40 protein-coding genes and 3 pseudogenes are annotated in these 42,516 nt (G+C 55.5%); 22 read left to right on the top strand and 21 right to left on the bottom strand.

The annotated features are described in order from the left end of the window. The 3 genes and pseudogenes from RT613_RS12010 to RT613_RS12020 form a co-directional block, all read left to right on the top strand. Window positions 1-145: pseudogene (locus RT613_RS12010) on the top strand (isopropylmalate/homocitrate/citramalate synthase); the annotation flags it as partial. A 109-nt stretch (window positions 146-254) separates the two neighbouring features. Further along, window positions 255-824, top strand: coding sequence for a helix-turn-helix domain-containing protein (locus RT613_RS12015; protein ID WP_313615679.1), 570 nt, complete (start codon window positions 255-257; stop codon window positions 822-824). 70 nt (window positions 825-894) lie between these two features. Then, a complete protein-coding gene (locus RT613_RS12020; RefSeq protein ID WP_313615611.1) occupies window positions 895-1,413 on the top strand; it encodes a GNAT family N-acetyltransferase in 519 nt (172 codons plus the stop codon). A 44-nt stretch (window positions 1,414-1,457) separates the two neighbouring features. On the opposite strand, the gene RT613_RS12025 is transcribed toward RT613_RS12020, so the two are convergent. Further along, window positions 1,458-2,531 carry a dienelactone hydrolase gene (locus RT613_RS12025; protein WP_313615613.1) on the bottom strand — a complete coding sequence of 358 codons (1,074 nt, stop codon included), beginning with the start codon at window positions 2,529-2,531 and terminating at the stop codon, window positions 1,458-1,460. A 240-nt stretch (window positions 2,532-2,771) separates the two neighbouring features. Here RT613_RS12025 and RT613_RS12030 point away from each other — a divergent pair. Beyond that, window positions 2,772-3,864: pseudogene (locus RT613_RS12030) on the top strand (helix-turn-helix domain-containing protein). Here the strand turns inward: RT613_RS12030 and RT613_RS12035 are convergent. Next, window positions 3,865-4,968, bottom strand: a complete 1,104-nt coding sequence (locus RT613_RS12035) for a TRAP transporter substrate-binding protein (RefSeq protein ID WP_313615615.1) — start codon at window positions 4,966-4,968, stop codon at window positions 3,865-3,867. Window positions 4,969-5,383: 415 nt separating this feature from the next. On the opposite strand from RT613_RS12035, the gene RT613_RS12040 reads away from it, so the two are divergent. Then, a complete protein-coding gene (locus RT613_RS12040; RefSeq protein ID WP_313615616.1) occupies window positions 5,384-7,777 on the top strand; it encodes a phosphoketolase family protein in 2,394 nt (797 codons plus the stop codon). Window positions 7,778-7,838: 61 nt separating this feature from the next. Here RT613_RS12040 and RT613_RS12045 read toward each other — a convergent pair whose 3' ends face one another. Then, a complete protein-coding gene (locus tag RT613_RS12045; RefSeq protein WP_313615618.1) occupies window positions 7,839-8,306 on the bottom strand; it encodes a truncated hemoglobin in 468 nt (155 codons plus the stop codon). Window positions 8,307-8,457: 151 nt separating this feature from the next. Here RT613_RS12045 and mbfA point away from each other — a divergent pair, with 151 nt between their 5' ends. Next, the gene (gene mbfA / locus RT613_RS12050; protein WP_313615620.1) at window positions 8,458-9,441 is read left to right on the top strand and encodes an iron exporter MbfA; all 984 of its coding nucleotides are present in this window, start codon (window positions 8,458-8,460) and stop codon (window positions 9,439-9,441) included. Here the strand turns inward: mbfA and RT613_RS12055 are convergent. Next, window positions 9,381-11,006 carry an ABC-F family ATP-binding cassette domain-containing protein gene (locus tag RT613_RS12055; protein ID WP_313615621.1) on the bottom strand — a complete coding sequence of 542 codons (1,626 nt, stop codon included), beginning with the start codon at window positions 11,004-11,006 and terminating at the stop codon, window positions 9,381-9,383. The genes mbfA and RT613_RS12055 overlap by 61 nt on opposite strands. A 249-nt stretch (window positions 11,007-11,255) precedes the next feature. Further along, window positions 11,256-11,654: a RidA family protein gene (locus tag RT613_RS12060; RefSeq protein WP_313615623.1), complete on the bottom strand. Its 399-nt coding sequence runs from the start codon at window positions 11,652-11,654 to the stop codon at window positions 11,256-11,258. Between the two features lie 206 nt (window positions 11,655-11,860). On the opposite strand from RT613_RS12060, the gene RT613_RS12065 reads away from it, so the two are divergent. Further along, on the top strand, window positions 11,861-12,454 hold the full coding sequence (locus RT613_RS12065) for a TetR/AcrR family transcriptional regulator (protein WP_313615625.1): 594 nt from the start codon (window positions 11,861-11,863) through the stop codon (window positions 12,452-12,454). Between the two features lie 38 nt (window positions 12,455-12,492). On the opposite strand, the gene RT613_RS12070 is transcribed toward RT613_RS12065, so the two are convergent. Further along, window positions 12,493-13,107 carry a transglutaminase-like cysteine peptidase gene (locus RT613_RS12070; RefSeq protein ID WP_313615626.1) on the bottom strand — a complete coding sequence of 205 codons (615 nt, stop codon included), beginning with the start codon at window positions 13,105-13,107 and terminating at the stop codon, window positions 12,493-12,495. A 97-nt stretch (window positions 13,108-13,204) separates the two neighbouring features. Beyond that, window positions 13,205-14,017 (bottom strand): alpha/beta hydrolase, encoded by an 813-nt coding sequence (locus tag RT613_RS12075; protein ID WP_409558812.1) that lies wholly within the window; start codon window positions 14,015-14,017, stop codon window positions 13,205-13,207. Window positions 14,018-14,198: 181 nt separating this feature from the next. Between RT613_RS12075 and infC the strand changes: the two genes are divergently transcribed. From infC to pheT, 6 genes are all read left to right on the top strand, one after another. Further along, window positions 14,199-14,735, top strand: coding sequence for a translation initiation factor IF-3 (gene infC / locus RT613_RS12080; RefSeq protein WP_250983679.1), 537 nt, complete (start codon window positions 14,199-14,201; stop codon window positions 14,733-14,735). A 158-nt stretch (window positions 14,736-14,893) separates the two neighbouring features. Continuing rightward, the gene (gene rpmI / locus RT613_RS12085; RefSeq protein WP_313615627.1) at window positions 14,894-15,097 is read left to right on the top strand and encodes a 50S ribosomal protein L35; all 204 of its coding nucleotides are present in this window, start codon (window positions 14,894-14,896) and stop codon (window positions 15,095-15,097) included. Between the two features lie 40 nt (window positions 15,098-15,137). Continuing rightward, window positions 15,138-15,542 (top strand): 50S ribosomal protein L20, encoded by a 405-nt coding sequence (gene rplT / locus RT613_RS12090; protein ID WP_313615629.1) that lies wholly within the window; start codon window positions 15,138-15,140, stop codon window positions 15,540-15,542. 227 nt (window positions 15,543-15,769) lie between these two features. Then, window positions 15,770-16,648, top strand: a complete 879-nt coding sequence (locus RT613_RS12095) for a serine/threonine protein phosphatase (protein ID WP_409558813.1) — start codon at window positions 15,770-15,772, stop codon at window positions 16,646-16,648. Continuing rightward, window positions 16,641-17,723, top strand: a complete 1,083-nt coding sequence (gene pheS / locus RT613_RS12100) for a phenylalanine--tRNA ligase subunit alpha (protein WP_313615633.1) — start codon at window positions 16,641-16,643, stop codon at window positions 17,721-17,723. Before RT613_RS12095 ends, pheS begins: the two co-directional genes overlap by 8 nt. A 12-nt stretch (window positions 17,724-17,735) precedes the next feature. Continuing rightward, window positions 17,736-20,159: a phenylalanine--tRNA ligase subunit beta gene (gene pheT, locus RT613_RS12105; RefSeq protein WP_313615634.1), complete on the top strand. Its 2,424-nt coding sequence runs from the start codon at window positions 17,736-17,738 to the stop codon at window positions 20,157-20,159. 79 nt (window positions 20,160-20,238) lie between these two features. On the opposite strand, the gene RT613_RS12110 is transcribed toward pheT, so the two are convergent. Beyond that, the gene (locus RT613_RS12110; RefSeq protein WP_313615636.1) at window positions 20,239-21,132 is read right to left on the bottom strand and encodes a DMT family transporter; all 894 of its coding nucleotides are present in this window, start codon (window positions 21,130-21,132) and stop codon (window positions 20,239-20,241) included. Window positions 21,133-21,418: 286 nt separating this feature from the next. Here RT613_RS12110 and RT613_RS12115 point away from each other — a divergent pair, with 286 nt between their 5' ends. Further along, window positions 21,419-22,168 carry an AraC family transcriptional regulator gene (locus RT613_RS12115; RefSeq protein ID WP_313615683.1) on the top strand — a complete coding sequence of 250 codons (750 nt, stop codon included), beginning with the start codon at window positions 21,419-21,421 and terminating at the stop codon, window positions 22,166-22,168. Window positions 22,169-22,177: 9 nt separating this feature from the next. Here the strand turns inward: RT613_RS12115 and RT613_RS12120 are convergent, their stop codons facing one another. Beyond that, entirely contained in the window at window positions 22,178-23,179 is a 1,002-nt protein-coding gene (locus tag RT613_RS12120) for an aldo/keto reductase (RefSeq protein ID WP_313615638.1), read from the bottom strand. A gap of 115 nt (window positions 23,180-23,294) precedes the next feature. Here RT613_RS12120 and RT613_RS12125 point away from each other — a divergent pair, with 115 nt between their 5' ends. Next, window positions 23,295-24,185 carry a LysR family transcriptional regulator gene (locus tag RT613_RS12125; RefSeq protein ID WP_313615639.1) on the top strand — a complete coding sequence of 297 codons (891 nt, stop codon included), beginning with the start codon at window positions 23,295-23,297 and terminating at the stop codon, window positions 24,183-24,185. Here the strand turns inward: RT613_RS12125 and RT613_RS12130 are convergent, their stop codons facing one another. The 4 genes from RT613_RS12130 to RT613_RS12145 form a co-directional block, all read right to left on the bottom strand. After that, window positions 24,186-24,629, bottom strand: coding sequence for a GNAT family N-acetyltransferase (locus RT613_RS12130; protein WP_313615641.1), 444 nt, complete (start codon window positions 24,627-24,629; stop codon window positions 24,186-24,188). Continuing rightward, a complete protein-coding gene (locus RT613_RS12135) occupies window positions 24,629-25,579 on the bottom strand; it encodes an aldo/keto reductase (protein ID WP_313615643.1) in 951 nt (316 codons plus the stop codon). The genes RT613_RS12130 and RT613_RS12135 overlap by 1 nt, the downstream gene beginning before the upstream one ends. A 119-nt stretch (window positions 25,580-25,698) precedes the next feature. Then, window positions 25,699-26,703, bottom strand: coding sequence for a GlxA family transcriptional regulator (locus tag RT613_RS12140; protein ID WP_409558814.1), 1,005 nt, complete (start codon window positions 26,701-26,703; stop codon window positions 25,699-25,701). Continuing rightward, window positions 26,703-27,263 (bottom strand): isochorismatase family protein, encoded by a 561-nt coding sequence (locus RT613_RS12145; protein ID WP_313615646.1) that lies wholly within the window; start codon window positions 27,261-27,263, stop codon window positions 26,703-26,705. The genes RT613_RS12140 and RT613_RS12145 overlap by 1 nt, the downstream gene beginning before the upstream one ends. A gap of 183 nt (window positions 27,264-27,446) precedes the next feature. Between RT613_RS12145 and RT613_RS12150 the strand changes: the two genes are divergently transcribed. Continuing rightward, window positions 27,447-28,433: a Gfo/Idh/MocA family oxidoreductase gene (locus RT613_RS12150; protein WP_313615648.1), complete on the top strand. Its 987-nt coding sequence runs from the start codon at window positions 27,447-27,449 to the stop codon at window positions 28,431-28,433. A gap of 5 nt (window positions 28,434-28,438) precedes the next feature. Here the strand turns inward: RT613_RS12150 and RT613_RS12155 are convergent, their stop codons facing one another. Both RT613_RS12155 and RT613_RS12160 read right to left on the bottom strand, forming a co-directional pair. Then, entirely contained in the window at window positions 28,439-28,825 is a 387-nt protein-coding gene (locus RT613_RS12155; RefSeq protein WP_313615650.1) for a GtrA family protein, read from the bottom strand. After that, on the bottom strand, window positions 28,822-29,826 hold the full coding sequence (locus tag RT613_RS12160) for a glycosyltransferase (RefSeq protein ID WP_313615652.1): 1,005 nt from the start codon (window positions 29,824-29,826) through the stop codon (window positions 28,822-28,824). The genes RT613_RS12155 and RT613_RS12160 overlap by 4 nt, the downstream gene beginning before the upstream one ends. Window positions 29,827-29,950: 124 nt before the next feature. Here RT613_RS12160 and RT613_RS12165 point away from each other — a divergent pair, with 124 nt between their 5' ends. After that, window positions 29,951-31,795, top strand: coding sequence for a hypothetical protein (locus RT613_RS12165; RefSeq protein WP_313615653.1), 1,845 nt, complete (start codon window positions 29,951-29,953; stop codon window positions 31,793-31,795). Between the two features lie 32 nt (window positions 31,796-31,827). Here RT613_RS12165 and RT613_RS12170 read toward each other — a convergent pair whose 3' ends face one another. Continuing rightward, window positions 31,828-32,058 (bottom strand): hypothetical protein, encoded by a 231-nt coding sequence (locus RT613_RS12170; RefSeq protein ID WP_313615655.1) that lies wholly within the window; start codon window positions 32,056-32,058, stop codon window positions 31,828-31,830. 189 nt (window positions 32,059-32,247) lie between these two features. Here RT613_RS12170 and xseA point away from each other — a divergent pair. After that, a pseudogene (xseA, locus tag RT613_RS12175) lies at window positions 32,248-33,849 on the top strand (exodeoxyribonuclease VII large subunit). A gap of 49 nt (window positions 33,850-33,898) precedes the next feature. On the opposite strand, the gene RT613_RS12180 reads toward xseA, so the two are convergent. Both RT613_RS12180 and RT613_RS12185 read right to left on the bottom strand, forming a co-directional pair. Next, on the bottom strand, window positions 33,899-35,101 hold the full coding sequence (locus tag RT613_RS12180) for a mandelate racemase/muconate lactonizing enzyme family protein (RefSeq protein ID WP_313615657.1): 1,203 nt from the start codon (window positions 35,099-35,101) through the stop codon (window positions 33,899-33,901). A gap of 62 nt (window positions 35,102-35,163) precedes the next feature. Beyond that, a complete protein-coding gene (locus RT613_RS12185; protein WP_313615658.1) occupies window positions 35,164-35,871 on the bottom strand; it encodes a FadR/GntR family transcriptional regulator in 708 nt (235 codons plus the stop codon). A gap of 292 nt (window positions 35,872-36,163) precedes the next feature. Between RT613_RS12185 and RT613_RS12190 the strand changes: the two genes are divergently transcribed. Beyond that, on the top strand, window positions 36,164-37,057 hold the full coding sequence (locus RT613_RS12190) for an EamA family transporter (RefSeq protein ID WP_313615660.1): 894 nt from the start codon (window positions 36,164-36,166) through the stop codon (window positions 37,055-37,057). Between the two features lie 75 nt (window positions 37,058-37,132). Here the strand turns inward: RT613_RS12190 and RT613_RS12195 are convergent, their stop codons facing one another. The 3 genes from RT613_RS12195 to RT613_RS12205 all read right to left on the bottom strand — a co-directional run bounded on the left by RT613_RS12195 (window position 37,133) and on the right by RT613_RS12205 (window position 39,397). Beyond that, window positions 37,133-38,380: an aminopeptidase gene (locus tag RT613_RS12195; RefSeq protein WP_313615662.1), complete on the bottom strand. Its 1,248-nt coding sequence runs from the start codon at window positions 38,378-38,380 to the stop codon at window positions 37,133-37,135. Between the two features lie 179 nt (window positions 38,381-38,559). Beyond that, window positions 38,560-39,036: a Cys-tRNA(Pro) deacylase gene (gene ybaK, locus RT613_RS12200; RefSeq protein WP_313615664.1), complete on the bottom strand. Its 477-nt coding sequence runs from the start codon at window positions 39,034-39,036 to the stop codon at window positions 38,560-38,562. Between the two features lie 10 nt (window positions 39,037-39,046). After that, entirely contained in the window at window positions 39,047-39,397 is a 351-nt protein-coding gene (locus RT613_RS12205; protein WP_313615685.1) for an ArsC family reductase, read from the bottom strand. Window positions 39,398-39,580: 183 nt separating this feature from the next. On the opposite strand from RT613_RS12205, the gene RT613_RS12210 reads away from it, so the two are divergent. The 3 genes from RT613_RS12210 (at window position 39,581) to guaA (ending at window position 42,331) form a co-directional block, all read left to right on the top strand. Next, window positions 39,581-39,748 carry a hypothetical protein gene (locus RT613_RS12210; RefSeq protein WP_313615666.1) on the top strand — a complete coding sequence of 56 codons (168 nt, stop codon included), beginning with the start codon at window positions 39,581-39,583 and terminating at the stop codon, window positions 39,746-39,748. Between the two features lie 300 nt (window positions 39,749-40,048). Then, window positions 40,049-40,687 carry a 5'-methylthioadenosine/S-adenosylhomocysteine nucleosidase gene (locus RT613_RS12215; RefSeq protein ID WP_313615667.1) on the top strand — a complete coding sequence of 213 codons (639 nt, stop codon included), beginning with the start codon at window positions 40,049-40,051 and terminating at the stop codon, window positions 40,685-40,687. Between the two features lie 81 nt (window positions 40,688-40,768). Continuing rightward, window positions 40,769-42,331, top strand: coding sequence for a glutamine-hydrolyzing GMP synthase (guaA, locus tag RT613_RS12220; RefSeq protein ID WP_313615668.1), 1,563 nt, complete (start codon window positions 40,769-40,771; stop codon window positions 42,329-42,331). Window positions 42,332-42,516: the final 185 nt, after the last annotated feature.

Below are 42,516 nucleotides of genomic sequence, written 5' to 3' on the forward strand. Positions count from 1 at the left end.
GGTGACCGATGAGGGCCTGCCGGAGGCCAATGGCCAGAAATACGTATTGCCAGCAGGCGCCTTCTTTGAACTGAAGGACGGCAAAGTTAGCCGGGTAACAAACTATTATAATCTGAACGACTGGATTGCTCAGGTCGGCGCGTAAGTTCATCGACTACGGCGAACCCGCGTAAGTGTGGGTTCGCGCACCTTCTAGTTCCATTATAATATCCATTGACTCCATCATAAGAGAATGCAACTCTCTTGTCATGGATATGGAAAGCGACATTCTCGAAAAATCAATCGGCGAGCGGGTTCGCACCTTGCGTGCCGAAAACAACATGACGCTCGACCAGCTCAGCATGGCGTCCGGTGTCAGCCGAGCGATGATTTCGCGCATTGAGCGGGGTGAAGCCAGCCCGACAGCGTCGCTGCTGGCACGGATCTGTGCAGCGCTTGGCCTGTCGCTGTCAGGCTTTTTTGCTGAAAACGAAACTGTCTCTCCGCTGGTCAGAAAATCCGAGCAAAAACTCTGGCAGGATCCGGAAACCGGATATGTGCGCCGGGCCATCTCACCACCGCGTGTCGGCTCGGATGTTGATATTGTCGAGGTGGAGTTTCCAGTTGGTGCTAAAGTCAGTTTCCCCCCACATGCCGCCTCTCACGGTATGAGCCAATATGTCTGGTTGCTGGAAGGCGCGCTTGAGATGACGACACTGGAGGACGTGCATCTGCTAGCTCCGGGCGACTGCCTGTTCATGCCGGTCGGCGAAGGGCATAGTTTTTACAATCCCGACGACAGACCGGCCCGCTACTGCGTGGTTCTGGACCGACGAACGCGCTGACACGCGGATCAAGCACGTCTCAAATTTTTCAACGACAGTCCCATCGTTTTACAATCACCGGCAGGTCCCTATGGCAACAATCCGAATTCTTGACTCAGCAGATACATTAAACGCCCTGCCTGACCTGTGCGAGGTTCTGTCAGATTGCGTCAATGACGGGGCATCGGTTGGTTTCATGCTGCCCTTTACCCCGCAAGACGGGACAGACTTCTGGCGAAATGTCGCGGCCGGTATCGATACGGGCGAGATCATCCATGTTGTCGCAGAGGTTGACGGCGTTGTTGTCGGAACCGTTCAGGTGGGTCTAGCGTCAAAACCAAACCAGCCACATCGCGGCGACCTGATGAAACTGCTCATTCATCGCTCGCAACGCGGGCAAGGTCTGTCCCGCCTGCTGATGGATGCGGTGGAAACAGAAGCAGCCAAACGCGGGCGCAACCTTCTGGTGCTCGACACGGCAACCGGCAGCGATGCCGAGGCCATCTATCCACGCTTCGGCTGGCAAAGGGTCGGTGTGGTGCCCGATTACGCCCTGTTCCCCGATGGCCGGTATTGCGGCACGACGATCTTTTACAAGCGCATCGCATGACAAAACGCCGGGTTTGCCCGGCGTTTCGTTTTAGTGCGCTCGGCTCAATGGCCGTTTTTCAGGGCGCCGGTGAAGGCATCGACAATGGTTTTAATCAGCTCCTGATGAATTTCAGCACGATCCCGCAGACCGGCGTCGCTGCAAATGGGGTCCAACTCACCAATGGATTGAAGAAAAGCATTGGCGTCCTTTTTGCAAACCGGCAGAAAGCTGAAATGGTCGGCACCGCCAAGCCGAACATATTCTGCCGAGGAAATCTGTTGTGATAGCTCATCCGCCTTGACGCCAACAGGAACCTTGCCCTCATCGCCGAGATTGATGAAGGTCAACGGGATTGCCACATCCTTGATGCTTTCAGGCTGGATGACCGTTGCCAGGCCAGGATCGACAAGAACCGCCGCCTTTATGCGCGGGTCTCGGTTGGATTGCTCAAAACGTGCCTTGTCGACGGTGCGTAGGTCAAGTTTTGGCACGGAGACCGCTTCGTTGTTCACATAACCGCGCCCCCCGGCAAACCAGCGGCAATCCATCATGTCGGAATGGTCTTCACAATATTTCACGAAGGAATCGAGATCGGCACGCAGGCCGGAAATTTCCATGGCCGCCGCACCACCCAGTGAAAAACCCAAGACCCCGACACTGCTCTGGCTGACCGAGGACATCCAGGCCTTGTCGGTCGTCAGGCTGGTGACAAGGTTTGAGAGGCCCTGCGTACGCTCCCAGATTTTCGGTGTGTCCTCCGGTGTCGAATAACCGCTTGTGGTGCCGGGATGGTTGGTGCCAGCCACGATGAAACCGGCCTCAGCCAGTTTCACCGCAATCCAAGCCATGCCTTCCACCCGTGAACCGGAGCCGTGAGACAACAGGACGATCGGAAACTGGCCAGCTCTGATGGTGGCGTCCTTGAAGGCCGGCGAACCTTCAAAAATCCTGTTATCGCCAACCAGTGTTTTTTCGCCATCCTCCGTTGATGGGTACCACACCGTCACCTCCAGGTTGCTGTTACGCTGAGGGGAGAAAATACTGATGTTGCGCACACCGACCGGGTCTGCTGAAAAGGCACCTGAGCTGGCTGTACAGGCCATAAATAGGGCCGCGATGGAAAGTTGAAACCGCATGAAAAAACCTCGTTGAGTTGGATGAACGATGGCCCATGCTGGCGAAAATCAGATATTTAGCGTCCTAAATCGTGTTTGAGGTCGTGCCGGAACGTGATCTGGTCCATGAGATGACATCGATGCACCGGAAAACGCGAGTTTTGCGGCTATCGATGTGTAAATTGAAATTTGCAGCGGCAGGCGGTTTCGACGGGCTCACCACTGTTCTAACCTGACATTCCGTTTTTCAAGGTCCGCAACGTGCTGTTCATTCCCCTGCCTTTTGTTGTCGCATTGCTGCTGGGCCTGACACTGTTTGCCCTGATCAGAAGCCGTGACAAGACCAAAGCCAATCGCCCGTTTCTGGTGTTGATCCTGCTGTGCATCGTTCAATCCATTTCGGTTGGTCTGCGCTGGGGTTATGGCGTTGAGCACATTCGTTATGTGCTGCCAGTGATTGCCGGCTGCCTGCCGCCACTGGTTTATGCCAGTTTTCGCAGCCTGATGAATGATCAAGCGACCGCCCAAAATGTCACGCTGGGCGGCATCATCCTCGCTCCTCTGGCGATCATCGTGTTGATGCTGACCTATCCGCTGGCCATCGATTTTGCGCTGATCGCGCTATTTGTCGGTTATGCCGTTGCCATTATTGCACTTGGTCGTTCTGGCCCTGACGGGCTTGATGAAGCCCGTTTTGCCAGCGTCGTTCCCGCCCATCGCGCACTTTACATTGCCGCTGGCGCGCTGTGCCTGTCAGCCTGTTTCGACCTGATCGTGCTTCTGGATTTCGAGTGGAGCCGTGGAGAAAATGTTGCCGCCATCGTCAGCAATGCCAATCTTCTTGGCCTCTTTCTGATCGGTCTGACGGCATCGGTCGCCGGCGGCAGCAAGGCCGAACCGGAAACCTCTGCAAACGATACGGCGGATACGCCTGCCCTGCCAACAACGGAAGATCGAGATGTAATGGGGCAGCTTGAACAGGTCATGGAAAAGGACAGGCTTTACCGCGACGAAAACCTCAACCTGTCCCGCTTGTCACGGCGTCTTAGCATTCCCAGCCGACAGATTTCCAATGCCATCAACCGTTCCGCCAACATGAATGTGTCGCAATATGTCAATCAGTTGCGCATTCGCGAGGCCTGCCGCCTGCTGGAAGAAACCGATCAGTCCGTGACCTCGATCATGCTGGATTCCGGTTTTCAGACAAAATCCAATTTCAACCGAGAATTTCGCCGCATCACTGGCTTGAGCCCGGTGGCCTGGCGCGAGCGCGAGGTGTGGAAACTGGTGTCTTCCAACAAAAACGGTCACCCGGCGCAAACCGGGTGACCGCATGAAAAATCACCGCCAATGATTACAGCGTGCCGTTGCGCTGCTGGATCATCATGTAGGTGTCATAGGTGTATTCAGCGATCTGCGCCCACAGATAAGCGTCCTTCTTGAACGCCTGCTGGCTGTCATAGATCTTCTTGAAGGCCGGGTTGCTGGCAGAGATTTCAGCATAGGTTTCCTGTGCTGCCTTGTGGCAAACATCAAGGATTTCCTGGCTGAATGGGCGCAGAACCGCCCCTTCTGCTACCAGTTCTTTCAATGCCTTCGGATTTTGAGCGTCATAACGCTCCAGCATGCTGGCGCTTCCGGCGGCACAAGCATCTTTCAGAATGCGCTTGTAGTTTTCCGGCAGGCTGTTGAACTTTTCCAGATTGACGAAAGCGTGAACGGCCGGGCCGCCTTCCCACCAAGCAGGGTAATAATAATACTTTGCGACCTTGTAGAAGCCGAGCTTCTGGTCGTCGTAAGGACCAACGAATTCCGTTGCGTCGATGGTACCCTTTTCAAGAGCGGCATAGACGTCTCCGCCAGCAATCTGCTGCGGCGTGACGCCAACCTTCTGCATGACCTGACCAGTCAGACCGGCGATACGCATCTTGAGACCCTTCAGGTCATCAATAGTATTGATTTCCTTGCGGAACCAGCCACCCATCTGCGCGCCGGTGTTACCAAGCAGGATGGAATAGATATTGTGCTGGGCAAGAAACTCGTTGAGCAGTTCATTGCCACCCGCCTGGTTGAACCAGGCGTTGGTCTGGCGTGCGTTCAGGCCAAATGGAACGGACGTACCAAGGGCGAAGGTCGGGTCTTTACCCACGTAATAATAGGCGCAGGTATGAGCCATTTCGACCGTACCAGCCGTAACTGCGTCAGCCGCCTGCAACGCCGGAACAATTTCGCCGCCGGCGAAGTGCTGAATGGTGAAATTGCCGCCCGTTGCTTCCTTCACGTGGTCGGCCACAATCTGGCCTGCACCAAACAGGATATCCAGACCCTTGGTGAAGGATGACGTCATGCGCCATGTGATCTTCGGGTTTTCCTGAGCGATGGCCGGAGCGGCCAGAGCGGTTGCAGTGACGCCCGCGCCAACAGCGCCTGCATTGCGAATAAATGATCTGCGATCCATATCGGTTTGCCTTATTATTACGGAATCCACTAGGCGAACCGTACAGTACGCCTCCCAATGGCTACTAACCATTTCTTGTTCGTTGCTTCAAGGGAAAAAACGATCCTTTCGCAACAGCAGCTTTTGTTTTTCGATTGTTGCGCGACTAAATTTTCAACAGCCGAGGGTTGCAAAATTGCGCCATAAGATTGTAGCCTTCGCACGCTAATCAGAGTCCAACGACAATGCCACTTGATTTGCGTCAAGGAGAAGCCGGTCCAAGCGGTGTCTTCTGCGCATGGAACTGCGCCAATCCGTGCACTGAACATCTCAGCTCTTGCATCAGGATTGGTGCGTCACAGTGAAATTCCTGGAGCAGATTGCGGCACCTGTCGGTGCGCAACGCTCCACAAAATCACAGAGTGAAGGAGCGCGTATGACGCAGGCAACAAAGGCACGATCCCGTGAAATCCCACTGACGGCGCAGGAACTGTCGCTTATCGATCGTTACTGGCGCGCCGCCAATTATCTATCGGTTGGTCAGATCTATCTGCTCGGCAACCCACTGCTGAAAGAGCCTTTGCTGGCAGAACACGTCAAGCCGCGCCTGCTTGGACATTGGGGCACCACACCGGGCCTCAACTTCATCTATGCGCATCTCAACCGCATCATCAACGCACGCGATGCCAACATCATCTATATTTGCGGGCCCGGACATGGCGGTCCAGGCATGGTGGCCAGCACCTATCTTGAAGGCATCTATTCGGAAATCTATCCAGACATTACCGAAGATGAAGGCGGGATGCTGAAACTGTTCAAACAGTTTTCCTTCCCCGGCGGCATTCCAAGCCATGCAGCACCGGAAACACCCGGCTCCATTCACGAAGGTGGTGAATTGGGTTACGCGCTGGTGCATGCCTATGGCGCAGCTTTTGACAATCCTGACCTGGTTGTTGCCTGCGTGGTCGGGGATGGCGAGGCGGAAACCGGGCCTCTTGCAACGGCGTGGCACTCAAACAAGTTCCTGAACCCGGCAACGGATGGCACCGTACTGCCCATCCTGCACCTCAACGGTTACAAGATTGCCAACCCGACCGTGCTGGCACGTCTGTCCGACGAAGAACTCACCCATCTCTTCACCGGTTACGGTTACGAGCCGTTTTTCGTTGAGGGACATGAACCGGATGCCATGCACCAGCAAATGGCTTCAACGCTCGATACGATCTTTGACCGGATCCAATCCATCAAACAGCATGCAGCGAAGGATGCCTCTGAACGTCCGCGCTGGCCAATGATCATTCTGCGTTCGCCCAAGGGCTGGACTGGTCCGAAAGTGGTGGATGGCAAGATTGTCGAGGGCCATTGGCGGTCGCACCAGGTGCCGGTGGCCAATTGCCGGCAGGATGCTGGCCATCGCCAAATTCTCGAGGACTGGCTGAAAAGTTATGACCCAGCCGACCTGTTCGATGACAATGGCAGCCTGAAACCGGAACTAAAAGCGCTGGCTCCCAAGGGCAAGCGGCGCATGGGCGCCAACCCACATGCCAATGGCGGGCTGTTACGCGAGGAATTGCATACACCGGATTTCCGCACCTATGCCGTATCCGTCACCACACCGGGCGGCACGGAGGGCCAGGCAACCAAGGTGCTTGGCGATTATTTACGAGATGTTATCCGGCTAAATGAAAGCGCAAAAAACTTCCGTATTTTTGGTCCGGATGAAACCGCATCCAACCGTCTGGGCAGCGTGTTTGAAGCCACCGACCGGGTCTGGATGGCACAAACACTGGAGTCGGATGACCATCTTGCGCCGCAAGGTCGCGTCATGGAAGTGCTGAGCGAACATCAGTGCCAGGGCTGGCTGGAAGGATATCTCCTGACAGGGCGGCACGGTTTATTTTCATGCTACGAAGCCTTTATCCACATTGTGGATTCAATGTTCAACCAGCATGCCAAGTGGTTGAAAGTATCAAGAGAGCTGGAATGGAGAAAGCCCGTTTCGTCGCTCAACTATCTCTTGACCTCGCATGTCTGGCGACAGGACCATAATGGCTTCTCCCATCAGGATCCGGGATTTGTCGATCTCGTCGCCAATAAAAGCTCGGAAATTGTTCGTGTTTATCTGCCGCCGGATGCCAATACCCTGCTTTGGGTTGGCGACCATTGCCTGAAAACATGGGATCGGGTGAACGTGATCGTCGCGGGCAAACAACCGGCCCCACAGTGGTTGAACATGGAAGAGGCAGAGCGTCATTGCGAGGCAGGTCTGGGTATCTGGGAATGGGCCGGCACGGAAGACGGGCTGGAGCCGGATGTGGTCATGGCCTGCGCCGGTGATGTGCCGACCATGGAAACACTCGCCGCTGTTGACCTGCTGAGGCAGGCATTGCCACATCTGCGCATTCGCGTGGTGAATGTCGTGGATCTGATGACACTACAGTCACCGCAGCACCATCCGCACGGCATATCCGACGAGGAGTTCGACCGGATCTTCACCACAGATCGCCCGGTCATCTTTGCCTATCACGGCTACCCCTATCTCATTCACCGGCTGGTTTACAAACGCACCAGCCATCCGAATTTCCATGTTCGCGGTTTTATCGAAGAGGGTACCACAACAACACCGTTCGATATGGCAGTGATGAATGAGCTGGATCGTTATCACCTTGCCATCGAGGCGATAAACCGATTGCCTGTCCTGAAAGAAAAGGCAGCGCATGTCGTGACGGCGCTGCAGGAAAAACTGATGCAGCACAAGATTTTCGTGTGCGAACATGGTGAGGACATGCCGGAAATCCAGAACTGGAAATGGCCCTATCCCAAGCCATGACGGGCAGGAAAACAGGGTCACGCCTTTATTCTAGGGGCGTGACCTTTTTCTGGTGGATCGATTAGCCCCGTTTGCGCGCCGGGTCATCAAGGGCGGGATTGTAAAACAATGACAGTGTCAGGCTGCGGGCAATACGTTCTGCCGTTGCCATGAACCAGTCATGCGCCTCATGACTGGGTGCAATATCTCTCAGCGTTGCGGAAAACAGCGCAAGCCACTGCGGAAATAAGTCTGCTGTCATGCCGTGTAACCCGACATGGGCCTGCACCGGCTTGCCGGCATAACCGCCATTCTTGAAGGCGATTGCCGACCAGAACCTTTTCATCTTGTCCATATGCTCCGGCCAGCGACCATTCAGTCGGCCATCAAATACCGGACCAAGCTGCGGATGCGCGAGAACCCGGCCGTAAAAGGTCTCCACGAGATGATCGATAAAAGCCGCATCGACGCCAATCCTCGCCATATCGCCTTCGGCACGGCGCTGAATTTCGGCATTGTGGGCGGCTTTTGCCTGTAGATCATCGCTCATGCGGGCCTCGGCGTGGTTGTCGTGTTTCATGGTGCATTTTAGCGTCTGATATGGCCCCCGCAGGGAATATTCGCAATGCGGCGTTTTGCACCTCTTGCCTCGCGCATTCACTCACTCTATTATTAGAATAATTCTAAACTAGGAAATTCCCATGCTGAGTGCCCTGCTTCCCGCCTCTAAACGTGCCTTTTCTTCGCTGAGTGAGCAGGAGATCCTGGCGCTGGCCATTTCAAGTGAAGAGGATGACGCACGTATCTACCGGGCCTATGCCAGCAATTTGCGAGAGCACTTTCCGGCTTCGGCAAAAATATTCGATGATATGGCAGAGGTGGAAAATACCCACCGCAACATGCTCATCGATATGCATGTCCGCCGGTTCGGTGACAACATTCCACTGATCCGCCGCGATCACGTGCGCGGTTTTTATGATCGCAAACCGGACTGGCTGGTCAAAAACCTGCCGCTTGAGAAAATCCGCATGCAGGCTGAGTTGATGGAAGAACAGGCCGCGAATTTTTACGATCGTGCCATCACCCTCATCTCCGACGCAGACACCCGCAAGCTGCTTGGCGATCTGGCCGATGCGGAACGTGGACATCAGGACATTGCCCAAATGCTGGAAGACAAACATCTGGCAAATGGCGAGGGTGAGACAGAGCAGGACACCGCAAAACGTCAGTTTTTGCTGACCTATGTGCAACCCGGTCTGGCGGGCCTGATGGATGGTTCAGTGTCGACATTGGCGCCCATTTTTGCCGCCGCCTTTGCCACGCAGGACACCTGGCAGACCTTCCTGATCGGTCTCTCTGCCTCGGTTGGCGCCGGTATTTCAATGGGCTTCACCGAAGCAGCCCATGATGATGGCAAGCTTTCCGGCCGAGGCTCTCCGCTCAAACGCGGCCTCGCCTCCGGCATCATGACGGCGATTGGCGGTCTCGGCCACGCCCTGCCCTACCTCATTCCGCATTTCTGGACGGCAACAGCCATTGCTGCCATTGTCGTGTTCGTTGAACTGTGGGCCATCGCCTTCATCCAGAACCGCTTCATGGAAACGCCATTCATGCGGGCGGTTTTTCAGGTGGTGCTGGGTGGATCGCTGGTGTTGGCAGCTGGCATCATCATCGGCAATGGCTGATACCGATTGATGCCGATTGCTTCCAGGAACATCTCGTCATGGCTGACCACCAGCAGGGCGCCGTCATAGGCGCTCAAACCGGCTTCCAGTGTCTCGATCGCTTCGAGGTCGAGATGGTTTGTCGGCTCATCCAGAAGGAGAAACGGCGGTGGCGTCGAGCCTCCAAGCGTGCAAGCCAGACCGGCACGCAGAAGCTGGCCGCCACTTAACGCTCCCGCCACCTGCAGGGCGGCATCGCCACGAAACATGAAGCGCGCCAAAGCGGCGCGGCATTCATTGTCGTCACACGACGGGTTCAAGTGGCGAAAATTATCGAGAATGGATTTCGAGCCATCCATCAGGCTGACCCTCTGGTCCAGCATCGCCCATTGCGTGAACACGCGGACCTGCCCTTGCGAGGGTTTTAAACCTCCGGTGACCAGCGACAACAATGTCGATTTTCCCGAGCCATTTTTGCCTGTGATGGCAACCCGCTCCGGTCCAGTGATCGCAAAACTGACGTCGCGCAGGATTGGCGTTTCCGCTTGATAACCTGTTGTAACAGCCTCCATCTGCAACACCAATTTTGTTGATGGCAGACCGGTCGAAGCAATGGAAACCGACAGCGGCTGGAGAATTTCCAGACGGCGGCGGGCACTATCAAGCGCTGTGTTTGCTTCAGCTTGACGGCGCTCTGTCAGACGGGCCTGACTACCGCCTGTGCCTTCGCTGCGGCTTTTCATGCCGCCGAGAACGATGCGCGGCTGATCGCCCCTGGCGGCTTTCTGCTTGCCCGCACCATCCTTGCGCGCCTTGGCCTCGGCCCTTGCCTGCGCCTTGCGTGCCACGTCGTTCAGCTGTTTTTCGGCTTCAGCTACGTCATGTTCTACGGCTGCATGTTCCAAAGCCTTGGCGCTGCGATAGTGGCTCCAATTACCGCCATAACGTTTGGTGCCAAGTGAGGTTATCTCGACGATGGCATCCATGGTCTCCAACAGCGTACGATCATGGCTGACGATCAGTGCTCCCCCGCGCCAGGCGGCCAGAAAATCGATAACCGCCTGCCGTCCGTCCTGATCGAGATTGTTGGTCGGTTCGTCGAGAATAATGAAATCCGGCTGGCTGAACACCAGTGCGGCCAGACCTGCGCGGGTACGTTGGCCACCAGACAGACAAGACAGGACCGTTTCAGCGGTGGCATCGAGGCCGACAAGTTCCAGTGCCGACCGCATGCGGTCTTCCAGTGTCCAGTCTGCGTCTGCCAGTTCTTCCAGTGTTGCATCACCTGCCTCTGCACGGCGCAGAACATTGATGGCCCCCGACACCGCAAACAGATCGGCAAGTGTTTCGCCGTCATTCACCTGAACAACCTGCCTCATGGCACCTGTTGTTCCGGAGATCGAGATATCGCCCGTCAAGGGCTGCAGATCGCCGGCGATCAGCTTCAAAAGCGTGGACTTGCCGACACCGTTGCGACCAACCAGAGCGGTTCGTTCAGCGTCGAAACTCAAAGTCAGATCGGAAAAGAGGGAGCGTCCCTCAGGCGTCGACCAGCTTATATTTTGGAGTGTTATGGATGCGGACATGGAGTGGAGTTTTCCCATTAACAACAAAAGTGATGGCAGTTGTTGCTGGGTTGAAATCCATATTGCACACGTCCTGTAAGCATTAAAACTGGCCCCTATGATAGGGTCCAGTTCCGGTCGTTTCAAGAAAAAATGGCTTTTTTCGCCAAGGCTTGTCGCACAGGACCGTTCGGCACTGGGTGCTGAAGGCTGGCGGGCAAGGCCGGTAAAGCACGTAAATACCCCACGTGCTTTACCGCGAACACACAATCAGTTCGATTGCGGAATGCGGGCAATGACCTTGATTTCGAAGTCGAAACCGGCCAGCCAGTTGACCCCGACAGCGGTCCAGTTCGGATATGGCCTTTCCGGAAAGGCCTTGTTTTTGGCGGCCATCACCACCTCGAACTGGTTGGCAGGGTCGGTGTGAAATGTCGTGACATCGACGATGTCATCAAAGCTGCTGTTTGCTGCCTTCAGGACCGCTTTGAGATTGTCGAAAGCAAGCTGCACCTGCTTTTCGAAATCCGGTTCTGGAGATCCATCTTCACGGCTGCCGACCTGGCCGGACACAAACAACAGATCACCGGATCGGATTGCTGCGGAATAACCGTTGATTTCATAGAGTTCTTGCCTGCTGGCAGGGAAAATAGCATCGCGCTTGGTCATTGTGTGCTCCTTTTAAAACGCACTGGTCCAATCCCAGAACACGGGTCTGCGTTACGCAGTGGCGTTCTTGGATAAATCGGTCGATTTTTCATTGCTTTACTGAGCGGGACGCAGCATTGATATACGGCCCGTATGTCAATATATGTTAACATACATTGCGTATGTCAATACGCATACGGACCGTATGTTAAATTCAGGAGAGCCGAATGGCTGCGAAAACACGTGCCCAGATGGTTGAAGAAACCCGCGCCAAGCTCATTACTGCTGCTCGAAAATCTTTTGCAACAAAGGGTTATGCCGCCGCATCCATGGACGATCTGACGGCCGAAGCCGGATTGACCCGTGGTGCACTCTATCACAATTTTGGTGACAAAAAGGGCCTCCTATGGGCCGTCATCGACCAGATTGATGGTGAGATGCTGGCACGGTTGCGCGTCGTGCAGGAGGGTGCGGCAACGCCTTGGCTCGCCTTGCTTGCTGAAAGTACCGCTTATATCGAAATGGCCCTGGAGCCTGAAATCCAGCGTATCATGCTGCTGGATGGTCCGGCGGTTCTGGGCGATCCCGCCAAATGGCCCAATCAGACCGCCTGTCTGCGCCGGATTGAAAAAACCGTTCAGCAGTTGATTGACGATGGCACCCTCAAAAAAGTCGACGCCGAGGCCGCAACTTGGCTGTTGAATGGTGCTGTGCTCAATGCCGCATTGTGGATCGCTGCAGCGGAAAATCCCAAAGAGGCCTTTCCCAAGGCGGTCGATGCCTTTCAGCATATCGCATCAGGCCTTTTGGCAAAGCCATAAAAAAAGCCCGCTTTCGCAGGCTTTTTGGTGAACTAAAATTACTTCAGAGCGCCAACCAGAACATCGCGTCCATCCTCGATGGACACCCAGCGGCCCGTGTTGAACGAGGCCTGGCGCTTGAGATAGGTGTAAGGTGTATTCATCCACAGCTTCACATCATCCGACAGGTTGTCGAGGATGAAATCGCCTTCTGTGGTCCGCAGTGTCAAAACAGCATGGCCTTCACCATCCGGCTTGCGAACTACGGTGATCAGAAGGTCCGATACGGAAAAGCCGTTTTCAATCAGCATCTTTCTCTTGAGAAGAACGTAATCTTCGCAATCACCAGCCGTGGTTGGATATTCCCAGACTTCGTCGCGACCATAGATTTCCTGGTCGGTCATGGCGATGATACTGTTGTTGACGGATGCGTTTATCTCGCGAACCAGCTTCCAGCCGTAATCTGTAACGCGCGGCGGAGCGGTCAACTTGTTGCGCACGTTGCACTCGGCTGCGTATTTCTGACAGAACTCATAATGTCCAATGGGCTGCGATGTTACGCCGCCTGTCACCATGGACAGGCTACCCTTGTTTTCCGCCTGCACGGAAGCCGCAGAGGATAATCCCGCGGCCACTGCTATCAACAGCGCACGCGCCAGCGGTGCTTTCATCATGAAACCGTCCCTTACATTCTTAACAAAACGTTAAAATGATGGGCGGTTGTGAGTCAATCATTAGCGATTGCTGAACACTAAGAGATGATGAATATGGTTAAGACCGTTGCGGTTTTGCCGATATTGCCATGTCCTTCACCGCCTGCAGCATGCGCTCGATGTCTTGCGGCCGTGACAGACGGTGGTCGCCGTCCTGAATCATGGTCAAGACGACATCATCGGCTGGCAAGAACTGCATGAGCTTGAGGGCGTGGGTGTAGGGCACATCTGGGTCCTTGCCGCCTTGCAGAATATGAACCGGACATCCGGTCTCGATCATGCCTTTCAACACACGGTTTTCACGACCATCCTCAATCAGCGCCCGGGTAAAGATGTTTGGCTCAGGGCTGTATTCCGACGGCTCCTCGAAATAACCGTGTTCTGCAAGCGAAGCTTTTTCTGCCTCCGACAGGTTTGGCTCGATCAGTTCGGCAGTAAAATCCGGGGCGGGCGCAATCAGCACCAGACCATCAACCGTTGTCGTGTTCAGTTTTTTAAGTTCCTGCACCAGACGCAGGGCGATCCAGCCGCCCATCGACGAGCCGATGGCGACAATGCTTGTTGGTTTCTGGTCGGCGAGCACGGCAAGCGTCTCTTCAAGCCAGCGAGAAATGGTGCCCTTGGTGAAATCGCCGCCAGAGACGCCATGGCCGGAATAATCGAAACGAATGCAGGCAAGACCGTTTTCGCCGGCGAAACGATCAAGCTCCACAGCCTTGGTTCCGGACATGTCGGAGCGATAGCCACCAAGCCAGACCAACGCCGGCCCGGCAACACCCTCCTTGGCAGAACGGATGATCATTCCTATATTGCGCTCATCACCATCTTTACCAACGGTGATGTATTGAACCGGATCTTCGCTATTTTGCATGCCTGCACTCCTCGATTTTGACGTCTTGTAGAGCAGATTCGCAAAAACCGCGACAAGTGGTGATTTTTTCCGGCACTTATGCTATTGACTTCACCACGGCAATCACGACATTTCCGCCATTTGCTGCGGCAGGAGGTCATTGTCGCAGCCATTCCGGAAAACAGTTCAGGAGAATACGACCATTCGCAGACCTTTCAAAGCCGATGCCCCCGTCAAGGAGGGCCCGCGCTCCAACCGGGAAATTCGGGTTCCCCGCGTTCAGCTCATCAATGAAGAAGGCACCAACCTCGGCCCGATGCCGACGGATCAGGCCCTGAAACTGGCAGAGGAGGCCGGTCTCGATCTCGTTGAGATTTCGCCGAACGCCGAACCGCCGGTATGCAAGATTCTCGATCTCGGCAAACTGAAGTACTCGACCCAGAAAAAGGCCGCCGAAGCCCGCAAGAAGCAGAAGATTGTCGAAGTCAAAGAAATCAAGATGCGTCCGAACATCGACACCCATGATTATGAGGTGAAGATGAAGGCCATCAGCCGTTTCTTTGAAGAAGGCGATAAGGTGAAAGTGACCTTGAAGTTCCGTGGCCGTGAAATGGCCCACCAGGAACTCGGCATGAAGCTTCTGTTGCAGGTTAAGGAAGACACACTGGCAATTGCCAAGGTGGAAGCCGAGCCGAAACTCGAAGGCCGTCAGATGATGATGGTTCTTGCCCCTAAATAATAAAGCCTGACAGGGCTTTTTATAAAGAGTTGCGCTTTTGGCCGACTGCGGTTATAAGCGCGCGTCCGAACGGTCCGGCAGGGCATGCCGAGGCCGTTCCAGAATAGCTTGAAACTAGGCCTCATCCGCCTGTTTCGATACAAAAACGGAGTAGCAAAATGCCCAAGATGAAGACTAAATCGGCTGCCAAGAAGCGGTTCAAGATCACCGCAACCGGCAAAGTCGTTGCAGCCGCTGCTGGCAAGCGCCACGGCATGATCAAGCGTACCAATAAGTTCATTCGCGACGCGCGCGGAACCATGGTTCTCGCCGAGCCTGACGGCAAGAAAGTCGTCAAGAACTACCTGCCGAACGGTCTCTAAGACTTTTCCGCACATTTGGACACTTTAAGGAGATCATGATATGGCTCGCGTAAAACGTGGCGTTACTTCCCGCGCCAAGCACACCAAGACCCTCAAGGCCGCTAAGGGCTTTTACGGTCGTCGCAAGAATACAATCCGTACAGCTAAGGCTGCTGTCGACAAGTCCAGACAGTATGCAACGCGTGACCGCCGCGTCAAGAAGCGCAACTTCCGCGCCCTCTGGATCCAGCGCATCAACGCTGCTGTTCGTGAATCTGGCCTGACCTACGGCCGCTTCATCGACGGTCTGAACAAGGCTGGTATCGAAGTTGACCGCAAGGTTCTGTCTGACCTGGCAATCCATGAGCCGGCAGCATTCGGCGCACTCGTAGACGCTTCCAAGAAGGCTCTCGAGTACCTCAAGGAAGCCGGTACGAAAAACGAGTTTGAAGCTGCTGTAAACTAATACGGCGCTGAACATCTTCGTTCTTTTTAAACCCGCGCCGGTTCATCCGGCGCGGGTTTTTTCTTTGAATGGCATGTGTCCGGTGCATCGGACCGAAACCGCCCGGCGATTGTCGAACTGATGCCCGTAAAACAGCTTGGAGCGACGGAATTCATTCCGCTTTATCTCTCGCCGCTCTGCACATGAAACAGGGGGGATCGCCAGCATAACGCGACGATCGGGGGCTTATGTTGAATGCAACGGAAATGGATAAGAAGAACAAGGGACTGCGCGTCACGTTAAAGGACGCGGATATTGCCGCCCTGATGCAGGCGTTGCTGGCCAGTGACCGGCGCATCCAGCGTATCGAGCTGGAAAATGGTGCCGTCTGGATCAAACGTCAGGGAACGGAAAATTCCTCCTGGTGGATTTCCCTGCAGGCCTTTCTGGCAAAGCTGCTGCCTTACTCTTTTCTCAAGCCCTCTCCTCTCCTCAAGCCTGTTGCGATGATGGCGCGCGAAATTCGCCGCATGGAGCGTTTTGCCGAAAAGGGCTTTCCCGTCGCAGAGATTGTCTATGCCTCCGACACCGCAATTGCGCTTGGTGATGTCGGCCCGACCGTCGAGGTCATGCTCAAGGGTTTGAAAAACGCCTCTCCGGCAGACAATGACGCGTTGCTGGTCAAGGCAACCGAGGCGCTTGGCGCACTGCATGCCGCTGGTCTTTGCCACGGCCGCCCGCATGTGCGCGATTTCTTCCTGCGTGACGGCCAGATCGGTTTTATGGACTTCGAAGAGGAACCGGAAGCCGTCATGCCGCTGGAATCTGCCCAGGCCCGTGATCTGTGGCTGCTGTTCCTGATTGTTTCAACGCGCTCTGTCGACCCGCAAAAAACCTGCGATGAAGCCTTCCGCCGCTGGCGTGAACAGGCTCCGGCCGCCACGGTTCAGGAATTGCAGCGTCTGGTGACAGTTCTTGCGCGATTTTTACCGCTTGCCCGGTTGATCGGGCGCGTGCGGATGGGTAGTGATCTGCGACGCTTTATCATGGCGACCGACTATCTGAAGAATGCTGTGAAACCGCAAGCCGCTGGAACATATCCCGGCGAGGCAGGAAAAGATGACTGAACTTGATACTTTGAAATCGCAATTGATGTCGGAGATCGCCGCAGCCGGTGATGAGGCAAGCATTGAAGCTGTGCGTGTTTCGGCGCTGGGCAAAAAGGGCTCGGTCTCCGAGCTTCTCAAAACCCTGGGTACGATGACACCGGAAGAGCGCCAGACCCGTGGTGCTGCCATCAACCAGCTCAAAAACGAAGTCACCGATCTGATCACCGCCCGCAAGAGCGAGTTGAAGGATGCCGCCATCACTGCCCGCCTGAAAGCGGAAACGGTTGATGTGAGCCTGCCGGTTCGCCAGTCCCCGGCCGAACGTGGCCGCATCCATCCGATTAGCCAGATCGTTGATGAGATCACTGCGATTTTTGCCGATATGGGTTTCTCGATTGCCGAAGGTCCTGATATCGAGACCGACTATTACAACTTCACCGCTCTGAATTTCCCGGAAGGTCACCCTGCCCGCGAAATGCACGACACATTCTTCCTGCCTGCCAATGACAAGGGTGAGCGCAAGGTTCTGCGCACGCATACGTCGCCGGTGCAGGTCCGCACGATGGAATCTCAGAAGCCGCCGATCCGTATCGTCATTCCGGGCAAGACCTACCGTCAGGATTCCGACGCCACCCATTCGCCGATGTTCCATCAGGTCGAAGGTCTTGTCATCGACAAGAAGGCCAATGTCAGCAATCTGCGCTGGATTCTGGAAGAGTTCTGCAAGACCTTCTTCGAAGTCGACAGCGTTGTGATGCGCTTCCGCCCATCCTTCTTCCCGTTCACGGAGCCATCTTTCGAGGTGGATATCCAGTGCGATCGTTCCGGACCGATCGTCAAGTTCGGCGAAGGCAAGGATTGGATGGAAATTCTCGGCTGCGGCATGGTGCACCCAAATGTGCTGCGCGCGGGCGGGTTGGACCCCGATGAATATCAGGGCTTTGCCTGGGGCATGGGTCTCGACCGCATCGCCATGCTGAAATACGGCATGCCTGATCTGCGCGACTTCTTCAACGCCGATGTCCGCTGGATGAACCATTATGGCTTCCGCCCTCTCGACATGCCGACCCTGTTCGGCGGCTTGAGCCAGTAAGGAGAAAAGACCATGAAATTCACACTCTCCTGGCTGAAAGAGCATCTTGAAACCGATGCCACTCTTGATGAAGTCTGCGAACGCCTGACCGCCATCGGTCTTGAGGTCGAAGACGTTGATGACAAGGCTGCCTACAAGCCCTTCGTTATTGCCAAGGTTCTGACCGCTGAGAAACACCCGGAGGCAGACCGCCTCAAGGTGCTGTCGGTCGATGCCGGTGACGGCAAGCCGGTTCAGATCGTCTGCGGCGCACCCAATGCACGCGCCGGTCTTGTTGGTGCGCTGGCGCGTCCGGGCACCTATGTTCCGGGCATTGATGTGACCCTTTCGGTTGGCAAGATCCGCGGCGTGGAAAGCCACGGCATGATGTGCTCCGAAAAGGAACTCAACATCTCCGACGACCACAATGGCATTATCGACCTGCCGGAAGATGCGCCAATCGGCACGTCCTTCGCTTCCTATGCCGGTCTTGATGATCCGGTCATCGAAATCAACCTGACTCCAAATCGTCCGGACTGCACGTCGATCTACGGTATTGCCCGTGATCTCGCCGCATCCGGTCTTGGCAAACTGAAGACCAAGCCGGCACCGGCCTTCAAGGTCGAAGGTGCGACACCTGTTGATGTGAAGCTGGAGCTTGACGATGCAGCGCTTTGCCCGGGTTTCTCCCTGCGCATCGTGCGTGGCGTCAAAAATGGCCCAAGCCCGAAGTGGATGCAGCAGCGCCTGATGGCGATTGGTCTGCGCCCGATCAACGCATTGGTTGATATCACCAACTACATGACCTTCGACCAGGGCCGTCCAATGCACGTGTTTGACGCGGCAAAGGTCAAGGGCAATCTCGTGGTCCGTCGTGCTGAGGAGGGTGAAACCATCCTGGCGCTCGACCAGCGTGAATACAAGCTTGGTCCGGCCAATGTTGTCATCGCTGATGACAATGGCCTGGAATCGATCGGTGGCATCATGGGCGGCGAACATTCCGGCTGCGATGAAAACACCACGGATGTGCTGATTGAATCGGCTCTATGGGACCCGATCAACATCGCCAAAACAGGCCGTGCGCATGGCATCATCACCGATGCCCGTTACCGCTTCGAACGCGGTGTCGACCCGGAATATATGGTGCCGGGCCTTGAGCGCACCACCGAGCTTGTTCTGGAACTGTGCGGTGGCGCTGCCGGTGAAGCCAAGGTCGTTGGTTACAAGGGTTTTGAACCGAAGTTCGTGGATTTCCCGCTGTCCGAGGTCAAGCGCCTGACCGGCCTTGACGTTTCAACGCAGGAAAGCCTTGATATCCTCAAGGGTCTGGGTTTCGGCATTGAAGGTTCCGGCGAGCGCGTCAGCGTTTCCGTTCCATCATGGCGTCCTGATGTTGAAGGCAAGGCCGATCTGGTTGAAGAGGTCATGCGTATCCATGGCGTCGACAACATCAAGCCACAGCCACTGGAAAGCCTTGGTGCTGTCAATGGCCGTATCCTGACTACGCTGCAGATCCGCACGCGCACGGCGCGTCGCGCCTTGGCCAGTCGTGGCATGCTGGAAGCCGTGACCTGGTCGTTCATTCCGGAAGCCCAGGCCAAGCTGTTTGGTGGCGGATCGCCTGCCCTGAAGCTCGCCAACCCGATTGCGGCTGACATGTCCGACATGCGGCCGTCGCTGCTGCCGGGTCTGTTGACTGCAGCCCAGCGTAATGCCGACAAGGGTTATGGCGACGTTGCCATCTTCGAAGTGTCCGGCACCTATGAAAACGACACGCCAGAAGGTCAGCGTCGTGTTGCCGGTGGCGTTCGTCGCGGTACGGCATCGCTGTCCGGTTCCGGCCGCATGTGGTCCAACGCATCGAAGGGTGGCGGCAAGCCGGTTGACGTTTATGACGCCAAGGCCGACGCACTGGCTGTGATCGAGGCCTGCGGCCTGCCAATGGCCAATGTGCAGATCGAAGCTGGTGGACCTGAGTGGTATCACCCGGGCCGTTCCGGCACCATCAAGATGGGACCAAAGATCGTTCTCGGTTACTTCGGTGAATTCCATCCGAAAACCCTTGGTGAACTCGACGTATCGGGCGTCTATGCCGGTTTCGAAATTTTCCTCGATGCCATGGCAGAACCGAAGAAAAAGGCGACCCGCACCAAGCCAGCGCTTGAGCTTTCACCCTTCCAGGCTGTGAAGCGTGACTTTGCCTTTGTCGTCGACAAGTCGGTGGAAGCCGGCGCGATCATCAAGGCTGCGACAAGCGCTGACCGCAAGCTGGTGACCGCTGTGAATGTCTTTGACATTTTCGAAGGTGCTTCGGTTGGCGAAAACAAGAAGTCGGTTGCCATCGAAGTTCAGATCCAGCCGGTCGACAAGACCCTGACGGATGAGGATTTCGAGGCCCTGACTGCCAAGATCGTCGGCAATGTCGAAAAGACAACCGGCGGCGTGCTGCGCGCCTGAAGCAATACTGATTTCAAACGATCAAGGCCCGCGAAAGCGGGCCTTTTTGTTTTGGTTGGCTGTTGTTGCTGTAGACGTCTCAAACCGTCGCGGTTTTGCGGGGCGCAGGTGGTTTTGCAAAGATCACCACATTGCCGGCCAGCGTCAGTATGAGGCCAATGCCGCCGAGCAAAGTCCACTGATACCCTTCATAAAGCGTCGAAAGCGACAGCGCGACCACCGGGAAAAGCACGGTGGCATAGGCAGCGCGCGACGATCCGATGCGCGCCACCAGCATCAGATAGGTGGTGAAGCCAACGACGGACCCAATGGCCGCGAGATAGAGCATGGCCAGCAGGTAACGGGTGTCGGGCGGTGCAACGACCGGTGTTCCTGTCACCGCAATCAGCGCAATCAGGATAATGGCCCCATAGGTCATGCCCCAGGCATTGGCGGTGGCCGGGGTAATGCCAGCCGCGCTGTTGCGGCGCGATACCATGTTGCCGAGCGAAAAGAACAGCGTGCCGAGCGCCGACAGGCCGACGCCTTTCCAGGTATCGACATTGTAGTGGATGATGATGTCAGGCCCGAACAGCAAGACCAGACCCGATGCACCAAGAGCGGCTGCCACCAGCGTGCGTCCGGTAATCGCATCACCGAAAAACAGCCGCGCATTGACGGCATTATAAATGGTAGCCAGCGAAAAGATCACCGAGATCAGGCCGGAGGGTACATAACTTGCGGCATTATAAAAACAGATGAAGTTCATGCTGAACAGGCACAGTGCCTGCGCCACAATGAATGGCTGGCTTTTCAGTGCCGGAATTTTCAGTTTTCCCATCACCGCCAGCACGATGAGAAACAGAAGAGCTGCTGTGGCAAAGCGGTAAAAAACCGATACCAGAACCGGCACCGGCCCCACCTGCATGGCAATTGCAATCCAGGTCGTGCCCCAGATCAGAACGGTGGAAATGAACAGAATGATGTTGGCCATGGTATCCTCGCCGGCATTATAGCCGAGATATGCGCGACAGGGACCATGCTGTTCTTGCAGATTCTTGCGGTGAAATAACTCTGGCAGCGGCGGACCATACTGGCGGGGCTATCGCAGGGTCGTTGCTCTGCGTTAGAATGGCGCCTCATCGTCAGGGTTCATCATGCAGGCGCAGGCGCAATCTGTTTTCAGCTTTCTCAAGGCATCGTCATCGGCCGATGTGGTTGGTGCGATTGATCTCGCGTTTGGCCGTTCGGCTGCCATATGGCGTAACGCCCATGACCGCATGACCTATGAGCGTCCCAGCGGGCATACGTTCAGCCTCTATCTGCAAGGTGGCACTGGCACACGACGATTGGACAATGGCGGCGTGAATGGTTGGCCGGGTGCCTTGTGTGTGATGCCGCAAGGGGCATCGTCGGATTGGGAAATCACCGACACCTTCGAGTTTGTGCATCTCTACGTCGGGGATGACGATCTTCGCCGTTTTTATACGGAAATGTTCGATCAGGACGCCAGATTGATGGTGTTGCCCGAAGCAACCTTCGACAATGCGCCTGAAATGGCAAAGGCTCTGCAGCGCATTGCAGAGGCAACCCGGCAAAACGATCGGATGGCCGCAGATGCCGCCGTTTCCAGCGCGTTGACGCACCTTTTTACCGATCCGCGTTACGGCGGAAAGCGGTCGCCTTCGATCAAGGGTGGCCTGACACCGGCCGTTCGTCGACGCGTCATTGATTATATTGATGCGCATCTGGCGCAGGCACTGACCTTGCAGGATCTGGCACGGGTTGCCGGCCTCAGTGAATTTCATCTGCAGCGCATGTTCCACGCCAGTTGCGGGGTTTCCCCGCATGTCTGGGTGATGCACAGACGCCTTGCCCAGGCCAAAGTACTGCTAGCCGGACGCGATCCGATTGCGCAGATCGCGTCCGCCTGTGGTTTCAGCAGTCAGAGCCATTTGACACGGGTGTTCAAGTCCCTTGTCGGCACCACGCCGTCAGCCTACCGCCAGGGTGTCCTCACGCACACCTGACCTGTGCTGTCAGCGGCTTGCCATAGACGCCAGTTGCTGCGGATAACGACCACCTGCCACCTTTGCCGGCGACAGCAGATCGCCAAGCTCCTTGACCTCTTCCTTGGTCAACACAACGTCTGCTGCAGCGACGTTCTTTTCCAGATTGGCAATCTTGGTGGTTCCGGGGATTGGCACGATGAAATCACCCTGAGCCAAGACCCAGGCCAGCGCCAGTTGACCGGCTGTTACACCCTTTTGCGCTGCCATCTCTTCCAAGAGGGTTACCAGCGCCAGGTTAGCGTCGAAATTCTCCGCCTGAAAACGCGGAAGCGAACGACGGAAATCATTATCCGACAGGCCGTCCAGTTTTTTCAGCGCTCCGGTCAGAACACCGCGACCAAGCGGGCTGAATGGCACAAAACCAATGCCCAGCTCGCGGCAGGTGTCCAGCACGCCATTTTCTTCGACGTCGCGTGTCCAGAGCGAATATTCGCTTTGCAGCGCGGTAATCGGATGTTCGGCATGCGCCTTGCGGATGGTATCTGCACTGGCTTCAGAAAGGCCGAGATATTTCACCTTGCCCTCCCGCACCAGATCGGCCATGGCGCCAACCGTCTCTTCAATCGGCACATTGGGGTCAACGCGGTGCTGGTAAAACAGGTCAATAACATCGACGCCAAGACGTTTCAGCGAGGCTTCGGCCACAGCGCGAACATTTTCGGGCCGGCTGTCGGTGCCCACCATCATCTGACCAACCGGTTTGCTGGTATCGATCTTGAAACCGAACTTGGTGGCAATCACCACCTTGTCGCGGTAGGGCTGCAGCGCCTTACCGACCAGCACCTCATTGTCATAAGGACCGTAAACTTCCGCCGTGTCGAAAAAGGTGACGCCAAGCTCCACCGCCCGGTGCAACGTGGCAATCGAACCGCTGTGATCTGACGAGGGGCTGTAGGCGTGGGTCATGCCCATGCAGCCAAGGCCAAGCGCCGAGACAGAAAGATCTTTTCCGAGAATTCTGCTTTTCATTTTGTCCGTCCTTTCAGGAAGGAAATATTCTTTGAGGAACGGACACACCATATGCCGATGCGCGGATAAAAATAATCGCTGCAAATTTGCGTGGGTTGTTCTAAATAATAGAACAATGAATCGTGTTCAGCTTTCACAACTGGCCGTTCTGGCCACCGTCGCAGAAGAAAAAAGCTTCCGCAAGGCGGCAGCGGAACTGGGCATTGCGCCATCCGCGGTCAGCCATGCGGTCTCTGCGCTGGAGGCAAGCCTTGGCCTGCGGCTGCTTCATCGCACCACCCGCAGCGTTTCCCCGACCGAAGAAGGCCGACGGCTTCTTGAAACACTGGCACCGGCCTTGAGCGATATCGACACCGTCATCAGCACGCTCGCCGAACAGGGTGGTCGCCCAGCCGGACCACTCCGCGTGACCTTGCCACGCCTTGCAGCAGAAGAATTGCTCATGCCGCGGCTGAGCGAGTTTCTGGAGCTTTATCCGGATATTTCTCTTGAAGTCGCCACCCATGACAGTTTTGAGGATATCGTCGCCAAGGGATTTGATGCCGGATTCCGACTGGGCGAAAACCTGGAAGCCGACATGATTGCTGTTCGTGCCAGTGGCCCATGGCGTGGTGCCATTGTCGCGTCACCTGGTTATTTCGAGAAACATCCCGCTCCCGAACATCCCCGCGAACTGATGCAACATCGCTGCATAAGCCGTCGGTTTTCAAGTGGGCGGATTTATCGATGGGAACTGGAAAAGGACGGAAAACCGCTGGTCGTCGATGTGCAGGGCCAACTGATCCTTTCGGACCAAAACCTCATTTGCCGTGCAGCAATCGATGGTGCGGGTCTTGCCTTTGTGTTCGAACAACGGGTCGAAGACCACATAAGAGCCGGCCGTCTGGTGCGTGTGCTGGAGGACTGGTGTGCGCCGTTTGACGGCTTTTACATCTATTATCCCTCGCGCCGGCAGATGCGGCCGGCGCTGAGGGCTTTCGTCGATTTCTTCCGTTTCAAGGGCTGATCAGAACTTGATGCGGTAGCGGATATGGCCATCACTTTCGACATAGCTGTCATAAAGTTTGCGGGCCCGCTGATTGTTTTCATCGGTGTGCCAATAGAGGCGTGACCAGCCCTTTTCCTTGGCAATGGCAATCAGGTCATCGATCAAGGCGCGGCCGATGCCCTTGCCACGAATGGTCTCGTCGATGAACAGGTCTTCCAGATAACAATCCGGGGTCTTGACCCAGGTCGATTCATGGAAGTGATGAATGGCAAAACCGACCGTCTGGCCGTCGAGCACTGCCAAACGCATGGAAAGGCGTGAAGCCGGGTCCATGATGCGCGCCCATGTATGGGCAGTCACATCCTCGGCAAGGTCAACATTGTAAAAGGCGAGATAGTCGGTCCAGAGTTTCAGCCAGTCGGCCTGATCCTGTGGCTGGGCATCACGAATCTGCAGGGTCATTATGCGCCTGCCTTGTCGAGAAGCGTCATCACGTCGTCCGTCAGTTTCAGATCGGTCGCCCGTTTGAAACTTTCCAGCTGCGAAAGGCTGGTGGCACTGGCAATCGGTGCAGTTACCGTTCTCTTGCGCAGCAACCATGCCAGCGCGATATCGGCAAGTTTGGCGCCGGTCTCGGCCGCAACCGTATCCATCGCACCAAGAACAGCCAGTCCGCGATCATTGACGTAACCTTCCACCCGGTAGGAGCGTGCAGCACCTTCCGTATCGACCTTGGCGCGGTATTTTCCGGTCAGGAAGCCAGCAGCAAGACTGTAATAGTTGATGACACCAATATCTTCCTTCAGGCAGAGCTCGGCCAGTGGGCCTTCAAAATCGGCGCGGTTATAGAGGTTATATTCCGGCTGCAGCACGTCGTAACGCGGCAGGTTGTTGCGTGCAGCAACATCCAGCGATGCCTGAAGCTGTTCTGCGCTGTAGTTCGAGCAACCAATTGCGCGGACCTTGCCCTGCTCTTTCAGCCGCGCAAATGCGCCAAGGGTTTCCTCAAGCGGCACATCCTCATCGGGTTTGTGAGCCAGATAGAGGTCGATGTAATCGGTCTGCAGGCGCTTGAGCGAAGCATCGACAGCCTCGTTTATCCACTTGGCACTCAGACCTGTTTTGCGCTCATTATTATCGAAGCCAACCTTGGTAACGATAACGGCGTCTTCGCGTTTGACAGAGCTTTGTTTCAGCCACTTGCCGATGATTGCTTCGGACTCACCACCCTGATGGCCGGGAACCCAGGCGGAATAGACATCTGCCGTATCGATGGCATTGAAACCGGCGTCAAAAAAAGCATCCAGAAGCTGGAAAGAGGTTTTTTCGTCAGCGGTCCAGCCAAACACGTTACCACCGAAAACAATGGGTGCGATGGATAGGCCGGTACGGCCAAGGGCGCGTTTTTCCACGTCAAATACTCCTTTTTCAAAACTGCTTTTGCCAAACTAGCAATCCTGCGGAGACATAACCATTGAATTTCCCTGATGGGATACCGCCTGCCCGCGTGATGAGTGGCGGAGGTCACATCTCACGACAGATGGGAACGGTAATGGCTGGGTGAGTGCGAATTATGTTCAGACCACACACGGCGAAGGTGACGTGTCGAGGCAAAACCGGAGCGTTCCGCCACGCTTTCCATGTCCAGTCGCGAATTGCTGATCAGATCGCGCGCCAGGTTCACCCGCATCAGGTTCACATAGTCCACCACGCTCATGCCGGTATGGTCGCGAAACAGCCGGGAAAGATGCCGCTGGCTCAAACCCGCCTTGTCGGCCAGATGCGACAATGACCAATCATCGGCCGGAGCCGCCATGATGGCGTCCTGCGCCTTGTGGATCGACGGATGAATATGGTTGCGACCACTCAGCCAGGGTGAAATTTGCGGATCATGGCCACTGCGGCGCAGATAAACCACCATGGTCTGGGCAATGCGTGCGGCAATCACCGGTGAGGTCAGGCCCGCAACAATATGCAGCAGCAGATCGATACCGGTTGAGATGCCTGCACTCGAAAACCGAAGACCATCCTCCACGAACAGGCGATTTTCCAGCACCTGCGCCAAAGGCGCAATTTTGCGCAGCGCATCCAGGCAATCCGCATGGGTGGTGCATTGATGTCGGTCGAACAGTCCGGCTTCAGCCGCAATCAGCGCCCCGGAGCAGATCGATACCACCATGGTATCGTCCTTGACTGTGCTGCGCAGCCAATCGGACAGGACACGCCTCTCCCGCGTGATATCCGTCAGGTTGACGGCCTCAAGACCGGCACCGGATGAACTGCCTGATATCAGCACGATTGCGTTTTCAGGAAGCTCCGCCGGCAAAGGTTCCAGCCCCGCCAATGTCAGGCCAATCGTCGTGGTTTGCGTCTGGTTTGTCGCGAGATAATGGCAGTCGAAGCCGATGTCACTTTGCTGCTGATTGGCGTAACGCAGCACCTCGAGGGGGCCAGCGACATCGAGCAGCAGTGTCTGCGGCGGCAGGACCACATAAACGGCACGTGTTTGTATGTGCACTGCGCCGCCCACCGCCATCAGGCTGCAGCCTTCACGTTGGCCAGCGCTTCATTTACCGTGACGATCCTTGCAAAACGACCGGCAAGAACAAGTTCCGTGCGTCTGGCTATCTGCTCGGCAGAAAAGACTTCACCGGAAGCATGTGTCATCGGGAAGGTTAGCGTCGCCTCGGTCACGTAATCCACGCTGTAACCGATATCGGAGCCATGACGAGTTGTTGTTTCACAGCACTGTTCGGTGCGAATACCCGAAACGATCAATCGCGTGATGCCATTGTCTTTCAGCCAGGTGTCGAGCTGCGTGCCGACAAATGCCGAATGGCGGTTTTTGCGAACCGTCACGGCGGGTTTGATCTGAATGCCATCAAGCGTGCGGACGAATCCGTTTTCTTCGGCAAATGCGCGGTCACCATCGACGTGAAAAATCTGCACGACCGGAATGCCGGCGGCGTTTGCACCGTCGATCAGTTTCTGCTGTGCGGAAAGATAGGTGTTCAGACCACTTTCTTCGAAATACGGGGCGTGCCGGAACGATTCCTGCACATCGATCACCAGAAGCGCTGTTTTCTCATGGGACATTTTCTGTATCTCCAGTTTGGTATGGATACAGTTTTTCTCATTTCTTACAAAGCAAAAAGGTAGCGAAGCGCCAAATAGAGGACATATCCGGCCAAGGACCATTCACTCGGCACACCACGCCATCCTTGGTTGCGTGTCAGCCACGGCATGCTAAGGTGCAACCCGAATTTATGGGAGATGAGCATGTTACGTTTTGGAATTCTGTCGACAGCAAAAATTGGCCGGGAACTGGTTATTCCCGCCATTCAGGATGCGGAAAATGCTGTCGTTACGGCAATTGCCAGCCGCGACGGCACCAGAGCACGCCAATTGGCGGACCGTTTTTCGGTGCCACACGCATTCGGCTCTTATGAGGAAATGCTGGCCTCCGACGTGATTGATGCCGTCTACATTCCCCTGCCAACCGCCCAGCATGTTGAATGGTCAATCAAGGCCGCAGATGCAGGCAAACATGTGTTGTGCGAAAAGCCGATTTCTCTGAAGGCAGAGGAAATCGACAGCCTGATCGCCGCGCGTGACCGCAACAAGGTACTGGTTTCCGAGGCCTATATGGTGACCTACGCGCCCGTTTGGCGCAAGGTGCGCGAAGTGCTGGCCTCCGGCGCCATTGGCACGCTGAAACATGTGCAGGGTGCCTTTACCTATTTCAATCGTGACCCTGGCAATATGCGCAACATTCCGGAGCTCGGCGGCGGTGCCCTGCCGGATATTGGCGTTTACCCGACCATCTCCACCCGTTTTTCCACCGGCAAGGAACCCAAAAGGGTGCAGGCCGTGGTGGAACGTGATCCGGTTTTCGGCACCGATATCTATGCCAGTGTGAAGGCCGATTTTGGTGATTTCGAATTGAGCTTTTATATCGCGACCCAGTTGGCCAACCGCCAGGTGATGGTTTTCCACGGCACCGAAGGTTTCATCGAGGTAAAGTCACCCTTCAATGCCGATCGCTACGGCGCTGAAGAGGTGGAAGTCACCAGCCAGAACCACAATCACTCGCAGGTCTTCCGTTTTCCCGACAGCCGTCAATATCGCTGCCAGATCGAAGCCTTTGCCACAGCCGCTGAAGGCGGTGATGCGGAGATCGTTTCGCTGGAAAGCTCGAAAAACAGTCAGCATTTCATCGACGCGATCTACCGCGCTGCAGAAAAGGATGGCTGGGAGGCGGTGTAAACCGCCTACCGGTTTTCCCGTCGGCGGAAGACAAAACGCGAGTAGCCGAAATAGCTGAATACCATGGCAGACAGCGATGACAGGAACAGCGCAATAAAGGGCTGCAGGTCGGGGTTACGCAGCAAAAGCAGAGCGTAAATGCCGTAATTGATGAGGGCTGCGACAATGCCGACAAAGGCATAGAGAAAGCCCTCATGCAAAACACGTCGATCCGATTTTCCAAAGGTGACGTGGCGGTTCACCAGCCAGGTAAACAGCATGGCCGTGGCAATTGCAAAAATGCGGGCAATGAACGGACCGGCTGGCGTATAGGCAATCAGCAACAGCGTTACGCCAGCGTCCACGGCAAAACCCGAGCCACCCGCCACCACAAACCAGAAAAGTTTCTTCACGCCACCCTCGCATCCTTGTCCTTGCCGTTCTGGCGCGTGGCAGAGGTTTCGGCAAGAGCACTGGATGAGATTTGTTTCTGGTTGAGATAGTGAATGCGAAGTTGTTCATTGCGCGAGCGCGCAACGGAATCGAGAACCAGACCAGCGGTGAAGATCAGGAACGAAATCATCAGCAGGGCCATGGACAGTACCCATGTCGGCATTTTGCTGACCAGACCCGTTGCAAAATACTCAGCCAGAACCGGTGTCATGAATGCCATGCTGACCGCCAATGTGGCGGAGCTGATGATGGAGAAAAACGCGAAAGGACGGGTTTCCTTCATCAGCATCGCGAACATCCACAGAATGCGCATACCATCCTTGTAGGTGGAAAGCTTGGAATGGGACCCTTCTGGCCGACGACCATAATCCAGCTCAAGTTCACACACTGGCAGCTTGAGGCGCGAGGCATGCACCGACATTTCGGTTTCAATTTCAAAACCTGCCGAAACGGCTGGGAAACTTTTCACGAAACGGCGTGAAAACGCCCGGTATCCCGAAAATATGTCGGTAAAATCGCTACCAAAAATGCTGCGATAAAGAAGGTTGAACATACGATTGCCAGCCGCGTGGCCCTGTCGCCCGGCGTCGGCCGTAACCCCACGACGCGTTCCCACCACCATGTCGGCCCGTTCGGTCAGCAATGTGCGGATCAGTTCTTCGGCATCGGCAGGAGAATAGGTGCCGTCGCCATCAGCCATCACATAAATATCGGCTTCGATATCGGCAAACATGCGCCTGACAACATGGCCTTTACCCTGACGGCGCTCGCGCAAAACCTCGGCACCGGCCAGCATGGCCTGCAGCGCTGTGCCATCGGTCGAGTTGTTGTCATAAACGATGATGCGGGCACTTGGTAATGCCTCACGAAAGCCGCGCACGACACCGGCAATTGTTGCCGCCTCATTATAACATGGCAATAAAACGGCCACGGTTACATCGCTACTGGGCACAAAGGTCATGATTTCTACTCAATACAAAAGAAAATCTGCGGCCAGAGAGACAGGAACCAGCCCGTTTTACTATTTCTTGAGAAGGTTAAATCTAGGTTGAAGAGACGAGTAAATACATACGGAAAATCACAGCATGACGGACGAGACCCTGTCAGGACTTTCGATGCAAACACGTAGGGCAAATCTGACAGGGATACATGGCGATACCCTTCCCGATGATCGTGTCTGGCTTGCTGTGCTGGCTTATTTCGTCGTCACGGCTGGCATCATATTCTTCGGCAATCTGTTTGTCGCGACCGATTATGTCGGCCTGGACAATGACGACACGATGCGTCTCGTCGAAGTCCGCGACCTGCTTGCCGGTCAGGGATGGTTTGACCTGATGCAGTACCGGCTTGGCCTGACCGGCGGTACACTGATGCACTGGTCGCGTGTCATCGACGTGCCCATCGGCGCTCTCATCGGGTTTTTCGGGCTTTTCCTGTCCAGTGAAAATGCCGAGCGGTTGGCGCTTGCGATCTGGCCCCTTTCGCTGCTGTTTCCTCTTCTTGCTGCTGCCGCCCTTGCCGGCCGACGCATGGGCGGAGAAGCCACCATGCATATCAGCATGTTGATGGCCTCGATGCTCGCTTATGGCAGCAGCCGCTTTTATCCCGGTGCTATTGACCATCACAATGTGCAGCTCGTACTGACTATGGTGATTGTCGCCATGCTGCTTGATCCAAAACATCGGGCGTCAAACTACGCGGTGGCCGGTGCCTGTGCAGCCTTTGCCATCGCAATTGGCGCCGAAACGACGCCATTGATAGCCGCCACGGCTCTTGCCGTCACCTTGTGCTGGGGCATCATTGGTGAGGAGTTTCGCGCTGCCGCCAAAGCCTTTGGCCTGTCTCTGACGCTGACCATTTCAGCCCTGTTCTTTCTGACCGTTCCACCGTCATCCTATTCACTGGTGACCTGCGACAGTCTTTCGCTCGGTTTTTACGGCCTGTCGGCAATCGGTGGAACGTTGCTGTTTCTGTCGGCTAGCGCCGCATCGTCTCTTTCCAGGACAAGACGCTTCGCACTTCTGGCGATCAATGGCGTTGCCATTCTCAGCACGGCATCCGTTCTGGCCCCTCAATGCCTGCAAAGCCCGCTAGCCAATCTCGACCCGCTGCTCGTCAAGTTATGGCTGAACAATGTGGGTGAGGCACGCAGTATCGTTGCGCAGGCACGGATCGAACCGGAAGGGCTTGGTGCCTTTTATGCACCGGGCCTGCTTGCCATAGGCATTTGCCTTTACCGCGTTGCCAAAGGACAGAAAGCTGCTCCTCATGCGATGTTGCTTCTGTTGCTTGCCATATGCTGGGGCATTTCGCTTATCCAGATCCGCGGTGCAGTCTTCAGCAGTCTTATTGCCATTCCGGTTCTGGCGCACACCGTTGCACAGTTGCGTTTACGGGCAACCAGCCAGCCCGCGGGCAAGACCGGCCTCATCTATCTCGCGGTATTTGCCATTTCAACGCCACTGGTCTGGGCTTTGGCAGCGTCATGGTCAGTGACTGGCTGGAATGCCATCAGCGGCAAAAATGTAGCGGCTCTCGGAGTGAATGTTTCCTGCTCTACCAGATCGGATATCGCGCAGTTGGCAGCCCTGCCCTCAACGGTCGTGGCCGCACCGGTTGACAGCGGCGCCTCGATTTTGCGCTTTACGCAACACCGTGTGCTCAGCGCACCCTATCATCGCAATCAGGGTGGCATGCTGGCGGAAATACACATCGGCCTTTCATCGCCAGATGAAGCGGAGGCCTTTCTGCATGGCGCTGATGTCGGGATTGTTGCCTTTTGCCCCAGCGATGCCGGAACGGAGAACCTCATCCGAACGGCGCCAAACGGGCTTTATGCCGCGCTCAACCGTGGCGAGGTTCCTGATTATCTAGAGGCATTGCCTGCAGATGAAGCATCCGGTTTCCAGCTTTACAGGGTTCGCCCGTAAAGACTGGATAGATCAGGGGGAATTCGGTGGCTTTAAGCGGCGCGCAGTCTGTGAACCAGCAGCATGCCGCAAAGCAGGCTGATAATGCCCGTATTGTATCCGGCTACGGCGATGACAAGCGGCATGAACGCGACAGGGCCGGCTGAAACAAAAGCTGCAGCGGCAAAGGTACCAGCCATCATCAAACAGATGAGGATCACGCAAAATGCCGAGCGAAGCATAACGGCTGTCATGCCCAAAACCATGGCGGTCAAAAAGATCATATTTCCGCCTCCTGTGCGACGTTAACTGGCCTCAAAATGGCCCGGATATCCTAAAGAAACATTGCGATAGGTCATGGAGGCAAGCAGGTTTCAACCCTTTGTAGGGTTATGGTTTCACTGCCCTTAATCGTCACGTTACAATCTCTCCATAAACGTTCACAAAGCGGTCATCTTTGGTTAGAAACGGGAATGAGCGATTTTTTTCAGACCGATTCTGCGACCAATCTCACCGAGTTTTCAGTCTCGGAGCTCTCGGGCTCCATCAAGCGCACGGTTGAGACCGCATTCGATCATGTCCGGGTACGGGGCGAAATTTCAGGTTATCGCGGCCCCCATTCCTCGGGGCATGCCTATTTCGCTTTGAAGGACGACAAGGCTCGAATTGACGCGGTCATCTGGAAGGGCAATTTCGGCAGGCTTAAATTCCGCCCTGAAGAAGGTATGGAGGTCATTGCCACCGGCAAGATCACCACCTTCCCCGGCTCTTCGAAATATCAGATCGTTATTGAAAACCTCGAACCGGCTGGTGCCGGCGCGCTGATGGCGCTTCTGGAAGAGCGCCGTCGCAGGCTTGCCGCCGAGGGGCTGTTCGATCAGGGCCGTAAACAGCTTTTGCCCTACATGCCCAAAGTGATCGGTGTGGTCACCTCTCCGACCGGGGCAGTGATCCGCGATATCCTGCACCGCATTGCCGATCGTTTTCCCGTGCATGTCATCGTTTGGCCGGTCAAGGTACAAGGCGAAGGTTCCGGCGAGGAGGTGGCAAACGCCATTCGTGGGTTTAATGCAATCGCCCCCGGCAGCGCAATTGCCAGACCTGACGTGCTGATCGTGGCACGCGGAGGCGGAAGTCTTGAAGACCTATGGAGTTTTAACGACGAAATCGTCGTTCGTGCTGCCGCCGACAGCGATATTCCATTGATCTCAGCCGTTGGTCACGAGACGGACTGGACGCTGATTGACCATGCGGCCGACGTTCGCGCACCGACCCCGACCGGTGCAGCAGAAATGGCCGTGCCGGTTCGCGCTGATCTTGAGGCACAGCTTGCAGGCCTCGCAGCGCGGCTTTCTGGCTCCACAACACGACAGATGGACAATCGCCGCCAGGGTCTGCGGGCACTGGTTCGGGCGTTGCCATCGCTTGATCAGCTTCTGGCCCTGCCCCGTCGTCGCTTTGATGAGGCGGCCAGCGGACTTGGACGCGGGCTGGAACTGAACACGCTGAACAAGCGGCGCGGCTTTGAGCGTATCGCCTCGGGTTTGCGGTTGGACATGTTGGTTCACCGTCTGCAAGTGCAGCGTCAGACGCTGGCCGAGCGTATGCAGCGGGCAGATCGCATTGTCGAACGTCGACTTTTGCAGGCTACCGCTCGCGTATCGTCGTTTGATTCCGCCCTACGCGCCTTGCCTGTGCGGCTGCTGGGGCAGGTTGAACGCCAAAAAGAACGGGTATCCGGTATTTCGCGGCGCGCCGACACAGCGGTTCTGCACCGCATGGCGCAGAACCGTTCCGGACTGGCGGCCCATGAGCGAATTCTACAATCGCTGTCTTATAAAAATGTTCTGTAACGCGGTTATGCTGACATTCGCGATGAGGAACACCGGACATTGACGCGCGCCGAAGCCATCAGCAGCGGCATGTTTGTGTCAATGGAGTTTGCAGATGGTCGTGTCTCAGCCGTCACCACGGATGAGACAGGGGCAGCCTCTCCCGCAGAAGCGGCGGCGCCGAAAAAGAAGCCGGCAAAACCCGCATCATCAAACCCCACAGATCAGGGCAGCCTGTTTTAAAGACCATCGCACAAAGCTGGCGACCAGCTTTGTGCGATGAGGTATCGGGTTAGATCGAATTGGCATCCGAGAAACGGCGGCTCACGGTAAAGGCCTTTTCGATGTCCGGATGCAGTTCCATGCCGAGGCCGGCACCGGGCGGCACGGTGATCATGCCGTTTTTCACCTCAGGCAGCGCTGTCACCAGATCGCGGTACCATGTCTTGTAGAAGGCACGCACACTTTCCTGCACCAACGCATTTGGTGCATTGAGCGAAAGGTGGGTCGAGGCGCACAAGACGACCGGACCGGTGCAGTCATGTGGCGCGACCGGCAGGTGCCAGGCTTCCGCCATGGAGGCGATCTTGCGTGCTTCGGAAAGACCACCACACCAGCTGATATCCAGCATCATCACGCCTGCAGCACCGGTTTCCAAGAGGTCACGGAACGCCCAGCGCGAACCCAGAGTTTCAGACGCCGAAATTGGCGCCGGCGATACGGCTGCATAACGTGCAAGGCTGGACAGGCTGTCCATCTTAATCGGGTCTTCGTGCCAGAAGGTGTTGTAGGGCTCCAGCGCCTTGGCAATCTGCATGGCTGGCAGAAGCTGCCACATGGAGTGGAACTCCACCATGATGTCCATCTTGTCGCCAACGGCCTTGCGGATCTTTTCAAACGGCACCAGTGCGCTTTTCAGATCCGGCATGGAGATATATTGACCACGGGTCTTTTCGGCAGCCGCGTCAAACGGCCAGATTTTCATGGCCGTGATGCCTTCTTCCAGCAGTGAATGCGCCAGCTCATCGGCATTGTGCAGGAAGCCGTTGAGATCGTCATATTCCTTGCCGCCGGAGAGGCCGTAATTGCCGGTCTGCTGGCCGGTCGCCTTCTTGATATATTCCGTGCCTGCACATGTGTTGTAGGTGCGGATTTCCTTGCGGCTGAAACCGCCAAGCAGCTGGGCAATCGGCTGGTTCGTCACCTTGCCGAAAATATCCCAGAGCGCGATGTCAAAAGCCGAGTTTCCGCGCACTTCTGCACCGGAGGACCGGAAACCGAGGTAACCGACCAGATCCTGCGCCAGCAGATCGATCTCCAGCGGATTACGTCCGATCACGCGGGGTGCAATATATTCATGCACATAGGCTTCGACGGTTTCAGCACCGTAGAAGGTTTCACCCAGACCGGTGATCCCCTCATCCGTGTGGACCAATACCCATAGAAGGTTCGCCCGTTCCGCGACGCGGACGGTTTCAAGTTTCGTAATTTTCATGGATTTCCTCCTGGAAAGCGGTTCAGGGAACAATCAGCCGCTCCCGAACCACGTAAGACAGATTATGCTATTCCTGCTGCGATGAGGGCGTGCACGCTCTCGTCGAAATGTTTCGCCATCAACGTGGCGGCGATCTGCGGATCGCCCGCTGCGATCGCCTGCCCAATGGCAATGTGAAGCTGACCTGCCGCATGGCGCTGTTCGTCCGATGTGCGGCTTTTCCAGCCAATCGGCCATGTCTGCCGCGTGACATTCTGGAAGGCACCCAGAATGAGCTCAAACACCGGATTTTTAGAGGCTTTTGCAACGGCAAGATGGAAAGCGAGGTCGTGTTCCATGACCTTTTCATTGTGGCCAAAATCCACTTCCATCTGGTTGGCATGGTGCAGAATGTCCAGCGCTTCGCTGTCGGTGCGGCGCAGCGCAGCCAGCGTCACCGTCCGTACCTCAATGGTGCGACGAACATCGTAAATCTGCTGAATATTGATCTGTTCGGTGTGAATGCCGTGTTCGAACATCAGCGACATGGCACCATGATCAAGCGTGGCAACGGTTGCGCGCTTGCCTGGGCTCATATCAATCAGACGCATGGCGGACAGCGACCGGAATGCCTCACGTACAACGGTGCGCGACACACCAAGCTGTTGCGACAGCGTCATTTCGCTTGGCAACTTTTCACCCGGAGCCAATTCATTCTCTCTGATATGGCGGGTGATGGCGCTGATGGCACCACTGACTAGGCCAAGGTCCTGCGAAACCTCTGTAAACATTTCTCCTCCAACCTGTACTACAGGTTTATGGATTATTGCGTACAAGAGTTCACTGACATGCGCAAGGTCACGTTACGGCATAATTCGCCAAATCGTAGCCTATTTTAGGGAAAAGTTATGCAGAGAATCGCCGTCTAACAGGTTTCACAATGCCATATAGTCCGCGAAGCCGGTGAAATATCGTCCGGGCATTCGATCTCTAAGCCCCAGACAAGCCGCTTGGCCAAAAAATATCTTGACATCAAGATAAAATGCATCGATCCTAAATTTATCTTGATGTAGAGATTGTTTAATGATGCGAAATTTCCGATACACGACCGATGTTTTAGCGACGGCCATTGCACCAGCGATCTGGGGCAGCACCTATTTCGTCACCACGTCGTTCCTGCCGCACGGCTACCCATTAACCGTTGCCATGTTGCGGGCGCTTCCCGCTGGCCTGCTTTTGCTGCTTGTGGTTCGAAAACTGCCACATGGCATCTGGTGGGCGCGCAGCCTTGTTCTTGGCAGTCTCAACTTCTCGTTTTTCTGGGCGATGCTGTTCGTTTCCGCATACCGCCTTCCCGGAGGCGTCGCGGCAACGGTGGGCGCGGTGCAGCCACTGATCGTGATTGCCCTGTCACGGGTCTTTCTTGGAACGCCAATTCGGCTCGCGGCAATTCTCGGCGGTCTGCTCGGCGTGGCAGGTGTCGCCCTGCTGGTCCTGACACCGAAAGCAGCACTTGACCCCATCGGCATTGTTGCGGGATTTGCCGGTGCGGTGTCCATGGCCTTTGGCACAGTGTTGACCCGGCGCTGGCAACCGCCAGTTTCCAACCTGACCTTCACTGCCTGGCAATTGACCGCAGGTGGTTTACTTCTGGTTCCCATTGCACTGCTGTTGGAACCAGTTTTGCCAGTGCCAAACACGGCAAATATTGTCGGAATGTCATATCTTGGCCTTATCGGCGCGGCGCTGACCTATCTTCTGTGGTTTCGCGGACTGTCCCGCATCGAACCATCCGCAGCAGCGTCGCTCGGTTTTCTCAGCCCGATCGTCGCAACGTTGCTTGGCTGGCTGGCGCTTGGCCAAAGCCTGGCACCGATCCAGATTGCCGGCTTTATCATGGTGCTTGGCAGCGTCTGGCTCGCGACATCAACCCGCAAACCAGTGGCGATTGCACCAAAGGCCGTGAAGCCAGTTTGAAGCACAAAAGCGTCCGTTTTTCCGTGTAAAACACGTTAAACGGACGCTTCGCATCATTTGTCGGAGCGATGTTTATCAGGCCCACTCGCCCTTGCGCATCACAGGTACCTTCGTACCGTCTGCCCGAACACCATCGATATCGACCTTGTCGGAACCGATCATCCAGTCAATGTGAATGAGGCTGGAGTTGCCGCCCTGTGCCTTGATCTGCTCCTGGCTGAGCGATGCGCCATCAAGGAAACACTTTGAATAGCACTGGCCGAGCGCGATGTGGCACGAGGCATTCTCATCAAACAGCGTATTGTAAAACAGGATGCCGCTGGCCGAAATCGGTGAGGAATGCGGCACCAGAGCCACTTCGCCAAGGCGGCGCGCCCCCTCGTCAGTGTCCAATACCTTGTTCAGAACCTCTTCACCCTTGCTTGCCTTGGCTTCGACGATCCGGCCCGCTTCAAATTTCACCTGGATATTGTCGATCAGCGTTCCCTGATGTGACAGGGGTTTCGTGCTGGATACATAACCGTCAACACGCAGCGCATGCGGCGTTGTGAAAACTTCTTCGGTTGGAATGTTCGGGTTGCAGGTCACACCATTCTTCGCCGTGGATGCGCCACCATGCCATTCGTGGCCATCCGCAAGACCGATTGTCACGTCAGTGCCAGGACCGGTGAAGTGCAGGGCCGCAAAACGTTCGCCGTTCAACCACTTGGACCGTTTGGCAAGATTGGCATTGTGGTCAGCCCAAGCAGCAACCGGATCAGCCACATCAACGCGTGAGGCGGCAAAAATCGCTTCAGCCAGTTTCCGGACAGCCTCATCCTCCGGCACATCAGGAAATACCAGCTTTGCCCAGGACGGGTTGGGATAAGAAATGATGTTCCAGTTGATATCGAAGTTGGAAATCTTCTCCAGCGCTGGCTTGTACGCCATGGAGTTTGCCTTGTTGGCCCGCGCGACCTTTGTCGGATCTTCAGTCGAGAGCAGCATCGGGTTGTCACCGGCGATCGCCAGACGTGCAGCGCCATTGGCATAGGCTTTTGCCATGCCTTCATACAACCAGCCCGACGCCTTGTCGAAATTGCCATCGCTTGCATGGCGATACCGGGCGAGCGTGGTTTCCTCATCGGAATAGAAAGTCGTCACCAATCCACTGCCAGCCATATAGGCATGTTTTGTCAGCAAACGCACCAAAGGCAGGGCGGCGAGTGGAGCGGTGATGACCAGATCCTGATCCTTCTGCAACTGCAGCCCCACCTTGACGGCAACTTCCGCCAGCTTTTCGAGTTTGACTGGATCAATGGACGATGGGGATGAGGGTGTCATGATGTACCTTTAACTTTGTTGCCAGCATGGAACGCAGAACTGAATTCTTAAAGCCTGCTGCTCAACTTGGGAACCATTGCGGGCGAAAATTCGGCATGCCTTGCATGTCGCACCAAATATGAAACGCCACAGTCATGGAAGTAAAAAAGGTGACGCGTCGGGTCGCAAGGCGGCAGTGATCACTCCGCCACGATTGGCGCAACGATAGCACCCAAAACCGAGACAGCGTCTCGAGGAGACAAGCGCACCTGAAGGCCACGCTGTCCGCCATTGATATAGACGTGGTCCTCAGTCAGCGCCTGCTGTTCAATAGCGGTTGGCACTTTTTTCTTCTGACCGAAAGGACTGATACCGCCGACATGATAACCGGTGACGCGCTCGGCTTCCGCCGGCTTCATCATCTGGGCAGATTTTCCGCCAAAAGCCGCGGCCAGTTTTTTCATGCTGACCTCCTTGTCCGACGGCACAACCACACATACCGGTTTGCCGTCCAGTTCAGCCATCAGGGTTTTTAGAACACGGTGCGGTGGTTCACCAATGGCCTCGGCAGCCTGCAGCCCGATCCGGTCAGCACCCGGATCGTAATCATAGGTTACAACCGAAAATGCAACCTTGGTCTGGCTGAGGACCTGTGTGGCTCGCGTGGTCTTGGACATGATATCTCACTTAAGCGGAAAACAGTCTCTCATAAATCTCCGGTTTGAAACCCACCGTCAATGAAGCAGGCCCTTCCAGAACCGGACGTTTGATCATTGAGGGTTGTTCAAGCATCAGAGCGATCGCCTTGTCTTGCGTGAGATCTGCTTTTGAAACGTCGTCCAGCTTTTTGAAGGTCGTTCCAGCACGATTGAGAACCGTTTCCCAACCAGCCTTGTCGCACCATGCCTCCAGATGGGCACGATCAATCCCTTCGGCTTTGTAATCGTGAAAACGATAATCGATGTTATGTGCCTCCAACCAGGAGCGCGCCTTCTTCATCGTGTCGCAATTCTTGATGCCATATATGGTGACTGTCATCGGCTTCCCGTGTTCTTCATCAAATAGATGACAAGCCATAACAAATTCTGGCCACCATGCAAATTTCACGAGCAGGCTTTGCGCAAGATCAAACATTTCTGCATGGCTTGCCTGCTATATCATCGATTGTAAACAGTCTCTCTGATGCCCATTATTATGGCGTACAAGAAAAGGAGAGTAAAAATGCGTATGATCGCAAAGAATTCGCGTAATTTCATTGGTCAGACAATCGCTATCTTTGGTGCCGCTGCATCGGTTTCGGCCGCTGTCCGCGCTCACCGCAAGCCAGCAAAATCTGATCTCGAAGCTCTCGGCATCGATGCCGCCACTTTCGACAAAGTTCAGCTCTAATATAGCGTTTTCAGTCCGTTATGTGGCGAGGCATATGTCTCGCCCGGTTGAGGGACTTGCATGCTTATCGCATCAGCACCATCCGCCAAATCGAGCCACTTCAATACTGACTGAAATACATATCGCCCCAGAAAATACGGCGAAGTATATTTTAATATGATTTACGACCAACACACTGGTTAACAATATACTTACAAATTGTCGTGCTATTCGATAAATCCGGATGAATTGCCAAACTAGGCAACCGCTTTACCATCGGCTAAATGATGACCTTTCAGTATGTCTCAAAGGTATAGCCACATGGATTTTCAGCTTCTTGATGTCTCGGGTAAATCGATCCTTTTTGCCATGGCGGCGGAGGCCGAATATGGCCCCCACCTGAAAGCCCGTATAACGCCGCTGATGATTGGCGTCGGCCCCGTTGAAGCCGCCGTATCATTGACGGCAGCCTTATCTCTTCTCAAGACAACCGGGAAACTGCCTCATCTGGTCGTTTCGCTCGGCTCGGCCGGGTCGCGTACGCTGGAACAGACCGGAGTTTATCAAGCCACTTCCGTTTCCTACCGTGACATGGATGCGTCGCCGCTTGGTTTTGAAAAAGGCCGCACGCCTTTTCTTGATCTGCCAGCCGAAGTTCCACTGCCATTTTTCATTCCCGGAATTGAAGGCGCGCGTCTTTCGACAGGTGGCAATATCGTGTCCGGCTCCACCTATAACGCCATTGACGCCGACATGGTGGAGATGGAAAGTTTTGCGGTGCTGCGCTCCTGCCAGTATTTTGGTGTGCCCATGATCGGGTTGCGCGGCATTTCGGATGGCAAGGCGGAACTGCATCACGTCAATGACTGGACGGAGTATCTGCATATCATTGATGAGAAACTGGCAGATGCCATCGACCGGGTGATATCGGCAATTGAGCAGCGCCAAATTGCCTTCTGAACCGTTGCGCGGCCGCAGAAATTCTGCTGTTTGGGCAATCTGACAGTTGCCTAATCCACAGGATTTCTTTAAAGGCTCGCCATGGAAAACACAGCACATCCCGACAGCGTTCTCATCATCGATTTCGGCAGCCAGGTCACGCAGCTCATTGCGCGCCGCGTCCGTGAAACCGGCGTCTATTGCGAAATCGTCCCTTTCCAATCGGCTGAAGATGGCTTCAAGCGTTTGCAGCCCAAGGCGGTCATCCTTTCCGGTAGCCCGGCTTCGACACTGGACGATGGCAGCCCTCGCGCAGCGCCGGTTCTGTTTGACAGCGGTGTGCCGGTATTCGGTATCTGCTACGGCCAGCAGACCATGTGCATGCAGCTGGGTGGCAAGGTCGAAAGTGGTCATCACCGCGAGTTCGGCCGTGCCTTCCTGGAAATCGACAAGGACTGTGCGCTGTTTGACGGCGTGTGGTCTGTTGGCTCTCGTCATCAGGTCTGGATGAGCCACGGCGACCGCGTAACGGCACTGCCTGAAGGTTTCGAGGTTGTCGCAACGTCGGCTAATGCGCCGTTTGCCTTCATCGCAAATGAAAAGAAAAAATATTACGCTGTCCAGTTCCACCCGGAAGTGGTGCATACGCCGGATGGCGCGAAGCTGATCGCCAACTTTGTTCACAAGGTTGCCGGCATCAAGGGCGATTGGTCCATGTCCGCATACCGCGCGAAGGCCGTGCAGGCCATTCGCGACCAGGTTGGCGACAAACGCGTTATCTGTGCCCTCTCCGGCGGCGTAGACAGCTCAGTTGCTGCATTGCTCATCCATGAGGCGGTTGGTGACCAGCTCACCTGTATCCTCGTTGACCACGGCCTGATGCGCAAGGACGAAGCGGCCAATGTGGTTGCCATGTTCAAGGAACATTACAACCTGCATCTCATTCACGTTGATGCTGTTGACCGTTTTGTTGGCGAGCTTGAAGGCGTCAGCGACCCGGAGACCAAACGCAAGATTATTGGTCGCCTGTTCATCGAAACCTTCGAAGACGAAGCCAAAAAGCTCGGTGGGGCAGATTTCCTGGGTCAGGGCACTCTTTATCCTGACGTCATTGAAAGTGTCTCCTTCACTGGTGGCCCATCCGTTACCATTAAGTCGCACCACAATGTGGGTGGTCTGCCTGAACGTATGAACATGCAGCTGGTCGAGCCTCTGCGTGAACTGTTCAAGGATGAAGTGCGCGTGCTTGGCCGTGAACTTGGATTGCCGGACAGCTTTATTGGCCGTCACCCGTTCCCGGGTCCCGGCCTTGCTATTCGTTGCCCCGGCGGCATTACGCGCGAGAAGCTCGACATCCTGCGCGAAGCAGATGCCATCTATCTCGACGAAATTCGCAAAGCTGGCCTTTATGACGCCATCTGGCAGGCATTTGCCGTTCTGCTGCCGGTCCAAACCGTTGGTGTCATGGGCGACGGACGGACGTACGAATTTGTCTGCGCCCTGCGTGCTGTCACCTCCGTAGACGGCATGACAGCGGATTTCTATCACTATGATATGGAATTCCTCGGTCGCGCTGCGACGCGTATCATCAACGAAGTCCGCGGCATCAATCGCGTGGTCTATGACGTAACTTCAAAGCCACCAGGCACAATCGAATGGGAATAACAGCTTAGCGTCACTGCTTCGCTGACACTATTCAGCACGAAACCGTCGATCTGCCAATGCGATCGGCGGTTTTTTATTGTTTGAGTATTCCATGGCGGTAATGAGCCCCGTTGGTCTGTTTGTGCGCAGTTCTCTCTTTCAGATGGGACAATCGATAAGGATCGCTGTCTTCAGCTGTCAGATTC

This window comes from Agrobacterium sp., from assembly GCF_032092815.1.
Classification (GTDB): Bacteria; Pseudomonadota; Alphaproteobacteria; order Rhizobiales; family Rhizobiaceae; genus Agrobacterium.

Bases quoted from the DNA above. Each gene is read 5' to 3' on its own strand.
- RT613_RS12015 (WP_313615679.1), top strand. From the start codon at position 255: ATGGAAAGCGACATTCTCGAAAAATCAATCGGCGAGCGGGTTCGCACC.
- RT613_RS12020 (WP_313615611.1), top strand. From the start codon at position 895: ATGGCAACAATCCGAATTCTTGACTCAGCAGATACATTAAACGCCCTG.
- RT613_RS12025 (WP_313615613.1), bottom strand. From the start codon at position 2,531: ATGCGGTTTCAACTTTCCATCGCGGCCCTATTTATGGCCTGTACAGCC.
- RT613_RS12035 (WP_313615615.1), bottom strand. From the start codon at position 4,968: ATGGATCGCAGATCATTTATTCGCAATGCAGGCGCTGTTGGCGCGGGC.
- RT613_RS12040 (WP_313615616.1), top strand. From the start codon at position 5,384: ATGACGCAGGCAACAAAGGCACGATCCCGTGAAATCCCACTGACGGCG.
- RT613_RS12045 (WP_313615618.1), bottom strand. From the start codon at position 8,306: ATGAGCGATGATCTACAGGCAAAAGCCGCCCACAATGCCGAAATTCAG.
- mbfA (WP_313615620.1), top strand. From the start codon at position 8,458: ATGCTGAGTGCCCTGCTTCCCGCCTCTAAACGTGCCTTTTCTTCGCTG.
- RT613_RS12055 (WP_313615621.1), bottom strand. From the start codon at position 11,006: ATGTCCGCATCCATAACACTCCAAAATATAAGCTGGTCGACGCCTGAG.
- RT613_RS12060 (WP_313615623.1), bottom strand. From the start codon at position 11,654: ATGACCAAGCGCGATGCTATTTTCCCTGCCAGCAGGCAAGAACTCTAT.
- RT613_RS12065 (WP_313615625.1), top strand. From the start codon at position 11,861: ATGGCTGCGAAAACACGTGCCCAGATGGTTGAAGAAACCCGCGCCAAG.
- RT613_RS12070 (WP_313615626.1), bottom strand. From the start codon at position 13,107: ATGATGAAAGCACCGCTGGCGCGTGCGCTGTTGATAGCAGTGGCCGCG.
- RT613_RS12075 (WP_409558812.1), bottom strand. From the start codon at position 14,017: ATGCAAAATAGCGAAGATCCGGTTCAATACATCACCGTTGGTAAAGAT.
- rpmI (WP_313615627.1), top strand. From the start codon at position 14,894: ATGCCCAAGATGAAGACTAAATCGGCTGCCAAGAAGCGGTTCAAGATC.
- rplT (WP_313615629.1), top strand. From the start codon at position 15,138: ATGGCTCGCGTAAAACGTGGCGTTACTTCCCGCGCCAAGCACACCAAG.
- RT613_RS12095 (WP_409558813.1), top strand. From the start codon at position 15,770: ATGTTGAATGCAACGGAAATGGATAAGAAGAACAAGGGACTGCGCGTC.
- pheS (WP_313615633.1), top strand. From the start codon at position 16,641: ATGACTGAACTTGATACTTTGAAATCGCAATTGATGTCGGAGATCGCC.
- pheT (WP_313615634.1), top strand. From the start codon at position 17,736: ATGAAATTCACACTCTCCTGGCTGAAAGAGCATCTTGAAACCGATGCC.
- RT613_RS12110 (WP_313615636.1), bottom strand. From the start codon at position 21,132: ATGGCCAACATCATTCTGTTCATTTCCACCGTTCTGATCTGGGGCACG.
- RT613_RS12115 (WP_313615683.1), top strand. From the start codon at position 21,419: ATGACCTATGAGCGTCCCAGCGGGCATACGTTCAGCCTCTATCTGCAA.
- RT613_RS12120 (WP_313615638.1), bottom strand. From the start codon at position 23,179: ATGAAAAGCAGAATTCTCGGAAAAGATCTTTCTGTCTCGGCGCTTGGC.
- RT613_RS12125 (WP_313615639.1), top strand. From the start codon at position 23,295: ATGAATCGTGTTCAGCTTTCACAACTGGCCGTTCTGGCCACCGTCGCA.
- RT613_RS12130 (WP_313615641.1), bottom strand. From the start codon at position 24,629: ATGACCCTGCAGATTCGTGATGCCCAGCCACAGGATCAGGCCGACTGG.
- RT613_RS12140 (WP_409558814.1), bottom strand. From the start codon at position 26,703: ATGGCGGTGGGCGGCGCAGTGCACATACAAACACGTGCCGTTTATGTG.
- RT613_RS12145 (WP_313615646.1), bottom strand. From the start codon at position 27,263: ATGTCCCATGAGAAAACAGCGCTTCTGGTGATCGATGTGCAGGAATCG.
- RT613_RS12150 (WP_313615648.1), top strand. From the start codon at position 27,447: ATGTTACGTTTTGGAATTCTGTCGACAGCAAAAATTGGCCGGGAACTG.
- RT613_RS12160 (WP_313615652.1), bottom strand. From the start codon at position 29,826: ATGACCTTTGTGCCCAGTAGCGATGTAACCGTGGCCGTTTTATTGCCA.
- RT613_RS12165 (WP_313615653.1), top strand. From the start codon at position 29,951: ATGACGGACGAGACCCTGTCAGGACTTTCGATGCAAACACGTAGGGCA.
- RT613_RS12170 (WP_313615655.1), bottom strand. From the start codon at position 32,058: ATGATCTTTTTGACCGCCATGGTTTTGGGCATGACAGCCGTTATGCTT.
- RT613_RS12180 (WP_313615657.1), bottom strand. From the start codon at position 35,101: ATGAAAATTACGAAACTTGAAACCGTCCGCGTCGCGGAACGGGCGAAC.
- RT613_RS12185 (WP_313615658.1), bottom strand. From the start codon at position 35,871: ATGTTTACAGAGGTTTCGCAGGACCTTGGCCTAGTCAGTGGTGCCATC.
- RT613_RS12190 (WP_313615660.1), top strand. From the start codon at position 36,164: ATGATGCGAAATTTCCGATACACGACCGATGTTTTAGCGACGGCCATT.
- RT613_RS12195 (WP_313615662.1), bottom strand. From the start codon at position 38,380: ATGACACCCTCATCCCCATCGTCCATTGATCCAGTCAAACTCGAAAAG.
- ybaK (WP_313615664.1), bottom strand. From the start codon at position 39,036: ATGTCCAAGACCACGCGAGCCACACAGGTCCTCAGCCAGACCAAGGTT.
- RT613_RS12205 (WP_313615685.1), bottom strand. From the start codon at position 39,397: ATGACAGTCACCATATATGGCATCAAGAATTGCGACACGATGAAGAAG.
- RT613_RS12210 (WP_313615666.1), top strand. From the start codon at position 39,581: ATGCGTATGATCGCAAAGAATTCGCGTAATTTCATTGGTCAGACAATC.
- RT613_RS12215 (WP_313615667.1), top strand. From the start codon at position 40,049: ATGGATTTTCAGCTTCTTGATGTCTCGGGTAAATCGATCCTTTTTGCC.
- guaA (WP_313615668.1), top strand. From the start codon at position 40,769: ATGGAAAACACAGCACATCCCGACAGCGTTCTCATCATCGATTTCGGC.